Consider the following 57,671-nt stretch of genomic DNA (forward strand, 5'->3'; position numbering starts at 1 on the left):
CCTCATAACGTGCCAGTGTGCGGGCGTGTTTTGCAAATTCCGGATAGGCAGATGCCGTCACGTAGCCGATGGAAGAACGCTTCACGAAATCGGTTACCGAAAGCGGGCCATAGGTGCGCGCCCAGCGGCTGGTTGGCAGCACGGCGTTCGGGCCAAGGCCGAAATTGCCGATGACGACCGGCGTGTGTGGTCCCATCAGGATTTCGGCGGCTTCCGTGATATGGCCGAGATGCGCAAACGGATCGGTCGAAAGTAGCTCCAGATGTTCCGGCGCATAGTCGTTGATGAAGCGATAGCTTTCCTCAACTGATGACGTCAGGACGATGCCACCATACTTGCCGGTGAGCACCGTTTTGGAGAAGCCGACGCGCTGTTCGGTCATGCGCGCCCAATGATCCGGCAATGCGGCCAGCGCTTCCTCAGCAACACGGCGGCTATGCGTAACGAGCCAGGCCGATGAATCCGGGCCATGTTCCGCCTCGATCAGGAGGTCGAGCGCGGCTAGTCCGCCCTTCACCGTATCGTCGGCGAAAATGACAGCTTCGGAAGGTCCGGCAGGCAGGCCGGGATCGATGACGCCGCCCAGCAAACGCTTCGCTGCGACAACCCATGGGCTGCCGGGGCCAACGATCTTGAGCGCCGGTTTCACCGTTTCCGTGCCGTAAGCAACAGCGGCGACAGCCTGCGCACCGCCGACCTTGTAGACGGTTTCGACACCGGCCAGACGTGCGGCAACGAGTGTTGCGGCATCGACGGAACCATCCGGCGTCGGCGGGGTGACGATGGCAAGTTCCGGCACGCCAGCAACCACAGCCGGAACGGCTGTCATCATGGTGACGGACGGAAACGCGCCCTTGCCACGCGGGATATAGAGCGCGACGGAACGGATCGGCGTGAAGCGGTCGCCTGCAAAAGCGCCGGGACGCATTTCCTTCAGCCACATCGCTTCCGGCTTCTGCTCCTCGTGGAAATGGCGGATATTGTCGATGCCGAACTTGATGGCCTCGATCACGTCCTTCTCCACCTTGTCGAAGGCGGCATCGAACTCGGCTTCTGTCGCCTTGATATTGGCCGGATCGACTTCAGCCTTGTCGAGATCACGCGCAAAGCGGACAAGCGCCGCATCGCCTTCGGTGCGAACGGCTTCGATGATCGGCTTCACCTTCTCAATGAAGCCGGACAGGTCGGTTTCCGAACGCTTGAGAAGTTCAGCGCGCTCGGCATCGTCCAGTTTTGCCAGTTCGTAAAAAGAAACATCGGACATGATCGGCTCCTTGCAGGTTGCGGCGGTGGCGCAACCCGTCATTTCGATTTGAGGAAGATGTCGAGCCCGACCAGCCGGTCGAGCAGGAAGATGGCGGCAGCGGCACAGGCGATAAAGACAACTGAGATGGCCGCAAGGTCGGGCGTGATGATGGACCGGATCGAATTGTAGATCTGCACAGGCAGCGTTACGATGCGCGCATCGACCAGAAGCAGGCTCACCAGAAATTCGTTCAGTGCCAGGATGAACATCAACAGCGAGCCGCTGATGACGCCCGGCACGACGACCGGCAGCGTGACGAAGAAGAATGTCGAGATCGGCCCTGCCCCGCAATTGGCGGCGGCAAGTTCCAGATCGGCATCGAGATTGGCGGCACTCGCCGTCACGGCCCAGATCATGAAGGGCAGATTGATGACGCAGGCTGCAATCCCCACCGGCCAGAGTTGCCCCAGAATACCGGCATGACCGAAGATCAGCATCAAACCGATGCCGGAACCGATTAGCGGAATGGTGAACGGCAGCAACAGGTAAATCTGGATCGTCTTTTCAAACCGCACCGCATATTTCGCCAGCGCTATGCCAGCCAGCGTTCCGACGGGAATTGCGACGATGGTGCAGATGAACGAGACATAGAGCGAGCGTAGAAAAGCGTCCCAGAGATCGCTCGTTCCGGCGATCTTCTGATACCATTTGAACGAAAACCCTTCCGGCGGGAAGGTAATCATGTTGCCGGACGTGAACGACGCCCCAAGCACAACGATGGTCGGCGCGGAAAGAAGTACCAGAACGGCAATTACAAACGTCCAGATGACGATGGATTTCGACAATGGCGAGGTCATTTGCGCGCCCTCCCCATGGCAAGCGTGCCTGCCCCGAACAGCGTGAACACGATCCCCACGAGAATGGAACCGACGCCGACGAGAAGCAGCGCGAGCGTCGCCCCGAGCCCTTGATCGGATGTGCGGAAGAACTGGTCATAGATCGCATTGGCGATGAAATCCTGCGATCCGCCGCCCAGAATGGCCGGAACGGCAAAGTCGGTGAGCGACAGTGTCATTACCACCAACCCCGCGCCGATCAGACCCGGACGGGCCATGGGCAGGACAACATGGGCGAATGTCCGCAGCCAGTTTGCACCGAGCGAGCTTGCCGCAGCTTCCATTTCTTCCGGAATGGCAGTCAGCGCCGGTGCGAGCATCAGCACTGCGAATGGCAGCATGTACTGAATGAGACCGAACAGAACTGCCGGATAATTATAGAGCAGCCGCATCGGTGCGATGCCGACAAGTCCAAGCGCCTCGTTCACCATCCCTTGATTGCCCAGAATGATGAGCCAGCCATAGGCACGCACGACCTGACCGATGAAGAAGGGCAGAAACAGCGCGATCAGCAGAAATTTGCGCAATGCAGTCGAAGGCGTTCTGACCATCAGATAGGCATAGGGAAATGCCAGAATGAGCGTGAATGCGGTCACGATAAGCGAGCCGGACAGGCTGCGCCATGCCACGGTCGCAAAAAGGCTTTCCGTCAGCGCGCGTTTGTAATTGGCGAGCGTATAATAATCCGACATCAGGAATGTCGAGGTGTCGAGCGTGCGAAGGCTGGTATCGCCAATCTGGATCAGACCCAGCACCAACAGCCCGACCAGAACAATCGCCGGAAACAGCATCAGATAGGGCACGGCGCGGTTGAACCGCGCGGGCCATAAAATGGCTGCGATTGCTTCCAGCGCGTCCATGATGCGCCATGTCATGGGATAGGCAGTGCGTGCCGCTCGCATGTTTCAATTCCTGAATGTTTGCCTTGAAATTTGGGGCATACGGATCGCCCTTTTCGGGCGATCCGTCTTATGTATCGAGCTGGATCAGCCCTGCATGATGGCCTTGAATTTCGAGAACCATTCGCTCTCGTTCTGCACCTGCACCTTTGCCGAAATACGGATGAGGTGCTTGAAATCCTCGTCCTTGGTCGGATAGGCCGGATCGTTCACCAGATCTGCGGGCGGGGTCAGGCCCGGCACGACGCCCGGCAGGCCGAGGCCATCGAGCCAGACCTGCTGCGCATCCTTGGTGAGAGCGAAGTTGATATATTCCTTAGCCCAGTAAAGTTCGTCCTCCGGCAGGCCCTTCGGAATCCACAGGCCGTCGGTGTCGAACTTCGCGCCCTCTTCCGGAACGGTCCAGTCGATCTTGACGCCGTTCTTCTGGGCTTCGCGTGCATTGGTGGAAATGGTGCAGGCCAGATCGATTTCGCCCTTCTGGAACCAGGTAGTGAAATCCGGGTCTTCGCCGAGAAGCGGCTGCTGCTGCTTCACCTTGGCGATGAAATCCCATGCGGGCTGCATGTTGCCCGGAATGTCCTCCAGCTTGCCGCCACCGGCAACCTGTGCCGGGAAATGGAAGCCGATACCGTCGTTATAAAGCGCGATGCGGCCCTTGAACTTCGGATCGAGCAGAGCGTGCCACGACTTCGGCGGGCCATCGGGGAAGGCTTCCGGACGATAGGCCAGCACATAGACATAGCCATATGTGTTGACGATCGGATAGCCATCGAGACCGACAGGCTTGGCAAGATCGGTGGTGTTCTTGAGGTTAGGCAGATCCGAAAGGTCTTCCGTCACGCCGCGCAATGCCGATTTGGTCGCATTGGTTGTCGTATCCCAGTTGACGTGGATCGGCGGGACACGCTTCTGCGCAACGGCAGCCCAGAGTTTCGGCTGGATTTCGTTATCTTCCGTCAGGTCGTGACGGATGGAAATGCCGGTCTTAGCGGTGAACGGATCGGACACGCCAGCTTTCAGCGCTTCCACCCAGCTACCGCCCCAGGCCCGAACGATCAGCTCCTTGGGCTTTGCCGGTTCTTCGGCAAATGCACGCGACAGGCCGAGCGAGGTTGTGCCGGCAACTGTGGCAAAAGCACCTGCACTTTGCAGGAAGCGGCGGCGGTCAAGTATCAGGAAAGGCTTTTTCAGATTGCTCATTTTGTTTCTCCTCTGGAGTTTCCCCGTAATGTTTCAATTTAGAGCATGTCCAGCAAAAATTCGAAGCGGTTTTGCGTCGGATAATGCGTAAAAACAAAGAGATAGAGCTGTTCCGACGGTTCATTTGAACCGGAACCGCTCTAGGTGGCAAAGACGATGAGATCGCGGGCATTCCAGCCAAGATGCACGGTCTCGCCTTCTGTGAACTGGCTATGGCCGATAGGATCGTGATCGAAGACGCGCATCAGCACGTCTCCCAAGGCAGGAACCCGCAATTCATAGACGATGCGTTCGCCTTCGAAGATCGCATCGGTAACGATGCCTTCAAGCACGGTGTCGAGTTCTGAATGTGCTGCCGCACTGCCCCCAAGACGGATCTGTTCGGCACGGATGGCACAGGAGACGTTTGCGCCGGAGCCAACTGTTCCGCGCCCCTCGCCCGTCATGCCGACGAGAGCAATTCCCGCATCGACCCGCACAAGATTGCCGTCGAGCGAAGATGCCTTGCCGGAAATGAAATTGGTGACGCCGATGAAGTTCGCCACAAAGGCGTTTGAGGGGTTGCGGTAGGTTTCGGATGGCTGGGCCATCTGCTGGATTTCACCGCCATCCATGACGATGATTTCATCGGATACGACGAGCGCTTCGCGTTGGTCGTGGGTGACATTGATGGTCGTGACGCCAAGTTCCCGCTGGATACGGCGGAATTCAAGCTGCATTTCCTCGCGCAGCTTGCGGTCGAGTGCGGCCAGAGGTTCGTCGAGCAAAAGCAGGTCCGGTTCGAAAACCAGAGCACGCGCGATGGCGACACGCTGTTGCTGACCACCGGAAAGCTCGTGCACACGCCGCCCGCCAAGGCCATTGAGGCGAACGAGGTCGAGATAGCGTTCCACCCGCTCCGGGATCGACCGTGCATCGAAGCGGCGCATTTTCAGGGGAAAGGCAACGTTTTCGGCTGCCGTCATATGCGGAAACAGCGCGAGTTTCTGGAAAACCATGCCGATGGAGCGCTTGTGCGGCGGCACGGCGCTAACTGCTTCGCCATTGATGAAGATCTCGCCGATGCTTGGCCGCTGGAAACCGGCAATGAGGCGGAGAAGCGTCGTCTTGCCGGAACCGGATGGCCCGAGAATGGTCAGAAAACGGCCCTTGGCGAGATCGAAAGATGCCGCACGCACGGCATGGAAGCCGTTATAGATCATGCTGACATTGTTGACCGATACGGCAGCCGGTCCGTTGGAGACTTTACGGCCAGTTCCGGTTTCGGTTGTATTCATCGCTGTTTCCCATTTCAGTCAAAGCACCGGAAGGTACTTTATGAAGTTATTTCAATCCTGTTTCGCAATCTGCTGATATTCCTCATGAGGATATCAGATCGATGCCAGATAACCGCCGTCGATAGGGATAACCTGCCCCGTGACATAGGATGACGCTGAGCTTGCCAGGAACACCACAGCGCCCGCAATGTCTTCCATGGCGCCGAAACGACCCTGCGGAATTTTGCCCAGCATTGCCTTCTGCCAGTCGTCGTTCTCGTAAAACACATCGGTCATGGCAGTGCGAAAATAGCCCGGCGCGATGCCGTTGACGCGAATGCCGGAGGGCGCCCATTCTGTTGCCAGAGCGTGCGTCATGCCCATGAGGCCAGATTTGGAAGAACCGTAAGGAGCGGCGGTCGGCACGCCGACATAGGAGGTCAGCGAGCACAGATTGATGATCGCGCCACCCTTGCCGCTCTCCGTCATCTGGCGGGCAGCGGCCTGTGCGCAGAAAAACGCGCCTTTGAGATTGGTTGCAACGATGCGATCCCAGAGCGCCTCATCCACCTCAAGCGAGGGGCGTATTTCTTCATAGCCCGCATTGTTGACGAGAATATCGAGGCCGCCGAGAGCATCGGCCGCTTGCGCGACGGTGGCACTGCAGGCGGAGATATCGCGTACATCGAGCGAAAGGGCTGCCGAGGCGCGGCCATGGGCGGCAATACGGGATGCCGTTTCGGAAAGATTGTCGGACTTGCGCGCTGTAATGGCGACGTCGGCACCAGCCGAGGCGAGCGCTTCGGCAATGGCCTGTCCCAGTCCTCGGCTTGCACCGGTGACCAGCGCTTTACGCCCGCTAAGGTCGAAAAGCGATAAAACCTGCATCATGTTCCCCTGCGGACCTTTGGCAAAACAATATTGTTACCCGAACTTCTACTTGTTCCGGGTCGAATGTTTAGCAATTTTTTGTGGTCTCCCCAGCATAGGACCATCTTTTTCATAACTTGTCTATACATATATATACAAAATTGGATTTTAGTCTTAGAACTTCTCTCCAAAAGGCGCGCATCAAACGAAGCGCCGTATCAGAGGAGAACGTGAATGGCTCAGAAAAATGCCCGGCTTGGTGATCTGATTCGGCCTGAAATCCGTGGTCTCAGCCCCTATAATGCCGGTCTCACCATTGCCGAAGTGGAGGCGCATTATCATCCCCCGGCGATAGCAAAACTGGGCTCCAACGAAAACCCGCTCGGACCTTCGCCAAAGGTGCAGGCACTCTTTTCCGGCGCTCATGATCTGCTGCGGCTTTACCCTGATCCGTCGGGACGCGAACTGGCGCGGGAAATCGCGACGGAGTTCGATTGGCCGCAGGACAGCATCATTCTCGGCAACGGATCGGAAGACCTGATCGGCGTGATCTGCCGCACTGTTTTGCGGCCCGGCGACCGGGTGGTCACACTTTACCCATCCTTTCCGCTGCATGAGGACTATGCGACGACGATGGGCGCGACCGTCGAGCGGGTTGAAGTGACGCCGTCGCTTGAGGTCGATGTGGATGCGCTGGTGACAGCGCTTGCGGTCGCTCCGCGTCTCGTCATGTTCGCAAATCCGCTCAATCCGGTTGGAACCTGGCTGACACCGGAAGCGATGCAGCGCGTTATCGATGCTGTTTCGCCGGAAACGTTGCTGGTCGTGGACGAAGCCTATGCGGAATATGCAGCCGGTGACGATTATCCGTCTGCCGCTGCACTTCTGCGCGACAGCGGTCTCAACTGGGTGGCGCTGCGCACTTTCTCCAAGGCTTACGGGCTGGCCGGAGTCCGTCTGGGGTTCGGGCTTGTCAGCGATCCGGAGCTACGTGGGTTTCTGGACCGCGCCCGCACACCTTTCAACGCCAATGGCATTGCGCAGGCGGCCGGGCTGGTTGCGCGCCGCGACACAGACCATCTTGCAAAAGGTATCGCGCTTGCGCTCCGTGAGCGGAACCGGTTGGCTGCTTTTCTGGGCGAGCGGCAAATCCGTTTCGCGCCCTCCAAGGGGAATTTTCTGTTCATCGACGTGAAGTCGGATTCCGTTGCATTTGCCGAAAAGCTCCTGCGGGACGGTGTCATCGTGAAGCCCTGGAAACAACAGGGTTACACGACCTTCATTCGCGTCAGTGTCGGAGCACCGGAAGAGAATGATCTTTTCATGCGCTCTTTCGAAAAGGCCTCCGGGCTGGCCTAAGTTTAAAAGCAGGTTTCGGGAGGCGGCCTTCCGATCTCGTGCTAGAAAGGGCGCATGAAAGACCTTTTCGATCCGATTGAACCGCGTGAAGTCCTGGCACCCGGAGCCGTGCTTCTGCGCGGCTTCGCACTTCCGAGTGAAGACGCTGTTCTTAAAGCGGTGGCTGACGTTTCTGCCTCGGCACCGTTCCGTCACATGACCACGCCCGGCGGATATCGCATGTCGGTTGCGATGACGAATTGCGGAGAGTTTGGCTGGGTCACGGACCGGACCGGCTATCGTTACAGTACCGACGATCCGGAAACCGGCCAGTTATGGCCAGCGATGCCGGATGCTTTTCACGTGCTTGCGCAAAGTGCTGCCAGCGAAGCCGGTTACCCCGATTTTGCGCCGGATGCCTGCCTGATCAACCGTTATGAACCGGGCGCGAAACTTTCACTGCATCAGGACAAGGATGAACAGGATTTCAACAATCCGATTGTTTCGGTTTCGCTTGGCCTGCCCGCAACTTTCCAGTTCGGCGGATTGAAGCGAACCGACCCGATTGCGAAATATATCCTGCATCATGGTGATGTCGTTGTGTGGGGTGGGCCGTCACGACTTTACTATCATGGCATACTCGCCCTGAAGCGGGGCGAGCATGAAAAACTGGGTCAGTTTCGCCTCAATTTGACGTTCAGAAAATCGCGCTGATCATCATCAAACGCGATTTCCGGAACGAAAAAGCCACAAAAACCCCTGTTCAATTGTGGCGAACGCCTGTTGTTTTTATGGCTATTTTGTGACGGTAGGGATTCTCAGTTAAATGCCCCACCGTCGCTTTTGCTTTCCGGGCGTTCCTTTGCGACCTTCTGGCGATAGCCGCTGGCGCGATAGGCGGCAATCGGCTCGATCGCCCCGCCGGTGCGTCGACGCGCTTCGGCCAATATCGGCTCTACATCGGTGCGATAGGCGCGTTTCAGCGTATCGGACGCCATCAGCGCGTCGTTTTCCTGCTGATAGGTTTCCAGCGCCTCGCGGTCCACCAGCAGCGCCTGCGCATAAGCGCGACGGATTTCATTGGCAGATGAGATCAGGCTTTCCAGCGGATCGGTGACATTGTGCGACTGATCGATCATATGCGCCGGATTAAAATCCTTCACGCCGCGATATTCCGCATCCACCAACTCATTGAAAACAAGGAACAATCGATAGGGATCGATGGAACCGGCATCGAGATCGTCATCGCCATATTTGCTGTCGTTGAAATGGAAGCCGCCGAGCTTGCCGAACTGCATCAGCCGCGCCACGATCATCTCGATATTGGTGTTGGGCGCATGATGGCCGAGATCGACCAGACATTGCGCCTTGGGACCAAGCGTCGAGGCGATGAGATAATTTGTGCCCCAGTCCTGAACCACCGTCGAATAGAAGGCCGGTTCATACATTTTATGCTCGGAGAACAGGCGCCAGTCGTCAGGCAGCGCCTTGTAGATTTCGCCCATGGAAGCCAGATAGCGCTCGAAGGCGCGGGTGAAATTCTGCTGACCGGGGAAATTGGACCCGTCGCTTAGCCATACGGTCAAGGCTTTGGAACCTATGGCTTTTCCGATCTCGATGCATTCGATGTTGTGCTCGACTGCCTGCGACCGCACCGCCGCATCGACATGGGTGAGCGATCCGTACTTGTAGGACAGTTTCTGATCGGCAGCGTCTGAAAACGTGTTGGAATTCATGGCGTCGAAGCCGAGGCCCAGCGCTGCGGCGTGGGCTTTCAGCTTCTTCGGATCTGCCTTGTCCCACGGAATATGCAGCGAGACATTCGGCGTTGCGCGCGAAAGCTCGTTGATAACGGCGCAATCGTCCAGCTTGTCGAAAATACCACGCGGCTCGCCGCCACCCGGAAAGCGACCGAAACGGGTGCCGCCCGTGCCCGTGCCCCAGGAAGGCACGGCGACGAAATAACTTGCCACCTTGTCGGTGATGGTGTCGATCTCGATACCGCGACGCGCCAGCTGTGCGCCCAGCGCCTGATAATCGCTGTTCAGCGCCTTTTCGAAACCGGAATTATGCTCGGCGATAAAATCCGCCGCAATGCGTTGCTCGGACATGGTTCCTCCCAGAATGTCCTGATTAGAGCGTCGATCTGATTTAATCAGATCGACGCTCTAACCGTTTGTTTTTACGCACATCTTGTCCGAAAACCGTTTCACACTTTTCGGGATGTGCTCTACAAGATCAGCGCGGAAAGCTCTGCTGGTTCCCGGCATCGACATTGATGATGTTGCCGGTGGATTTTGCCGAAGCGTCGCTGGCGAGGAAATAGATAGCCTCGGCGATATCTTCCGGCAAAACATTGAGCTTCAGCATGGACCGCTTGCGATAATGTTCCTCCAGCTCGGAAACGTCGATCTTGGACGATGCTGCGCGCTGTTCGCGCCACTCGCCGTCCCAGATCTTGGAGCCGCGCAAAACCGCATCCGGATTGACCACATTGACGCGGATGCCGGCGTCAGCACCTTCCAGCGCCAGACAGCGGGCCAGATGGATTTCGGCAGCCTTGGCCGTGCAATAGGCGGACGCATTGGGCGAAGCGGCCAGACCATTCTTGGAAGCGACGAACACCACATTGCCGCCGATCTTCTGGCGGCGGAACAGGCGGAATGCTTCCCGCGAAACCAGGAAATAGCCGGTCGCCAGAATATCGATATTGCGGTTCCACATCGACAATTCGGTCGCTTCGACCGGAGCCGACGACGCGATGCCTGCATTGGAGACCAGAATGTCGATGCCGCCCAGCTCGACGCTTGCCTCGACAAAGGCGTTTGCGACACCCTTTTCGTCGGTCACGTTCAGCACGACGCTGCGCACCTGATCGGCGCCAAAACGCTTCGATAGATTCGCGTGAGCGGATTTGAGCGATTCTGCATCAATATCCGCCAGAACCACGCAAGCACCCTCACCCGCCAACCGCTCGGCGGTGGCATAGCCGATGCCACCAGCGCCGCCGGTGATGAGCGCGACACGCCCGGCAAGGCTCTTCGGCTTCGGCATACGCTGCAACTTGGCTTCCTCAAGCAGCCAATATTCGATGTCGAAGGCTTCCTGTTCCGGCAGTCCCTGATATTCGGACACCGCCGACGCGCCGCGCATGACATTGATCGCATTGACATAGAATTCACTAGCGATGCGCGCCGTCGCCTTGTCGCGGGCAAAGGACAGCATGCCGACGCCGGGGATCAGGAAAATAACCGGATTGGGATCGCGCATCTTGGGCGAATTGTCGTGCTTGCAGGCCTCGTAATACCGCTTGTAATCGGCGCGATAGGCTTCCAGCGCATCCTCAAGCCCGGCAACGATGGCGTCCACATCCGGCTTGGCCGGATCGAAATTGACGACCAGCGGGCGAATTTTGGTGCGCAGGAAATGATCCGGGCAGGACGTGCCCAGCCTCGCCAGCGGCTGCAATTCCTTCGCATTCACGAATTCCAGCACCGCATCCTGATCGTCGAAATGGCCGAGCTTGCGCTCTTCCTTGCCAATCAGCCCGCGAATTTCCGGCATCAGCCGGGCAGCAATGGCGCGGCGCTCGGAAGCCGTCAGGCTTTGTGTAACGGCACCGCCGAAAGCGGCCTTGCCTGCCGTCTTCTGGTCCAGCCATTCAATGGCCTTGTTGATGATGGCCAGCGTGGTTTCGTAGCAAGTCTTCGCATCATTGGCCCAGGTGAAAAGCCCATGACTTTCAAGGACAACGCCCTTGGCCTGCGGATGCGCCTTGACGAAAGCCTCAAGATCGAGACCGAGCTGGAAACCAGGGCGACGCCAAGGCAGCCAGCCAATATCGTCACCGAAAATCTGGGCTGTCAGTTCGCGGGAATTGCTGGATGCGGCAATCGCGATGATCGCGTCGGGATGCATGTGATCCACGTGGCTGAAAGCGACGAAACCGTGCAGCGGCGTATCGATGGATGCGGCGCGCGGATTGAGGTTGAAGGTACAATGCGGCAGGAAGCCGACCATGCGGTCCTCATCCTCAACGCCCTTATAGATGCCCTTCAGCGCATCGAGCTTGTCCTGATAAAGCGTGGCAAAGCCGTCGAGCTTGATAGTGCCGACATCGCCGCCCGAACCCTTGACCCAGAGAACCTGAACCTTTTCACCGGTCAGCGGATTGATTTCCTCGACCTTTGCAGACGTGTTGCCGCCACCGTAATTGGTGATGCGCTTGTCTGACCCGAGCAGGTTGGAGCGGTAAAGCAGCTTTCCCGGCTCATCCAGCGTTGCCGCCTTGGCATCGTCCCATCGGTCTTCGAGAAGCCTGCTCTGGGCCACCATGTCATCCTCCCAAGTCTGTTTTGGTGTATCGCGGCGCGCATATCCTTCCCATGCGCGAGCGATCATGTTGGCGGCAGATATGACGCATGAAACGAAATACTGTCAATCACAAACGATCATAATCAATCATTAATGTGATTATTATGCGCCATTGTGACTGTTTGTGATTGACATTCCCGATATTTATGCCCGATACAAATGAAAGGAGGAGCCATGCACGAAAGAGAGCGCCACCGCATCATCCTGAGCGCTGTTCAGGAAAAGCCGGTGATTACCATTCAGGATCTGGTGGAGCTGACGGAAGCGTCGGAAGCGACCCTTCGGCGCGATATTGCATCTCTTCATATGCAGGGCCGCATCAAGCGGGTGCGCGGTGGGGCCGAAGCCATTCACCCGCCGCAGTTCGCCAGTCTGGCGGGGCGACCTTTCAAGGTGTCGGAATCGGAAAATGGTGATCGCAAGCGTGCCATCGCCCGCGAAGCTGTGGCGCTTTGCGATGAAGGCGACAGCATCATCATCAATGGCGGCTCCACGACATTCCAGATGGTGCATTATCTCACAGCGCGCCGCCTTCAGGTGCTGACCAACTCCTTCGCCATTGCCGAACATCTGTTGCGGCAGTCGAAAAGCACGGTGATCGTGCCCGGCGGCGCGATCTATCGCGATCAGAGCCTGATCCTTTCGCCTTTCGACAATGATGTTATCCGTAATTTTTACGGTCGGCGCATGTTCATGGGCTGTCAGGGCATTAGCCCGCTGGGCGTGATGGAATCCGACGCGCTGATCATCCAGAGCGAACAAAAACTGATGGGCCAGGCGGACGAGCTTGTTCTTATGGTCGATTCATCGAAATTCACCCGCCGTTCCAGCCTCATTCTTTGCCCGCTCGACCGTGTCAGCACGCTGATCACCGATGACGGTATTACGGACGAGGCGCGGCGGATGGTGGAAAATGCGGGTATCCGGCTCATCGTGGCGCAGGTCTCCGCAAATGCTGGCAAGGGCGACCCACGGAAGGATTCCGCCGAGGTGGCCTGAGCCGGAACAAGCGAAACATATGTCTTTATACTGGGAGGAATGAGACATGAAACTTTTCAAGAAACTGGCATTAGGGACCGCGCTGGCTGTAGCCTTCATGGCAAGTCAGGCACAGGCCGCCGACATGAAGATTGGGCTTGTCGCAAAATCTTTGGGTAACGGCTTCTTTGAAGCCGCCAACAAGGGCGCGCAGGAAGCTGCCAAGGAACTAGGCGGCGTCGAAGTCATTTATACCGGCCCGACCACCACGACGGCAGAAGGCCAGATCGAGGTCATCAATGCCCTGATCGCGCAGGGTGTGGATGCCATCGCCATTTCGGCAAACGACCCCGATGCGGTTGTGCCGGCGCTGAAAAAAGCCGCCCAGCGCGGCATCAAGGTGATTTCGTGGGATTCGGGCGTCGCTCCGGCTGGCCGTATCGTGCATCTGAACCCATCGTCCAACGAGCTGATCGGCAAGATGTGCCTGAAGCTTGCTGCCGATCACCTGCCGGGCGGCAAGGGCGATTTTGCGATCCTGTCCGCCACCACCACCTCGACCAACCAGAATATCTGGATCGGCGAGATGAAGAAGCAGCTGAAGGACTTCCCGGGCCTCAATCTGGTCACGACCGTCTATGGCGACGACCTTGCCGACAAGAGCTATCGTGAAGCACAGGGCCTCCTGAAGTCGAACCCGAACGTCAAGGTTATCGTGGCACCAACCACCGTGGGCGTTCTGGCCGCTTCGCAGGCCGTGAAGGATGCTGGCAAGATCGGCGATGTTTATGTGACGGGTCTCGGCCTGCCGTCTGAAATGGCTGGTGCCATCAAGTCGGGTGCGACCAAGGAATTCGCCATCTGGAATCCAATCGATCTCGGCTATTCGGCCACGCAGATCGCCTATCACCTTGTGAAGGGCGATACCGATGGCAAGCCGGGTTCGGAAATCGAAGCCGGACGCATGGGCAAGATCAAGATCGGCGAAAACGGCGAAGCCGCGATGAGCGATCCTTTCGTCTACGATGCGTCGAACATCGACCAGTTCTCCAAGGTCTTCTGATTGGAAAGCGCATCCCGAAAGGATGCGCATTCACAAAAAGAGGCGGCATTCGCTGAACGGATGCCGCCTCCCGCTCCCCGGAATCGATTTCAGGTATCTGCGATGAATGCAGGCTTTCAATCCAGTGGCCACCTCGGCGGGCAGAACGTGCTTGCCGCAGCGGATCAACCCATTCTGGAAATGCGCGGCATTGCCAAGACATTTCCCGGTGTGCGTGCGCTCGATGACGTCAATATCGCGCTCTATCCCGGCAAGGTGACGGCGCTGATCGGCGAGAACGGCGCGGGCAAGTCCACGCTCGTCAAAATCCTCACCGGCATTTACCAGCCCGACGAAGGCGAAATCCTCATCGACGGCAAGCCGGTGCATCTGGCGACCGCACAGGATGCGACCGATCACGGCGTAACGGCCATTCATCAGGAAACCGTGCTCTTCGACGAATTGTCGGTGGGCGAAAACATCTATCTCGGCCATGCGCCGCGCACGAGATTGGGCTTCGTCAACTGGAAGGCCGTCTACGCCCGCTCGCAGGCCTTGCTGTCCTCGCTGGAAACGACGGTCGATGCCCGGATAAAACTCAAGGAACTGTCCATCGCCCAGCGCCATCTGGTCGCCATTGCCCGCGCGCTGTCGGTGGATTCGCGCATCGTCATCATGGACGAGCCGACCGCAGCCCTTTCGCGCAAGGAAGTGGACGACCTGTTTCGCATCGTGGCGCGGTTGAAGGCGCAGGGCAAAGCCATCCTGTTCATCAGCCACAAATTCGATGAAGTCTATGAAATCGCCGATAATTATGCGGTTTTCCGCGACGGGCACGCCGTCGGCCACGGCACGCTTGCTGATACGCGGCAGAACGATATCGTGCGCATGATGGTCGGACGATCCGTCGATCAGGCCTTTCCCAAGCAGGATGTCGCCATCGGCAAGCCGGTGCTGAAGGTCGAGAACTATTCGCACCCGACCGAGTTTCGCGACATTTCCTTTGAGCTGCGCAAGGGTGAAATCCTCGGCGTTTACGGCCTTGTCGGCGCCGGGCGCTCGGAATTTGCACAATCGCTGTTCGGCATCACCAAGCCATCCCGTGGCCGTGTGACGCTTGAAGATCGCGAGATCAGCATTCGCCGCCCCGGCGACGCGGTGGCGCATGGCATCGTCTATGTGCCGGAAGAACGCGGACGCCACGGCGCCGTGCTGCAACTGCCGATCTTTCAGAATGTGTCACTGCCGTCGCTTGCCCGCACCTCGCGCAATGGTTTTTTGCGTATGGCGGAAGAACTGGCGCTGGCGCGCAAATATGCCGAGCGCTTCGACCTGCGCGCCGCCGCCCTTTCCGTACCGGTCGGGACGCTATCCGGCGGTAATCAGCAGAAGGTCGTCATCGGCAAGTGGCTTGCCACCAAGCCGAAGGTCATCATTCTCGACGAGCCGACCAAGGGCATCGATATCGGCTCCAAGGCTGCGGTTCACGCCTTTATCAGCGAACTTGCCGCCGAGGGCCTCAGCATCATCATGATCTCGTCGGAACTGCCGGAAATCATCGGTATGTCGGACCGCGTGATAGTCATGCGCGAGGGCCTCATGGAAGGCGTCTTCGAACGCGCCAGCCTCGATGCGGAAGTGCTGGTGCGCGCCGCCACCGGAAACACGGAGTAGACGATGAAAAAGTTGCTCAAGCAGCGGGAACTCCTGCTCCTCGTCATCATCGCGCTTCTGGTGGGCCTGTTCGCCAGCCGCGCGCCTGGATTTGCCAGCGTCGGCAATCTGGCGGGCATCTTCAACGACACATCGATCCTGATCATCATCGCGCTTGGACAGATGGCGGTGATCCTGACCAAGTCCATTGATCTGTCGGTCGCCGCCAATCTCGCCTTTACCGGCATGGCCGTGGCGATGCTCAACGCGACCTATCCGGACCTGCCTCTGGTGCTGCTGATCGTGCTTGCCGTTGGCATTGGCGCTGTTCTGGGCGCGATCAACGGCATTCTTGTCTGGAAGCTCAACATTCCGGCGATTGTCGTCACGCTTGGCACGCTCACTATCTATCGTGGCATGGCCTTTGTGCTGTCCGGCGGCGCATGGGTGAATGCCCATCAGATGACAGCCCCTTTCCTCAACACACCGCGCACGCCTTTTCTCGGCCTGCCGCTGCTTGGCTGGACGGCAATCCTGATTGTCGCGCTCGTCTATGTGCTGCTGACACGGACATTCTTCGGCCGCGCCCTTTATGCGTCCGGCGGCAATCCGACCGCTGCCGTCTATACCGGCATCGATGTTGGCCGCACACGCTTTTTCGCCTTTGTGCTTTCGGGCGCGCTCGCCGGACTGTGCGGCTATCTCTGGGTGTCGCGCTATGCCGTCGCCTATGTGGATGTGGCCGCCGGTTTCGAACTCGACAGCGTTGCGGCCTGCGTAATCGGCGGCATCTCGACGCTTGGCGGCATTGGCACGGTGGCCGGCGCGGTTCTGGGCGCGCTGTTCCTCGGCGTCATCAAGAACGCTTTGCCGGTCATCGACATATCGCCCTTCTGGCAGATGGCGATCTCCGGTTCCGTCATCATTCTGGCGGTGATTTTCAATGCGCGGCAGGAAAAGCGGCGCGGACGCATCATCCTGCGCGACAAGGCCGCGAAGACTTATGAGGAGGTTGCGGCATGAGCGAGACCCGTACGAACGACCAGCGCCGTCACATTCCAGACCGCCTCGGCACGCCCTTCTCGCGCATTTTTGCAAGCTGGGAAATGCTGCTGCTTGGCGTGGCGATTGCGATCTTCATCGCGAATTCCTTCGCCTCGCCCTATTTCCTCGATGCGTGGAACCTCTCCGACGCCACGTTCAACTTCACCGAAAAGGCACTGATCGCCTTTGCGATGACGCTGCTCATCATTTCCGGTGAAATCGACCTTTCGGTCGCGGCCATCATCGCGCTTTCCTCAACCGCCATGGGCGCGGCGGCGCAGGCGGGCGTCGGCACGCCGGGTCTGGTCGCCATCGGCATTGGCACCGGCCTTGTCTGCGGCGCGATCAATGGCGGGCTGGTGGCCGGGCTGAAACTGCCGTCCATCGTCGTGACCATCGGCACGATGAGCCTTTTCCGCGGCATTTCCTATATCGTGCTCGGCGATCAGGCCTTTGGCGGCTATCCGGAAAGATTCGCCTATTTCGGACAGGGCTACGTGTTCTGGGTGTTTTCGTTCGAATTCGTGCTGTTCGTTCTGTTCGCCGTGCTGTTCGGCGTATTGCTGCATGCCACCAGCTTCGGGCGCCGCGTCTATGCCATCGGCAATAATGAATTCGCGGCGCGCTTTTCCGGCATTCCGGTCGAGAAAACCAAATTCGTGCTGTTCCTGATGACCGGCGTGATGAGCGGTATCGCCGCCGTCTGCCTGACCTCGCGCCTCGGCTCCACGCGCCCCTCCATCGCGCAGGGCTGGGAACTGGAAATCGTGACCATGGTCGTGCTGGGCGGCGTATCGATCCTTGGCGGATCGGGCACCATTGTCGGTGTGGTGATTGCGGCTTTCGTGATGGGTCTCGTGACCTTCGGACTTGGGCTTCTCAATGTGCCGGGCATCGTCATGTCGATCTTCATCGGCCTTCTGCTGATTATCACCATTTCCCTGCCGATCCTCATCCGGCAGTTCAGAGCGAGGCGCGCGGCATGACGGCTGAACGCTATGCATTTCGCATGAAGCTTAATCCCGGCATGGAGGCGGAGTATCGCCGCCGCCATGACGAAATCTGGCCGGAACTGGTCGAACTTCTGCACAGGGCTGGCGTGTCGGACTATGCCATCTATCTCGATCAAGAGACGAATAGCCTGTTTGGCGTGCTGACGCGCAGCGCCGGTCACGGCATGGCGGCCCTGCCCGACCATCCCGTGATGCAGAAATGGTGGGCGCATATGGCCGATATCATGGCGACGAACTCTGACAATTCGCCGATTTCTGTCGATCTCAAGCCAGTGTTTCACATGTCATGAAGCGCATCGCCATTCTCGATATCGGCAAGACCAATGCCAAAGTCGTCGTGCTCGACGCAGCAGGCGGCGAGGAAATTGCCGCGCGCCGCATGCCGAACACCGTTCTGCGCGACGGACCTTATCCGCATTATGATATCGAGGCGTTATGGCGCTTCTTTCTGGCAAGTCTCGCGGGATTTGCGCGGGAGCCGGGTTTCGATGCCATTTCCATCACCACGCACGGCGCGTCGGCAGCCCTCGTTGCCAGAGACGGCACGCTGGCAATGCCGGTTCTCGACTATGAACACGAATATCCAGCCGAAATCCGCACCGCCTATGCGGCCATAAAGCCTGATTTTCGCGATACGTTTTCGCCAACCCTGTCGCTCGGCCTCAATCTCGGTGCGCAGCTTCACTATCTGAAGACGGTCTTTCCCGCCGATTTTGCGCGCACGCATTTCATATTCACCTATCCGCAATATTGGGCCTGGCGTCTGACCGGCATTGCCGCATCGGAAGTGACGTCGCTCGGCTGTCACACAGATTTGTGGCTACCGAAGCAATCTGCTTTTTCGACGCTTGTTGACCGACTGGACATTCGCGAAAAGTTCCCGCCTCTGCGCTCCGCCTTCGATGCGCTTGGCGCTCTGCTGCCGGAGATTGTGACGGAGATTGGACTGCCCTCCTCCGTTCCGGTGCATTGCGGCATTCACGATTCCAACGCATCGCTGCTGGCGCATCTGATGGATCGCAAAGGCCCGTTTTCGGTGGTTTCGACGGGCACTTGGGTGGTGAGCTTTGCCGTTGGCGGCAATCTCGACCAGCTGGACCCGAAGCGCGATACGCTGGCCAATGTCGATGTCTATGGGCGGGCTGTACCTTCGGCGCGTTATATGGGCGGGCGTGAATTCGATCTGATGACCGAAGGGTTGACAGCATCGCCCTATGCCGACCTGTCCGAAATTGTAACAAAGGTTCTGGCGCAGCAAACCATGGCTTTGCCCTCAGCCGTACCCGGTTGCGGCCCTTATCCAAATTCCAGCCTTCGCTGGATCAACGCTGACACGGCCAGCGACGGAGAGCGTTACGTTACCGCCTGTATCTATGCGGCGCTCATGACGGAAACCTGCCTCCATTTGCTGGGGGCCGAAGGTCCGGTTATCGTTGAAGGTCCGTTTGCGGGAAACTCCGTCTATCTGGAAGCTTTGTCGAGCTTTACCGGGCACGAAGTCGAAGCTGTAACGGGATCGACCGGCACGTCCCTTGGTGCCGGATTGCTTGCAGGGGCAACGGTGCCCGAGAAAAACGGCAGGATTTTCAGACCGGATAATGAGGCCTATGCTGTCTACCGAAAGCAATGGATAAAGAATATCGTATAAATTACTGAAATATAATGAAATAAGCCCGGAATATGAGTTGATTTCCGGGCTCATTTTTATGCGTGTCTTTCTCCCAAAACCGGTTCCCGCTTTTGGGAGATATGCTCTAAGGTCTGTGGGGATTTAGGATTCCCATTTATCAGCAGATGTGATTCATACTGTGGATGGATCGCTTTGTACTGACGGACGCCCAATGGGCGAAGATGGAGCCGCACTGCCTGGGCAAGATCACGGATCCCGGACGCAGCGGCAGGAACAATCGACTATTCATGGAGGCGGTGCTGTGGATTGTCCGAACAGGCAGTCCATGGCGCGACCTGCCATCCCATTTTGGTAACTGGAGCACAGCGTTCCGGCGATTTCGTGATTGGCGCGAAGCGGATGTTTTCAAGCGGATTTTCGATGCTTTGACGCAGGAGCCTGACATGGAGTACGCCATGATCGATGCCACCATCGTCAAGGTTCATCGTCATGGACAGGGCGCAAAAGGGGGACTTTGAGCCAGGCCATTGGCCGCTCCAAAGGCGGCTTGACGACCAAGATATTGGCACTCACCGACGCCTTGGGCAACCTCGTTCGCTTCCGCCTGATGCCAGGCAATCGTTTCGATAGCGTCGGTGTTGCACCGTTGATCGAAGGTGTCGAGTTTGGGGCGTTGCTCGCAGACAAAGCTTTCGACAGCAACGACATTATCGCCGATCTTAATGAACGTGGTGCCAGGATCGTCATTTCCCAGCACCCGCGCCGCGCCATACCCATCCCGCTCGACACCGAAATGTATAAATGGCGACACTTGATTGAAAACTTCTTCTGCAAACTCAAAGAATTCAAACGCATCGCCATGCGTGCCTGCAAAACAGACCGTAGCTTCGCTGCTATCATCTACCTCGCGGCGGCCGTCATAAATTCACGATGAATCCCCACAGGCCTTAGTTCAGCGCTTTCTGCCGTGTCTCCACATCGATGAAGAAGGCGATGATGCCAGCCAGCGCCAGAAGTCCGGCAAACAGCGCTACGGCAACATAGAAGCTCTGGCTGATGACGAGCGCCAGCGCAGACGGCGCTAGCAAGCCGCCAAGGCGAGCCATCGCACCTGCCGCTCCCATTCCGCTTGCGCGCAATCCTGTCGGATAAAGTTCCGGTGTGAAAGCGTAGAGCGCGCCCCATGTGCCAAGCAGAGCAAAGCTCATGATGAGGATGGATGAGCCTATAACCGCCGAACTGTTGGCTACCGTAAAGAGAGCGCAGGCAGCAGCGCTGATGAACAGGAAGGCGATCAGTGTCTTTTTGCGCCCCCACGCCTCCACACCATAGGCAGCGAGCGCGTAGCCCGGCAATTGCGCCAGAGCAACCACGACAAGAAACCCATAGCCGCGGACGAAGCCGAAACCATCGCCGGCAAGCTTTGCCGGTATCCAGGTGAAAATGCCGTAATAGGATACAGAAACGAGAAACCAGATCGCCAGCGTGGTCAGCGTACGCCGACGCAGATTTGGCGAAAGAAGCTTTTCGCCCGTCACCATGAGGGGAGCTTCGAGCCGTGCTTTCGGTGGCAGCTCCGGTTTGCCGTTACGGCGAAGCACGCGGTTCATCACCGATTTTGCTTCTTCTGGACGCCCCGATTTCAGAAGGTGCATCGGGGATTCCGGCACCCAGAGGCGCAGCCAGATGCCGATCAGAGCCGGTGCGGCGGTGACGATGAAGATATAGCGCCAGGCATCCTCGACACCGGCAAGGCTCGTGGCCCATGCAGCAAGTGCAATGATAACTGTGCCTACAGCCCAGAAACCTTCGAGCATGACCAGCCAGCGGCCACGGTTTTTGGCGGGAAGGAATTCCGCCATCATTGCATAATCGACCGGCAGAGTTCCGCCGACAGCCACACCCGTCATAAAGCGCAAGGCAAGCAGAATGCCGAAACTTGGCGCGAATGCCGAAAGCAATCCGAACACCGCGTCACAGGCGACTGTGATGAGAAGAACCCGACGGCGACCGTATTTATCGGCCAGTCTTCCAAACACTGCGGCACCGATCAGCATGCCGAGAAAGAACAGCGTGCCGGTCTGCAATGCCTGTGGAACGGTCAGACCGAAAGTCTTTGCAATGGCCGCACCGGTAAAGCCGACCGCCAGCACCTGCATGGCATCCGCTGCCCAGACAAGACCGAAAACGCCAAGAAGGCCGCGTTGAAATGCGCCCGTACCCGCCTGATCGAGCGTTTGTTCGATGGTAACTTTCATGCCGCGATATGTCCCCTACTAACGGCTGCGTGTGTGCTGTCTTTTACAGCGCTGACGATGGGTCGCTGTCAATTGCCCTTTTCGGAAATTGCCCGATCTTTTGCCTGCAAATATTCCCAGAAGCTCTCGGCATGGGTCGGAAGTGCCGCATCATGACGATAGATGCGGATCTCGACTGTGAAATCCCAATAGGGATCAGTTGAGGCTGGCACGAGTTCGCCCCGCTGCAACTCGTCATAGATCAGGCTTTCGGGCAGCCAGGCCATGCCCCAGCCCGCAAGCGCCATCGCCTTGAGACCAATCGACATGGTGTTTTCGTGAACCACCTGGCGCTTGAACGCGGTGCCGGATGCAAATTTCTGGGATAAGGCGGCGCCGAAGAAGGAAAAGTCGCCATAGCTCAAATATGGCAACGGTTCCCCGCTGGCAATTGCGTGATCAAGGATCGGACCTGTCGGCCAAGGGTGCGAGACGGGCATCAGGCGCTCGGTGCCGAGCACAATATATGGAAACTGCGTGCGGTCGATGAGGATTGGCACCGAGTTATGCGCATAGGTCAGGAAGAAATGTACCTCGCCCTCCGTCAGCGTGGCGATATTATCCTCGAAGCCGCCCCGATCCGGACTGAGCAAGGAGCGGATGCCGCCTATGTCATCATCGATCTGTTTCAGCCAGTGCGGAAAGAACGTGACGGTCAGTGTATGCAACGCAGAAAATGTGAGGACCGGGTTTTGAACCTCGCGGCTTGGCTGCAGCGCCTTGCGCGTATTATAGAACTGGCGAACGGTATCCTGTGCGACAGGCAGAAAGGTTCGTCCTTCGCGGGTCAGTTCGGCGGGAAAGGTCGCACGATTGACCAGTGTCACGTCCAGCCAGAGTTCGAGCTGCTTGATGCGGCGGGAAAACGCGGATTGCGTTACGTGACGGGTGTCGGCCGCACGCGAGAAACTCGACGTTGCCGCCAGCGCGATGAAGTCTTCCAGCCATTTCAGTTCCATTGTATCGGGGCCTTTCATGCAATGGACAATAAGGCAGTATGGCAATAGGGCAGTATGTTTGGTTCGGCTCGAACGAGACCTCTACCTACTGCCTTACTGCCCTACTCACTTGCTGCCTTACCCCTTATGCAATTTCTGCATAGTTATTGCAAAACATAGCATTGGCGGCTCCAAAAGTTTTTCCCTACCGTCGCGTCAGAGCTTGTTAAACGCGCATTCGATCCGAAAAAGGCTTCATGCTTTCGGGATGCGCTCAATCAATCACACAGATGTCCGGGGACGTGTTTTGGCCAGGGTAATTTATTTGAACGGCGCCTTCGTAGCTGAGAACGAAGCGAAGGTGTCGGTGTTCGATCGCGGCTTTCTTTTTGGTGACGGGATTTACGAAGTCAGTGCTGTCATCGATGGCCGTCTCGTCGATAACGAGCTTCACCTCGCCCGTCTGGAACGGTCCGTCAGGGAACTCGGAATTCCTCTGCCTGCTTCTCTTGACGCCATTCGTGCGGCGCAGATCGAACTGATCATCCGCAACGGGCTGCATGAAGGCGTCGTCTATATGCAGGTGACGCGCGGCGAAGCGGAGCGCGATTTCGTTTATACCGACGACATCCAGCCGAATTTCGTCATGTTCACGCAGGCGAAGAACCTTGCCAATTCGCCATCGGTCCAGAATGGCGTCCGTGTGGATGTTGCGCCCGATACGCGCTGGGCACGCCGCGACATCAAGACTGTCATGCTTCTGGCGCAGGTGCTGGCGAAGAAGCAGGCGAAGAGCAACGGCTTTCATGAAGTCTGGCTGGTGGAGGACGGTTTCGTCACCGAAGGCGGCTCATCGACGGCGTTCATCATCACCAATGACGACGTTCTGGTAACGCGGCCAAATTCGCATGCAATCCTCCCCGGCTGCACGCGCCGCGCCGTCATCAAGATCGCGGAAGAACAGAATCTTCGTATCGAAGAGCGCCTGTTCACAGTGGATGAGGCGAAGGCCGCAAAGGAAGCATTTCTCACGAGTGCATCAAGCTTTGTGACGCCGATCATCGGTATTCAGGATCATACGGTTTCTGATGGCAAGCCTGGCCCGATAACGCGCCGTTTGCAGGAGATCTACATGGATATGGCTCGCACGGGAGCGGAGCCGGTACTCCAACATTGAATACTGTTCATCGACTTGTTTGCAACATGGCTCACAGATATCTTGACTATATTCCGACAATTGGTCAGCGATGATGACCTTCTCCAGATAGTAGAATAGTGACCATGACAGGCAAGGCACGCGACTACGGCATCATCTGCGGCATCATGCAGCCGGGCGAGACCAACGCTATCACCGATGTTCCGGGCGTGCGTGTTGGCCACCACACCTTGCGCAATGGTGATATCAATACCGGCGTGACGGCGATCATCCCGCATGAAGGCAACATGTATCGCCGCAAGGTGCTGGCGGCCTGTGATGTCATCAACGGGTTTGGCAAGAGCACCGGCCTCGTGCAGGTTGAGGAGTTGGGCACGCTGGAAACGCCGATCCTGCTCACCAATACGTTCGGCGTCGGAACCTGTGCCAATGCGCTTATCCGCGAGGCTATTGCGGCCAATCCCGACATTGGCCGCACCACATCAACCGTCAATCCAGTCGTTCTGGAGTGCAATGATGGGCCGCTCAACGATATTCAGGCAATGGCCGTCACGGAACTGGACGCGCAGGAAGCTTTGAAGGTCGCCGGAGCGGCTGTGGCTGAAGGCAATGTTGGTGCCGGAACCGGCATGAGCTGCTTTGGCTTCAAGGGCGGTATCGGTACGTCCTCGCGCCAGTTCGAACTCGACGGCAAGGTCCATCACCTTGGCATTCTGGCGTTGACCAATTTCGGCCGCGCCGGTGATCTGGTTCTCCCGGACGGGCGCAGGCCTTCGCCAAAGGCGGAATCGCAACCGGAGAAAGGTTCAGTCATTCTGGTGCTTGCGACGGATGTTCCCATGGAACACCGGCAGCTGAAGCGCGTGACCCGTCGCTGCGGCGCAGGATTGGCGCGTCTCGGTGCGTTCTGGGGGCATGGCAGCGGCGATATTGCCGTTGGCTTTTCAACGGCAGTGACTTTCGACCATGATGAAACGCGCGATGTCATCGAGATCGCCGTGTTGAACGAAAACCGCATAGACACACTGTTTCGCGCAGCGGCAGAAGCCACGCAGGAAGCCGTCCTCAACTCCATGTGCATGGCTGAGCCTATGCATGGACGCGCCGCAAACCGCCGTTCGCTTGCCGACTGGCTGGAAAACCACAGGGACTAGATCAGCGGGACGCCGATAGAGCCCACGCAAGATTCCGATATTCCTGATCCAGATATTTCCTGTGCCCATTATTTTCTGTGCCGAGTATTTTCTGTGCATTGCCACATTTGGCTTCGATCATTCGCTGATGATCGGGGGCGAAGGATGGCATTATGCCCCCAGCCGCGACTCGGCGCGGACCCATGGCATGCTCCCACGAGTTTGGGCTGCTTAGGCACAACCGTTGCAGGTATAAGGGCGTTTCGTTTTCGGAGCGATCTGACGCCGACTGATGACAGCACCGAAATTTCAGGACCAATTTTTTGACGAGTTCGTTTGTCCGCCTGACCGTACTGGGAAGTATCCTGCCATTGCTGGCGGCATGCGTGACCGTTGGTCCTGACTACCAGAAGCCGAACGTGCTGACCCCTGCCGGGTGGAACAGCAAGGCCGACAGGCGCGCGCCGCAACTTGGCGACTGGTGGAAGAATCTGAAAGACCCGGTTCTGGATCAGCTGGTTGCGGACGGCGTTGCGGGTAGCCCCGATGTAGCAACTGCGAAGGCAAAGGTCCGGCAGGCACGTGCCAATTTCACCTCGGCAGGCGGTGTCCTCTATCCGCAACTCGACGGAAGCGGCAGCTATTCACGGTCCGACAGCGGTAACACCCTCGCCTCCAACCAGTCGAGCATGGGGTTCAAAACCCAGTGGGAGCTCGATCTTTTCGGCGGCAACAAGCGCGGCGTGGAAGCGGCCTACTACAATGTTGAATCCGCAAACGAACAATTGCGAGCGGCGCTCGTCACATTGATCGGCGACATCGCCACCAACTATGCGAATTTGCGCGGGGCGCAGGCTGATATTGCTATTGCGCAGCGCAACGCCGCATCCCAGCGGCAAACCGTGGCGCTGACACGCAGCCAGCTTGAGGCGGGACAGATTTCGCAGGTCGATCTTCTGAATGCGGAAACACAAGCTGCCACCACTGAGTCGCAGGTTCCGGGCTTGCGGATCACTTACGCCCAGTATCTCAACCAGTTGTCGGTGTTGACGGGGCGGTCTTCTTCGGCGCTGGCTGGCATTCTCGACAAGTCACGTTCTATACCCGCGATCCCGCGCAAGGTTTCTGCCGGCTTGCCTGCCGACCTGTTGCTCAGCCGTCCGGATGTTCGCGCAGCAGAACACGATTATGCAAGCTCCAACGCCAGTGTCGGTCAGAAGCAGGCCCTGCTCTATCCAAGCGTTTCGCTGACGGGAAACATTAACACAGGCGGCGCCAATTTCGGCGATCTTGGAAAGTTGTCGACAATCAGCTGGGCCTTCGGTCCGAGCCTGAGCGTACCTATATTCCATGGTGGTCAGTTGAATGCGGATGTCGAGGCCGCGAGGGCTGCACGTGACCAGAGTTTCATCGCCTATCGCAAGGCCATCCTGACAGCGCTCAGCGAGGTTGAAAATGCCAGCGTATCGCTCAACCAGAACCGTCTGCGCACAGGCCAGCTTCAGAAAATCGTCAGCAACAGCCGCAAGATCAACGAGTTGACGCTTGAACAATACCGGGCCGGCACGAAGAGCTTCGTCGATGTGCTGACGGCACAACGCGATCTCTTAAGCGCAGAAACCAATCTCAGTCAGGCCCGGACCGATCTTGTCCTGAATTATGTCGCCCTGCAGAAGGCACTGGGCGGCGGCTGGAACGGCCTTATCGATGTTGCAAAACCTGAAGTCATCGACGGCTACACAGGACCGCGTATCGTCAAGACGACGCCCATCCCTCCGCTGACAACCGATAAGAGGCCGCTATGAAACCCAAGTCGAAACGCCGTTTTCGCTGGCGCCTGTGGTTGGCCGTTCTTATTGCACTGATGATCGTGGGTTATTTCGTCGTCCGTTCTCTGACGAAAGAAGAGCCCTTGCCCGCTACGACCATTATCAAGCGCGGCGAGATCGAGAGTTCGGTTCTTGCCACGGGCACGTTGCGGCCGAAAAATCTGGTCGCCATCGGCGCGCAGGCGACCGGTCGTATTCTCTCTTTGAAGGTGAAACCGGGCCAGCAGATCAAAGCTGGCGATGTCGTTGCGCTGATTGACTCGACCAACCAGCAAAATGAGCTGAACAAGGCCCAGGCATCGCTTCGCCAGAACGAAGCCACCCGTGCCCAGAATCTTGCCGATCTGGAGTTGGCCCGACAGGATCTGGCGCGAAACCAGATGATGATCGGCAAGAATGCCGTTGCACGCGCGGATTACGACAAGACGGTCAGCACCGTGAAGTCGAAGGAAGCGCAGGTCGCTAATAGCGAAGCGGCAATCGCAGCGGCGCAGGTCGACGTTCAGATCGCAGAGACCAACCTCGCCTATACCCGCATCACCGCGCCTATCGTTGGCACCATCCTCGCGACGGTCGTTCAGGAAGGCCAGACAGTCAACGCCCAGCAAAGTGCGCCGACAATCGCCATTCTTGGCCAGCTCGACACTATGACCGTCGAGGCGGATATTTCGGAAGCGGACATCACTCAGGTTCGCAAGGGGATGCCGCTTTATTTCACCATATCGGGACAGAATTTGAAGCGTTACGATGCGAAGCTGGAAAAGATCGAACCGGCCCCGGATTCCATCGTCAACGACAAAAGCTTCTCGACGACGGCCGCAAGTTCTTCAAGCACGGCGACCGCTTCCGCTATTTACTACAAGGGTATTTTCAGCGTTCCCAATCCGGATGGGCTGCTCAGAACCTATATGACAACCGAGGTTCACATTCTGCTTGCGAAGGCGACAAATGCTTTGATCGCGCCGGTGACAGCCCTCAAAGATACAAACGAACCCGGCAAGGCCACGGTTCGCGTGGTGACTGGCGCCAACAAGATCGAAGAACGAACGGTAGAGACCGGCATTACCGACAAGATCAATACCGAAATCCGTTCAGGCCTGAACGAGGGGGATAAGGTCGTGACCGACAATCAGGTCGCCTCTCCTGCCCCGGCCGGTATCTGACATGAGTGACGCGCCGCTGCTCTCGCTCAAGGGCGTTTCCCGGCATTATCCATCGGGGGACGAGTTCACGACGGTTCTGAACCGTGTGAACCTGACCATCGAGCGCGGCGAGATGGTGGCAATCATCGGTGCGTCTGGCTCTGGCAAATCCACGCTGATGAATATTCTCGGCTGCCTGGATCGCCCGTCGGAAGGCGAGTATCTGATCTCTGGTCGCGCCACGTCCGAGCTCGAGGCCGATGAGTTGGCCCAATTGCGGCGCGAGCATTTCGGTTTCATTTTCCAGCGTTATCATCTGCTTGGCGAACTTGATGCCGTGGGCAATGTCGAGATTCCGGCTATTTATGCAGGCCAGAAGAAAGACGAACGACGCGAGAAGGCGGAAATGATCCTCGAGCGGCTCGGCATGGGGGAACGCACCCATCATAGGCCAAGCCAATTGTCCGGTGGCCAGCAGCAGCGTGTCTCCATCGCCCGCGCCCTCATCAACGACGCAGATGTCATTCTGGCAGACGAGCCGACGGGCGCGCTCGACAGCCATAGTGGCGAAGAGGTGCTGGGCATTCTTCAGGAGCTCAATCGTGAAGGGCGCACCATCGTCATCGTTACACATGACCGGCAGGTTGCCGCGCGGGCGCAGCGCATTATCGAAATCCGCGATGGTGAAATCATTGCCGATACCAGAAGCGGCGATGCCGTTCGGTCAGTGACGGCTGTGCCGGTTGACAACGAGAAGCACACCAAGCCAAGGCTGCTTGCCGGCATTCGGGATCGCTTCAACGAGGCATTCTCGATGGCGCTCCGTTCGATGAATGCACATCGGCTCCGCACGTTTCTGACAATGCTCGGCATCATTATCGGCACGGCGTCGGTCGTGTGTGTCGTGGCGCTTGGGCAAGGTTCACAACGGCAGATTCTAGAACGGATCAGCGATCTTGGCACCAATACGCTCTATATCAGCCCCGGCAGGGGGTTTGGCGATCTGAAAGCGGCCCAGATTACGACACTCAATCTCGGCGATGCCAATGAGATCGCAAAATTGCCCTACGTCGTGGCAGCAACGCCATCCGACACGACCAGTTCCACTATTCGCGTCGGCGACAAGGAGGTGAGTGTTTCGGTCAATGGCGTCGGTGCGGAATATTTCGCCACTCGCAACAGCAAGCTGCTCGAAGGTCGGTTTTTCGATCAGCGTAATGTCGATGATCTGGCGCAGGTCGCGGTCGTCGACGAAACCGCCAAGACGACCCTTTTCCCGCACGAGGTCGGCTCGGTGATCGGCAAAATCATCCTTCTCAAGAAGGTGCCGGTGCGTATTGTCGGCGTCGTCAAGGCCGAGGAACGCGGTCCGGGTGGCGCACAGACACTTGAAGTCTACCTTCCGCAAACGACCGTGCAGACACGTATGACCGGCTCGCGCTCGTTACAGATGATCCTCGTGCGCGTCGCCGACACGATGGATCCGGCGGAAGCCGAAAAATTGATAACCACGTTTCTGACAAAGCGGCATGGCGAGAAGGATTTCTCGGTTTTCAACACTGACAGCCTGCAGAAGACCATTCAGGCCACGACTGCGACGCTTGCCCTTCTCGTATCCAGTATTGCAGGCATATCACTTTTCGTTGGCGGAATCGGTGTGATGAACATCATGCTCGTGGCCGTTTCGGAGAGAATCAACGAGATCGGCGTACGCATGGCAATCGGCGCGCGCCAGAGCGATATTTTGCAGCAGTTCCTGATTGAAGCGGTTCTCGTTTGTCTCATCGGCGGCGTGCTTGGTGTTCTCATCGCCGCCGGATTCGGTCTGTTGTTCGCGCAGTTCAGTTCGATGTTCCAGCTCATTTATTCGCCGACATCCATCGTGGTTGCGCTTGTTTGCTCCAGCCTGATCGGCATTGGATTCGGGTTTATTCCAGCCCGCAACGCCTCAAAACTCGACCCGGTCGTGGCGCTCGCCCGCGACTGAGTCTGAGTCTGCCAGCTTGAGTCTCATCTGTCGTTGAATGACGCTTCAAGGCCGCAGAATTAACAGGCCGCGTAAACCACCCTTGATTGTTTATATGCGTATAAATAACTATAAGAAAATTATTTATCATATTGAATATATTGAAATATGATATGCAACCGAAGGTAATAGAGCCTCGGTTTCGCTCTTTGGGGGCATTCATCCTTCGCAATAAATTTGTATCTTTTGAGGCATTTCGGAAGGGGGTTGTTAACCTTCATTTTTTATTACTTGGGCTCATTCAGGCGACAGTATCTATGGTTCAGGTATCATGCGTAATTTGAGAGAAAATTTCCCCCAGTCTACAGGAAATCGTGCAGAAAACGCCCAGGACCCGAAGCTGCCTCGCGGTCAGGCGGGAAGTCACGACCCGAACAGTGACGATACCTGGAAAGCCCATTTTTCGCTCGGTGCGAATGTTCGCTTTACCCGGACGCCGGAAGTCGAGCTTCTGCGTCGTCGCGGTGAGGAACTGCCGGGCATCAACGAGCGTTCGCAGGTGACTGCAGCCGAAACTACGCCTGTGGCCAGCGTCGAGAAAGTTGCGGAAGCCCAACCCATGGCCGTAGCTGAACTGCAGAAGACGCTATCGCAAGGGATGGTTCGGTCGCCGATAGCGCCGGTGCCACCTGCAATGCCTGCAGTTTCCGCTGCCGCTATCATCACTCCGGCTGAGCCGGTCCTGGAAGTGGTTCCCGTTTTGGCTGAAGTCGCACATCCGGCTCAGCCATCCGCTTTCGCTTATCTTTCCGACTTTGCTTTCTGGGAAGGTTGCCACGTCGATACGGCACTCGTGCCTGCCGAGCCTCTCGTTTCGGCTGTGCCCGCAGAGCCGCGCAAGCCTTTGCCTACGGCCGAGTCCATTCTGGCGCAGTTCCGCGTTCGAGAATGGAACAAGCAGCCTGAGCCGGTTGCTGTGGCGCCTGTTCAGCCCGTCGCAGAAGCCCCGATTGCTCCAGTGACGCAGGAAGTGGCCGCTCCAGAACCTGCTGTGGCCGCACCAGAAATCGCCCCGGAAGTGAGCGGTGAAGCCACCGAAGACGAAGTGGTGCTGACGGTTGCTGAAGCGGAAGAGCATGTCGTCGAGGTAGTGGAAGCACTGCGGCCGGTCATCGAGACGCTCGCTCCTGTCAAAGCTGCGCCGTCGATTGCGCTTTACCAGCCGCAGCCCCTCCCCCGTGCGGAAGCACCCGTCATTCACGGCACTTACGAGTTTCCGCCGCGTGACCTTTTGCAGATGCCGCCAGTACAGGATGGCAACGTCATCACGCAGGAAATGCTGGAACGCAGCGCCGGCCTTCTCGAAAGCGTTCTGGAAGACTTTGGCGTGCGCGGCGAGATCATCCATGTCCGCCCCGGCCCGGTCGTCACGCTCTATGAATTTGAACCGGCACCCGGCGTCAAATCCTCGCGCGTCATCGGCCTTGCCGACGATATCGCCCGCTCCATGTCGGCGCTTTCCGCCCGCGTAGCGGTGGTTCCGGGTCGAAATGTCATCGGCATCGAGCTGCCGAATGCCAATCGCGAAACCGTATATTTGCGCGAAATGATCGATAGCCGCACCTTCGAGGCGTCTAACTATCGCCTGCCGCTTTGCCTGGGTAAGGGCATCGGTGGCGAGCCGATCATCGCGGAACTGGCCAAGATGCCCCACCTTCTGGTGGCAGGCACCACAGGCTCCGGCAAGTCGGTTGCCATCAACACGATGATCCTGTCGCTGCTCTATCGTTTCAAGCCGGAAGAATGCCGCCTGATCATGGTTGATCCGAAAATGCTGGAACTGTCCATCTATGATGGCATTCCGCACTTGCTGACCCCGGTTGTCACCGATCCCAAGAAGGCTGTCGTTGCCCTGAAGTGGGCGGTGCGCGAGATGGAAGAACGCTATCGCAAGATGGCCCGTCTCGGCGTGCGCAATATTGAAGGCTTCAATGCCCGCGCCGCTTCGGCCAAGGGCAAGGGCGAAACCGTCATGTGCACGGTGCAGTCCGGGTTCGACAAGGAAACGGGTGAGCCGACCTATATTCAGGAAGAACTCGACCTGACGCCAATGCCGTACATCGTGGTTATCATCGACGAGATGGCCGACCTGATGATGGTTGCAGGCAAGGACATTGAAGGCGCGGTCCAGCGCCTTGCCCAGATGGCTCGCGCCGCCGGTATCCATCTCATCATGGCAACGCAGCGCCCGTCAGTCGACGTCATTACCGGCACGATCAAGGCGAACTTCCCGACCCGCATCTCGTTCCAGGTTACCTCGAAGATCGACAGCCGCACGATCCTTGGCGAAATGGGTGCCGAGCAGCTTCTCGGTCAGGGCGACATGCTGCATATGGCAGGTGGTGGCCGCATCGTCCGTGTCCATGGTCCCTTCGTTTCCGACGAGGAAGTGGAGAAGGTGGTCAATCACCTGAAGGAACAGGGGCGTCCGGATTATCTGGCGACCGTCACGGAAGACGAGGAAGACGATGACGCGACGCAGGATGCGGCCGTATTCGACGCGACCTCGATGGGTTCGGAAGACGGAGACGATGTGTACGAGCAGGCCATCAAGGTGGTGATGCGTGACAAGAAGTGCTCCACGTCCTATATCCAGCGCCGTCTCGGTATCGGTTATAACCGCGCCGCCTCGCTTGTGGAGCGTATGGAAAAAGACGGTCTGGTCGGTCCGGCTAATCATGTTGGAAAGCGTGAGATCCTGACGGGCAACCGCGACTGATCATCGACCAGGAAGAACACAGAAAAAGCCGGATCGCGCCCGCGATCCGGCTTTTTGCTGCGCCTTGCCAATGGGTTAGAAACTGTTGCGCCAATGCGCTTGTCAAGATGTAAAATTTGGTTAATACTTAGTTCATTCGTACATTCTTGATAAAAGGTCGAGATAGCCTCGGAAGGTGCTTTTCGGCCAAAAGATAGGGAGAATGATCGATGAAGAGCATTATTATCGGTCCAGCCACTAGCGAAAAGGACCGTACAGTTACACAGCAGATTCTGCTGCGCATCCATGAGCAGATGCCGAAGCCCTCGGAAGACAAGACTCAGGTTTGCAACGTATTGCGCCTGTCGAAGGGCGGCTACTCGCATCGCAGACGCAGAATTCATAAACTAGCTTGATCACGAAGCTATGTAGCATCACTTTGCTCAGCGCCACGCATTCCATGCGAATGCGGCAGGCGCTGTAATTTTATCTGATACAAGGTTGATTTCGGACGATCGGGCGCACGATGAAGCTCGTCATCCTTTGCTTTCCCCATTCATGCCCTCGTTCAGAATGCGTAAGCTTGCGCGCAAGCGTTTGATTGCGATCACGTTCTTTTGAGACCCTGCCCTTTCTTGCCATTGCATTTTTGTTATAGAAGGCCACTCTCTGAATCAGGCTCTATTGGCTGCCATGATTGAAGGACAAGACGATGCCCTCCCCCCTGAATGAACAAGCGCCCCAGAAGACATCCTCCCGTTTCTTCCTTGGTCTGATATCGGTGCTGGGGGCGGCTTTTTTCATAGTTTTCATGGGGCTGGGCATCTGGCAGGTCGAGCGCCTGCAATGGAAGCTCGATCTTATCGAACGGGTCGATACGCGGGTCCACGCCGAACCGGTCGCAGCGCCGGGAAAAGATGACTGGGCCAACGTCAACCAGAAGGATGACGAGTACCGTCATGTTACACTGACCGGCACCTATCTGAACGACAAGGAGGTGCTGGTCCATGCACTGACCGAGCGTGGCGCAGGCTATTGGATTCTGACACCGATGCGCGCTCCCGACGGAGCGCTGACCTTCATCAATCGCGGCTTTGTTCCAAGCGACAAACGTGATCCGTCATCGCGGCAGGAAACGCAGATCGCCGGAGAAACAACCGTAACAGGTCTGATGCGAATGCCGGAACCGGATGGATTTTTCCTCCGTCCGAACGATCCGGTGCGCAATGACTGGAATTCGCGTGACGTTGCCGCCTTTGCCCAGAAGGAAAATCTGGGGCCTGTTGCGCCCTATTTCATCGATGCGGATGCAATATCCGGTGCAGGAACGCTTCCCATTGGCGGACTGACGGTCGTCAAGTTCCGCAACAGTCATCTTTCCTATGCAATTACATGGTTTGCACTTGCTGCCATGGTTGCCGGTGCCGCCATTTTCCTCTGGCGGCACGAGCGTAAATCAAAAAGTTAGATATGCAGCGCGTGACCGAGCGCTTTCATGCTGGCTTCGGCAAAGCCCTCACTCAATGTCGGATGCGCGTGGATCGTAGCCGCGATGTCTTCCAGTCTTGCACCCATCTCCAACGCCTGCGCGAAGGATGATGAAAGCTCGGAAATGCCAGCGCCGACAGCCTGAATGCCGAGGATGAGGTGATTATCCGCACGCGCAACGACACGGATCATGCCGTCTTCGCGCTCGATGGTCATTGCCCGGCCATTGGCCTGAAACGGGAAGATGCCGACCTGAATTTCATGACCAGCCTTGCGGGCTTCGTCCGGTGACAGTCCGACAGTGACGATTTCCGGATCGGTGAAGCAGACGGCAGGGATGCAGCGTTTGTCCCAAATCTGATTTCCACCTGCGATGATTTCCGCCACCATCTCGCCCTGCGCCATGGCGCGATGCGCAAGCATCGGTTCACCGGTCACGTCGCCGATGGCATAGACACCACGCATGGAGGTGCGGCAGCGCTCGTCAATACGGATGAAACGTCCATCCATATCGAGGCTGATTTCGCTGAGCCCCCAGCCATCGGTCTGCGGCTTGCGGCCCACCGTAACCAGTATCTTGTCGGCTTCGATGGTTTTCGAAGTTCCGTCGGCGGTCAGGACTTCCAGCCCCGCCTCATCCTTCGATAGTCCTTTGGCCGAGGTACTGGTCAGGACTTCGACACCGAGTGCTTTCAGACGCGCCATGACCGGACGTGTCAGTTCCGCATCATATTGCGGAAGAATACGGTCGGTGGCCTCGACAACGGTGACTTTCGCGCCGAGCTTGGCAAATGCCGTGCCGATTTCCAGCCCGATATAGCCGCCGCCAACGATAGCAAGCTTTTCCGGAATCTTTTCCAGCGACAACGCTTCGGTGGACGAAATGACCTTCCCACCGAATGGCAGCGTCTGAATTTCAACTGGAACCGAACCGGTTGCAATCACGATGTTTTCGGCGTGGATCGTCTGACGGCCCGTATCGGTTTCGACAAGAACCGTCTTCCCGTCGAGAAAACGAGCTTGCCCATGGAACATGCGCACGCGCGACCGTTTCAGGAGACCGGCCACGCCGCTGTTCAGACGATTGACGATACCGTCTTTCCATTCCAGCGTTCTGGCAAAATCAATTGCCGGATTCTGAGCCGTAATGCCGAGCGCGCCCTTCGATGCGAGGACGGAAAGGTGATGGAACTCGTCGGCTGCATGGATCAGCGCCTTGGACGGAATGCAGCCAACATTGAGGCAGGTGCCGCCTAGTCGCGTCTTTTCCACCAGCACCGCATCAATGCCAAGCTGGCCTGCCCGGATGCCGCATACATAGCCGCCGGGACCGCCACCGATGATCAGGAGTTTGCAGGAAATCTCACTCATTCGATCAGCCTTCTACAAAAATCATGGCGGGCGTTTCCAGAAGGCTTTTCAGCTTCTGCACGAAGACCGCTGCATCCCAGCCGTCGATCACGCGATGGTCGAAACCGCAGGACAGGTTCATCATCTTGCGCGGCACGAACTGCGCGCCGTCCCACATTGGCCGCACAGCCATCTTGTTGATGCCGACAATAACGACTTCCGGGCGATTGATGATCGGTGTCGTGGCGATAGCGCCGAGCGGTCCCAGCGATGTGATGGTGATGGTGGAACCGGACAGTTCTTCGCGCTTTGCAGTGCCGTTGCGTGCGGCTTCTGTGACGCGCGTGAGCTCGGTCGCGGCGGCAAACACGCTCATGCTTTCAGCATGGCGCACAACCGGAACGATCAGACCATTCGGCGTCTGCGTGGCGATGCCGATATGCACCCCACCGAACTGACGAATAATGTCGGCTTCGTCGTCAAAATGCGCATTCAGTGCGGGCTGTTCTTTCACAACCTTGACGATTGTGCGGATGACGAAAGGCAGCAGCGTCAGACGTGGGCGCCCTTCCTTCTTCTCATTGTTGAGGCCGCTGCGCAGTTCTTCCAACTGCGTAACATCCACCTCTTCGACGATGGTGATATGCGGAATGTGGCGCTTCGCCTCCGCCATGCGTTCGGCAATCTTGCGGCGAAGACCGATGACCTTGATCTCATTAACCGAAGTATCGGTTGCATAACCGGATAGAGCCGGCGCCGCACCTGTTTCCTGCTGGAAAAAGAGGTCGAGATCTTCATGCGTAATGCGTCCCGCCGGTCCCGTACCACGAACGCGGCGCAGATCGACACCGGCATCGCGGGCACGCAGCCTGACGGAAGGTGTCGCAAGCGGCCTTTCGCCTTCGCTACGTACCGGGCCCGCACCGGAAAATGCACGGCTTGCGGCTTCACGCTTCGGCGCTGCGGTCTTCGGTGGAACCGGTGTCTGCAACAGAACGGGTGTTTCAGGCACTGGCGCAGGTTGCGTTTTGGCCGCTTCCACTGCTGCTGGAGCAGGATTTTCCTCGGCTTTTTCGGCAAGCTTTGCTTCCGTCGCACCGCCCTCGATTTCCAGCCGGACGAGTTCGGAACCGACGGCAATCTTTTCGCCGACTTCGCCGTTGATCGCGATGACCGTGCCGCCGCGCGAAGACGGAATTTCCACCGTTGCCTTGTCGGTCATGACTGCGGCGAGAACATCATCCTCACGCACGACATCACCAACCTTCACATGCCATTCGACAAGTTCGGCCTCGGCAACGCCTTCACCGACATCGGGGAGTTTAATTGTAAAATGTGCCATGTTTCCCTCCCCCTCAAGCTTCCATGATGGATGTGAGCGCACGTCCCACCCGGTCAGGACCGGGGAAATAGGCCCATTCCTGTGCGTGCGGATAAGGCGTATCCCAGCCGGTAACGCGCATGATCGGTGCTTCCAGATTATAGAAACAGTCGCGCTGCACGAGTGCGGCAAGTTCCGCACCATAACCGCAGGTCAGTGTCGCTTCATGCACGATGACGCAGCGCCCGGTCTTCTTCACCGACGCCATGATGGTGTCCGTATCGAGCGGCAACAGCGTGCGAAGGTCGATCACCTCGGCATCCACGCCGGTTTCCTCGGCGGCGGCGAGCGCTACATGGACCATGGTGCCATAGGCGAGCACAGTCACATCGCTGCCTTCGCGGCGGATGGCAGCCTTGCCGAGCGGCACGGTGTAATAGCCTTCCGGCACATCGCCCAAGTCGTGCTTTTTCCAAGACATGACCGGACGGTCGTGGTGACCATCGAATGGTCCATTATAGAGCCGCTTCGGTTCGAACATGATGACCGGGTCCGGGTCTTCGATTGCTGCCAGCAGTAGCCCCTTCGCATCGGCAGGCGTGGACGGCATGATGGTCTTGAGGCCCGACACATGGGTGAAAAGCGCTTCCGGGCTCTGGCTGTGTGTCTGCCCGCCATAGATACCACCGCCGGAGGGCATGCGGATGACGATGGGACAGGTGAATTCGCCAGCCGAACGATAACGCAGGCGTGCCGCTTCCGAAACGATCTGGTCATAGGCCGGATAGACATAGTCGGCGAACTGCACTTCGATGCAGGGACGCAGGCCGTAAGCGGCCATGCCGATCGCCGTACCGACGATACCAAGCTCGCTGATCGGCGCGTCGAAACAGCGTTCCTTGCCGTACTTCTTCTGCAGGCCAGCGGTACAGCGGAAAACACCGCCGAAGTAACCGACATCCTCACCGAACACGACGACCTTCTTGTCGCGTTCCATGGCAATGTCGTGGGCGTTCTGAATCGCCTCGATCATGGTCATCTTGGTCATAGAACTATCTCTTTCCTACGCATTTCCGGACGGAAAACCGCTTCACACTTTTCCTGGAAATGCATTAGAACCCCGCTTCCTGACGCTGGCGGACAAGATGCGGCGGCGTCTCCGCATAAACATCTTCGAACATGTCGCGCATCGACGGCTTGCGCCCGTCGTGCAGTGTGCCAATCGCTTCCGCCTCGCGCTGTGCGGCCACCACCAGGTCCATAATTTCGGCTTCCGCCTGTTTGTGTCGTTCGTCCGACCAGATCCCGCGATTGATAAGATGGTTCTTGAGGCGGAGGATTGGATCGCCAAGGGGCCATGCATCGTTTTCGGCCTTGGGGCGATAGGCGGAAGGATCATCCGAGGTGGAATGTCCGCCAGCGCGATAGGTCACATACTCGATAATGGTCGGCCCGAGATTGCGCCGGGCGCGTTCTATGGCCCATTTGGCGACTGCGTGGACGGCCAGATAATCATTGCCGTCGACACGCAGAGCAGGAATGCCGAAGCCGTGGCCGCGTGCAGCAAAAGTGCCCGAACCGCCGCGTGCGATGCCCTGGAAGGTGGAAATGGCCCACTGGTTGTTGACGATGTTCATCACCACCGGGGCTTTGTAGGTCGAAGCAAAGACCAGTGCGGCATGGAAATCGCTTTCGGCGGTTGAACCGTCGCCGATCCATGCGGCAGCGATCTTCGTGTCGTGGCTGATGGCAGATGCCATGGCCCAGCCGACAGCCTGCGTATACTGCGTCGCCAGATTGCCGGAGATGGTGAAGAAACCGTGCTCCTGTGATGAATACATCACCGGAAGCTGGCGACCTTTAAGCGGGTCATGCTCGTTGGAGAAAATCTGGTTCATCATCGTGACGAGCGGATAATCATCGGCAATGAGCAGCCCGGCCTGACGATAGGTCGGGAAATTCATGTCACCCTTGCGCAGCGCCTTGCGGAAAGCGCAACTCACCGCCTCTTCGCCCAGATGCTGCATGTAGAACGAGGTCTTGCCCTGACGTTGGGCCATCATCATGCGCGCATCATAGGCGCGCAGGATCATCATATGACGAAGTCCGTCCTTCAGCTCCTCGTCGGTCAAAGTGCCCGCCCAGGGACCGACGGCCTCACCCTCGCGGCTCAGAACGCGAATGATGCTGAAAGCCAGATCGCGCATCGCTTCCGGCTTTTCGTCGATTTCCGGCCTGCGAACGCTTCCCGCACGCGGGATTTTGACATGGGAGAAATCCGGCGCATCGCCGGGCCGCCATTCTGGCTCGGGAACATGCAGGGATAGTACGACATCATCGCTCATGCGGGTAACCCTCGAAACTGGCCTCGCAACTGGCCTCGGGAACTTACAAAATGTCGAACGGGGGAATATCGGATTGGTTCCGGGAACTCCGGATGTTTATCGGCGGCTTTATTTTGAAACCTGCCGACCTTGTTCCTCCCATGCGACATGGCGCCGATTTCCTCCTTCGGCACCACTCTTTTTCAGGGTGGAACGGGTTCGAAAATAAAGCAAGATTATTTTTCTAACGCTGCGGTGTCTTTTTCTCAAACTAGTTCGCTAGTGCATTAGCAGAGACTAAGCCAAGCTCCGCGAAACAAGCTTATTTACATGATTTAGATAGGATTTTATGTGGAATGTTTGCGATACAAAATGCGCAATATTATTGCTTTCGATTGACTAATACGTCAGTACTTAGCGGTACGATTTGAGCCAAATCCGCCATGCCTATTGTTTCGGCCCAAGAGACCCTGAGGCGTTTTGTCCATCGTCTCGGGTCAAAGTTTCGGACGTTGACCAAGGGCGATTCTCCAAAAAGTAAAGCCGCACCCCGAGGGTGCGGCTTTCGTAGAGGCAGAGGATTGTACGGGTTAGCGGATCGCTTTGCCGTTTGCATCGAACCGATGCACCTTGCTGTCATCAGGAGTAATGCAGACCACATCGCTTTCATTATAGTGGTGTTCACCGAAGAGTCGCACTGTGATCAGGCCAGCAGTTTCGGTTTCCACATAAAGGATCGTATCGGCACCGAGATGCTCGGCATGGATGACCTTGCCTTTCCATTTCCCGCTGTCGGGGCTGACGGAAATATGCTCGGGACGAATGCCAACCGTCTTCGCTCCGGCGTCGCCGATGCGAGCGCCATCCACGAAATTCATCTGCGGCGATCCGATAAAGCCTGCAACAAACAGGTTGTCCGGCTTATTGTAGAGTTCCATCGGCGAGCCGACTTGTTCGATCCGGCCGGCATTCAGCACCACGATACGGTCGGCAAGCGTCATTGCCTCGACCTGATCGTGGGTGACATAGATCATCGTCGCCTTCAGCTCGCGGTGCAGCTTGGCAATTTCCAGCCGGGTCTGCACGCGGAGCGCTGCATCCAGGTTCGACAGCGGTTCATCGAACAGGAACAGTTCCGGTTCGCGCACCAGTGCACGACCGATGGCGACGCGCTGGCGCTGGCCACCCGACATTTCAGCAGGACGGCGACCCAGATAAGGATCCAGCCCCAGCATTGCCGAAGCCTTGGAAACACGTGTTTCGATTTCCGCCTTGGGTGTGCCTGCCTGCTTGAGGCCAAGCCCCATATTGTCCTTCACCGTCAGGTGCGGATAAAGCGCGTAGGACTGGAACACCATTGCGATGCCGCGCTTCGATGGCGGCGTGACCGTTACATCCTCGCCATTGATGAGCACCTGACCGGAAGAAACGTCCTCCAGTCCGGCGATAGAGCGCAGCAGCGTTGACTTACCGCAACCGGAAGGTCCAACGAAGATGATGAACTCACCGTCCTGCACTTCCAGATTGATATCTTTCAGAACTTCCTGAGCACCGTAGCGCTTGTGTACCGATTTGAGTAGCAGCGATCCCACGTAACAAAATCCTTTAAATTCTACCGGCTTACAGTTTGACGGGCTGGCCCGAGCGCACGCTTTCATCTGCCGCAAGGCAGATGCGCAGCGATTGCAGCGCGTCATCCATATGTCGGTTGAGATCGATATCCTCGCGAATGGCCTTCAGCATGTAAGCCTGCTCGCGTTCACACAATTCCTGATGCCCCGGCTCGTCGGCCATGGAAAGATCCGTATCCGGCTTCAGGAACTTTCCATCCGCCCCACGCTCGGCGCGGTGAACACGGATGGTTGACGTCTTGGTATGCGCGTCCACATCGTCGGACTTGGTCACGGCTTCGTTCATGACAATCGACACGCAGCCATTCGGCGAAATCACATCCTTCACGAAGAAAGCTGTTTCCGACATCATCGGCCCCCAGCCCGCTTCGTACCACCCGACAGTACCGTCATCGAACAGCACCTGAAGATGACCGTAATTATACATGTCCGGCTTGATCTCGTCGGAGAGCCGCAGGCCCATGCCGCGCACTTCCACCGGCTTGGTATCCGTGATCTGGCACATGACGTCCACATAATGCACACCGCAATCGACAATCGGCGACGTGGTGTTCATCAGGTTCTTGTGCGTTTCCCAGGTTGCGCCGCTGGACTGCTGGTTGAGGTTCATGCGGAACACATAAGGTCCGCCAAGCTGGCGTGCTTCGGAGATAAGCCGCATCCATGAAGGGTGATGGCGCAAGATATAACCGATGACGAGCTTGCGCCCGTTGGCCCGCGCGCAGTCGATCACGCGGCGCGCATCTTCAACAGTCGTTGCCAGCGGCTTTTCCACAAACACATGCGCGCCCTGCTCCAGGGCTGCGACGGCATATTCTGCATGGCTTTCCGAATAGGTGGCGACGCAGGCGAGATCGGGCTTCAGTTCCTTCAACGCTTCATGGAAGGAGGGATGAATTTCATAACCTGCCAGTTCATCCGGCACGGCGATCTTGGTGCGATTGACGAGGCCGATGATCTCGAAACCCGGATTGCGGTGGTAGGCCAGCGCGTGGCTGCGGCCCATATTGCCCAGACCGGCAGAAAGAACACGAACAGGATTTTGCATTGCAGAACTCATTTTACAGCTCCCGCGGTGATGCCGCGGATCAGCTGCCGCGAGAAGATGACATAAAGGATGAGGATCGGGAACATCGCCAGCGAAAGGGCCGAAAGAACGGCATTCCAGTTGGTGACGAACTGACCGATGAAGAGCTGCGAACCGAGTGTAACCGTCTTGGTGGCTTCACCTGGCGCAAGGATCAGCGGGAACCAGAGATCGTTCCAGATCGGGATCATGGTGAAGACGGCAACCGTGGCCATGGCTGGCCGGATCAGCGGCAGCACAAGCTTGAAGAAGATTGCATATTCCGACATGCCATCTATTCGGCCGGCATTCTTCAAATCATCGGAAACGGTTCGCATGAACTCGGACAGGATGAAGATCGCAAGCGGCAGGCCCTGCGCGGTATAGACGAGGATCAGCGCCGTCAGCGTGTTGACCAGGCCGGCAGCCACCATGCCCTGCAGCAGGGCAACCGTGCCAAGGCGTATCGGGATCATGATACCGATGGCGAGATAAAGCCCCATCAGCGTGTTGCCCTTGAAGCGGTATTCAGCCAGCGCAAAGGCTGCCATCGCGCCGAACAGGATCACCAGGAAGATGCTCGCGACCGTAACAATGGCGCTGTTCTGGAAATAGGTCAGGAATGAACCTTGCTTCAGAACGGTTTCATAACCGATGAGGCTGAAACTTTCCGGTGTCGGAAACTGGAGCGGCGTGCGGAAAATCGCATTGCGGTCCTTGAATGAATTGATCAGCGTCAGCGCCACGGGAAACACGGCGATCAACATATAGAAGATCAGTGCTGCATGAACGAGAGTGGTGCGAATGGGCGATGTACGTGCTTTCGACATGGTCTCGTCCTTCAGAACTGATAGCGGCGCATGCGGCGCTGGATGCCGAACAGATAGAGCGACACGCCTGCCAGAATGATGAGGAACATCACGGCGGCGATGGTTGCGCCCATGGACGGATTGCCAAGCTGGAGCTGGAAGCCGAAGAAGGTGCGATAAAGGAACGTGCCCAGAATATCCGTCGACTTGTCTGGCCCTGCCAGCGCCCCCTGCATCGAGTAAACGAGGTCGAATGCGTTGAAGTTGGCAACGAAGGTCATCACCGAGATCAGACCGATGGACGGCAGGATCAGCGGAAGCTTGATCTTGAAGAACTGGCTCCAGCCGGTAATGCCGTCGCATTCGGCAGCTTCGACGATTTCATCGGGAATGTTCAGCAGCGCTGCATAGATCAGCATCATCGGAATGCCGACGAACTGCCAGACCGAGACAAGCGACACGGTGACAAGCGCCGTATCCGCCTTGCCGAGCCATGGGCCGAACAGCCATTTCAGGCCGACGAGGTCCATCATCCACGGCGCGACACCCCAGATTGGCGACAGGATCAGCTTCCAGATAAAGCCGACGATAACGAAGGACAACAGCGTCGGAAGGAAGATCGCCGTACGATAGAATGCAGCAAAACGCAGCTTCGGCAGGGACAGCATGGCTGCCAGCAGAATGCCAATCGGGTTTTGAACAAGCATATGAATACAAAAGAATATAACGTTGTTTTTCAACGCATTCCAGAAATCACGCGACCAGTTCGGATCGCCGAAAAGTACCTGAAAATTCGCGAACCCCACAAACGTGCGCTGTCCGTCGACGACATTGAAGAATGCCTGCCGCAATGTCTCGATCAGTGGCAGCACCATTACTGCCGTGTAGATGAGGACGCAAGGCAGAAGGAACACAAGTATATGCCAACGCCTTGGGCGCTTGTGCACGATACCTGTCATGTCGGCAGATTGGCTCATATAGGCATTCGCTCTTCAAGAGCATTTCCAGCAAAGGCGTGAACCGTTTGCGTTCGGAAATGCGTAAAACCAATTGTTAGCGTCTCGCTTACGAGACTGCGTGCAAACCGGGAAATCCTGTTTCCCGTCCCTGCCCGCTCGCGTCGTTTTTCAAAACTGACACGGAATGCATCGATTGCAAAACAGCATGTCTATGCGACAGACAAAAAGATATGGGCGGCGCGCCCCCGCGATCGCCGCCCATATTGTCCCGCGTTTTTACTTCGCAGGCTTGTACCAGCTGTCCAGACCTTCCTGGAGCTTCTTCGCAGCATCTTCCGGTGTCACAGTGCCGTTGATGACGTTGGCCGACTGAACCCAGGTTTCATTTTCGAGGTTCGGCGTGCCACGCGAAAGGATCTGGTAGGTCGAGCGAATGGTCGGCTTGCACTTTTCACGCCAGGAAACGAATTCCTGCGCCAGCGGATCGCTCATCTTCACCGCCGTCGAATTCAGGCTGAAGAAGCCCGGCAGCGCATTGGCGTAGATTTCCGCAAATTCCGGCGAAGAGACCCAGTTGAGGAACACCTTGGCCTGTTCGGCGTTCTTGCTGGAAGCATTGAGGCCGAGACCGATATCGTTGTGGTCGGAGATATAGCAGGTGTCGCCTGCAGTCTTAACCGGTGGCGGGAAAGCGCCCATCTTGAACTGGGCCTGTGTGTTGAACAGGCCGATTTCCCATGAACCTGCCGGATAAATGGCAGCACGACCAAGCGTGAAGAGATTCTGGCTGTCCGGATAGGTCTGCGCTTCGAAACCGTCGCCCAGATAATCCTTCCACTTGGCAAGAACCTTGAACGGCTCGACCCATGGCTCGTCGGTCAGCTTCTGCTCGCCAGCGATCAGCGCCTTGCGGCCTTCTTCGCCCTTCCAGTAGGTCGGTCCGATATTCTGGTAGCCCATGGTCGCGGCTTCCCACATATCCTTCGTGCCCATGGCCATCGGAATATAGGTGCCGTCAGCCTTGATCTTCTCAAGCACTTCGAAGAACTCGGCTTCCGTTGCCGGCGCCTTCAGTCCAAGCTTGTCAAAGGCTTCCTGATTGTAGATGAAGCCATGAATGACCGAAGCCATCGGTACGCAGAAGGTCTTCGAACCGTCGTCGGTAGACCATGCGGACTTGGCGACATCCGAGAAGTTCTTCATGCCTTCGAGATCGGTAAGATCGGAGAGCTTGCCCTTGTTGAACAGCTCGAGCGAGGTGTCGAACGGACGGCAGGAAATCAGATCGCCGCCCGAACCAGCATCGAGCTTGGCGTTGAGAGCCGCATTATATTCAGTCGGCGCGCTTGGCGCGAAATTGATCTTGATGCCAGGATTCTTGGCTTCAAAAGCCGGAATGATCTTTTCCTGCCAGATCTGCAGATCGTCGTTACGCCAGCTTTCGACCGTCAGCGTGACGTCTTCGGCGAGCGCAGCCGATCCCGACGCCAGAAGCGTGGAACCCAGCAACATGAGTTTCAACGTATTACGAACCATTTGACCTTCTCCCGTTTTTTTAGCGCGGATGCGCAAAAGAGGCGAAAGTACGCCAGACCACTTCGGTAGGATCACTCCTCGCGTTACGGGAAAAGTACCGGCCCCCGCCGGTGATCTCCATCCCAAATCCGCGTGATCCTCGCCCTCAGCGGCATTGCGCTCCCCTTCTGCTGAAATTAATGCCAAAAACGTACCAATTGTCCAGAGAAGTTTACGACTTTCGTGCAGAAAAATTGAAACCGGTCGTTTTTCTCAAATTTTATCAACGAATTAATCAATTTTTTCACAAGGCAACAAATCTGCTTGGTTAATGGTATTTTTTTGGTATCTTCAGGCCGGAGGTATCTTCATGACTGAATTCTTCATTGGCGTTGATGGCGGCGGCACAGGATGCCGCGCTGTAGTGGCGGGTAGCGATGGTGCGATTCTGGGTTCAGGGCGCAGTGGCTCTGCCAATATTGTCACCGATCCTCAGACGTCGCTCACCAATGTGATCGCGGCGATCGACAACGCTTTTGACGATGCCGGGCTGGGCAAGGCGCATTATGCAACCAGTCACGCAGTTCTCGGTTTGGCTGGCGGCAATGTGGAAGGTGCTGGCGTTCCGATAGAACGCGGCCTGCCCTTTGCGCACTCCAATGTGGAATTCGACGGTGTGATCGCCTTGCAGGGCGCACTGGGCGATCAGGACGGGATCGTCGCCATTCTTGGCACGGGTACGGCCTATATCACGCGCCAGAACGGTCGTATTCATTCGGTCGGCGGATGGGGGTTTCCTTTGAGCGATCTCGGCAGCGGCGCACGGCTTGGCCAAAGCCTGCTGCAAGAGAGCCTGCTCGTCCACGACGGCATTCATCCGCGCACGCGCCTGACGACCGACCTTCTGAACGAGTTCGACAATAATCCGGACAATCTTGTCGAGTTTGCTTGGACTGCGAAACCTGGTGATTTCGGCAAATATGCTCCGCGGATTTTCCAATATGCCACCGAAGGCGATGAAACAGCCCGCATGCTGCTGGAGCGTTCTGCAGGCTATGTCAGCGAAACGCTCGACGTGCTGATCAAACAGGGCGCGGAACGCATCAGCCTGCTTGGCGGCATGGCGCCGCTTTATGTGGATTGGCTGCCACCTCACCAGCAGAAACTTCTGGTCAAGCCTGCGGCTGATGCCTTGACCGGTGCCCTTCAGCTCGCCCTCAAACGATATGGCCCGCAAAATGGAAAGGCGCGCGAATGAGCGGAAATTTCAGCGCTTTTCTGCCCAAGAACTTGCAGGGCTCCGCCCCCTCTTCCGGTGGCCCGCTCTATATGCAATTGCGCCAGTCGCTGGAAACTGCGATTCGCGCAGGACAATTGGTTGACGGGGAAGCCCTGCCGCCGGAACGTGATATCGCGGAATATGCCAGTATCAGCCGTGTCACGGTGCGCAAGGCCGTGGACGATCTGGTCAAGGCCGGACTTCTTGTGCGTCGCCACGGTTCAGGCACGTTCGTCGTCCGTCCGAGTGAGCGCGTGCAGCAATCGCTCTCCATGCTGACCTCGTTTACCGAAGACATGGCGCGCCGCGGCATCACCACGCAATCCAGATGGCTGGAACGCGGCCTTTATTACCCTTCGCCTGAAGAGATGATGAAGCTGGGTGTTTCCTCGGAAACCCGCGTTGCCCGTCTCGGGCGACTACGTATAGCGAGCGACCTGCCGCTGGCCATTGAACGCGCCAGCCTTTCAAGTGAAATTCTGCCGGATCCGGACGCGGTGAAGGGCTCGCTTTATGCCGAACTCAGCCGCACCGGGTTTCGTCCTGTTCGTGCCGTCCAGCGTATAGCTGCCTGCAACATCAAGGACCCCGACGCGCGCATTCTCGGTGTCAAGGAGGGCGATGCAGGGCTGTCCATCGAGCGGATTTCCTATCTGCCGTCCGGTCGCGTGGTTGAATTCACAAAGTCGCTCTATCGCGGCGACGCCTATGATTTCGTAGCGGAGCTGACGATACCCCAGCCCTGACAAGGACCACGAATGAAAACGGCCCGTTTGCGGGCCGTTTCTTTTGTATCAGTTTAATGGTGTTTCGTGCCTTCACGAGCCAGTTCCGCAGTTGGATCGGCTGCAAGACGCTTGCGCGCCCGGTCGTCCATCAGCTCGTACCACATGGCGTTGAGCACGGCGAAAGCAGCAGCAAGCGGAAGTCCCAGCAACCAGGAAAAATACCACATTTTGCTTTCCTTTCTGATTAGTAAGCGTGATTGCTGTCGTCTTCGATCATGTCCTTGTCGACCTTGCCCCACAAGACCTTGTAGACCCAGGACGTGTAAAGGACGATCAGCGGCAGGAAGATGAGCGACACAACCAGCATGATGAACAGCGTCATATGGCTGGACGACGAATCCCATACCGTCAGGCTTGAACGAGGATCGATCGACGATGGCAGTAAGAACGGAAACATCGACACGCCGACCGACGAAATGATGCCGAAGATCGACAGTTTTCCGAACAGCAGCGGTGCCAGTTCACGGCGACTACGCAGTGCGATGAAGACTGCGAGTGCTCCCAGAATGCCAAGCGCCGGAGCGATCAGCAGGATTGGATAGTTCATATAGTTGGCAAACCATGCACCGTGATCCAGTTCGACGGTCTTGCGCAGCGGATTTGACGGTCCACCGGTCAGTATGGGGCTCGTAATCCGGTAGCCCGAAATCCACAGCCAGCTAACGACACCTGCCAGCACATAGAGCACGACTGTCAGAAGCGACGCGATACTGCCATAGGACCGGGCGCGTGCCTGAATGTCCCCGCTCGTCTTCAGTACCAGCCACGAAGCGCCATGCATGCAGAGCATCGTCACCGAAAGCACCCCGCAAAGCAGTGCAAACGGATTGAGGAGACCGAAGAACGAGCCTTCGTAGAAAATCTGAAAGTCATCGGCGATACGGAAGGGAATGCCTTGCAAGACATTGCCGACGGCAACGCCGAAGATGAGGGCAGGCACGAAACCGCCGATGAACAGCGCCCAGTCCCAGCCTCTCCTCCAGGCCTCACTCTCACGCTTGGAACGATATTTGAAACCGACCGGACGCAGGATGAGTGCGAACAGTATGGCAAACATCGCCAGATAAAAGCCCGAGAAGGATACCGCATAGAGCTGTGGCCAGGCGGCGAAAATGGCGCCACCGCCGAGAATGAGCCAGACCTGATTGCCTTCCCATACCGGGCCGATCGTGTTGATGATGATACGTCGCTCGACATCGGTTTTGCCAATGACTGGCATGAGGATGTCGACACCGAGATCGAACCCGTCCATCGCGGCAAAGGCGATCAGCAATACGCCGAGCAGCACCCACCAGATGAGACGCAGGGTTTCATAGTCCAACAAATCGCTGAGTATCATGATCCTTACTCCGCAGGTGCGATGCTTGCCGGGGCGAGTATTGCTTCCGGCTTGCTGTCAGGTTCAGGTCCAGCCTTGATGGCGCGGATCATCAGGCCCATCTCGATGATGAAGAGAACCGTATAGAGCGCGACGAAACCAAGTATGGTCAGCAATACGGTAGACGCACCGAGATTGGAGACCCCGACCGCTGTCGGCAATATGCCTTCGATGACCCAGGGCTGGCGACCGAACTCCGCGACGATCCAGCCCATTTCGGCTGCAATCCATGGCAGCGGTATCGCAAATACGGCAACACGCAACAAGAACGGGTAACGGTCGAGTTTACGACGCGCAGACAGCACGAAGAATGTGCCCGTCAGCAGGATCAGGAAGAAGCCGATGCCGACCATGATGCGGAAGGCCCAGAACAGAGGCAGGACGCCAGGAACGGTATCGTTCGCTGCCTGCGTGATCTGTGCGTCGGTTGCCTGACGCGGATCGTCGACATAACGTTTCAGCAGAAGCGCGTAGCCCATCCACTGGCTGTTGTCGGCAAAGACGTCCTTGACCTCCTGCGGAACAGCGTTCGTATCGCCAGCCGCGCGGATTTTCTGCAAGGCGTCATAAGCGACGATACCGTTGCGGATATGGTTTTCAGCACTTTCAACAAGATCGTTGATGCCCTGAATAGGGGTTGTGAGAGACCGTGTACCGATCAGGCCCATGACCCATGGAATATGTACTGCGAAATGGGTTTCACGCGCTGCCTGGTCCGGGAAGCCGAATACGGTGAACGAAGCCGGAGCTGGTTCTGTTTCCCACATGGCTTCGATAGCAGCGATCTTCATCTTCTGGTGTTCATTGGCCAGATAACCGCTTTCATCACCAAGGACGACCACGGAAAGCGTTGCGGCCAGACCGAAGGATGCCGCGATAGTCATCGAGCGCTTGGCGAGCTCCACCGAACGGCCCTTGAGCAGATACCAAGCCGAAACACCGAGGACGAACACCGACGCTGTGACATAACCGGCGGAAACCGTATGCACGAACTTGGCCTGTGCGACCGGGTTCATCAGCACCGCGAAGAAATCGGTGATTTCCATACGCATGGTTTCAGGGTTGAACGCTGATCCGACTGGGTTCTGCATCCAGCCATTGGCGATCAGAATCCACAGCGCCGAGAAATTGGAACCCGCCGCGACCGCGTAGGTCGCCATGAGGTGCCCAACTTTCGACAGGCGATCCCAGCCGAAAAAGAACAGACCTACAAAGGTTGCTTCAAGGAAGAACGCCATGAGGCCTTCAATGGCGAGCGGTGCGCCGAAGATATCGCCGACATAATGGCTGTAATAGCTCCAGTTCATGCCGAACTGGAATTCCATCACGATCCCTGTTGCGACGCCCATGACAAAGTTGATGCCAAACAGCGTACCCCAAAATTTCGTCATCTGCCGCCAGATGAGTCGCCCCGTCATAACGTAAACGGTTTCCATGATGGCAAGCAGCACGGAAAGACCCAAGGTCAGAGGTACGAAGAGGAAGTGATAAAGTGCCGTGATTGCAAACTGCAATCGCGACAGGGAGACAATATCGAGTTCCATCTCTTTAAGCCGGTAACCCGGCCCTCCTGGTGTTATGAACTGCGCTTCAACGCAGCCCCCTTTTGAACGCGGCGACTTCCTGGAAACCGTACTCCGCTTCAATTTCAAATATCGGTCCAGATATGGACATGGACTTCAAATCACTCTCCATGTCCGCGGGCTCACCTCATGGTCTCGAGGATTTCGCCAAAGCGCGGCGAACTCCTGTCTATGGACTCAACTAGAGCGCCCTGATTTAAAACAATGATCCGTTCGCAAATTTGCGCTTCACGGCGGATATGCGTGGCGATCAGCAATGTGCGTGAACCCGTCTTGACCTTGAGACGTTCAAGAACATCCTGCGCCGTCGCGGCATCCAGACCCTCGGTCGGTTCATCCAGCAGCCAGAGCGGAACATCGGTCAGGAAAAGGCGTGCAAGGGCCAGACGGCGTGCCTGTCCGCCCGACAGCCCCAGACCACCCTCGCCCAACATTGAACCCAGTCCGGCAGGCAATTCGCCAATAAACGAGCCTAGGCCTGCTGCTTGCAATGCATCCATCAGTTCCTGATCTTTTGCATCAATATGCGCCAGCCGGAGATTGTCGCGAAGACTGTCCTGAAAAAGCTCTGTTCGCTGCGTGAGAAGACGTGCTGGCAGAACAGCCACACTGCCTTCGTCTGCCGGAATTTCTCCGGCAAGCAGATTGAACAGGGTCGACTTGCCAGCGCCGCTGGTTCCGACGACGGCAACTCTCTCGCCCGCTGCAATATCGAGGTCGATGTTTTTCAAGGCATCGTGATCGGCGCCATCGTGGCGAACGGACACGTTTTTCAGTTGGATTGCGGCGCCATTCTCCGGTCTTTGCAGCGGCGTCAGCTCGGCACTGTCCTTCAGTTGGGGCGCAACGCGCTTGGCGGCGAGTATCGTGCGCCCGAGCTCCATAGCACCACGCCGCAATGCCGAAAAAGGCTCCATCGCACCAAGAATGATAAGCATTCCGAGCGCTGCAACAGGCGCGCCGATCATGCCCGTTTTCATTAAAGTTCCAACGGCGACGAGACCGCCTGCAAGGAGTGCCGCGTGAACGATGCCGAATCCGACACCGGTAACGATCTCGATGCGGTTCAGCTTACGATCCGATGCGGCGACATAGCCATCCGCGCGGGCGATTGCCAGCTGCTGGTTTTCGAGGCGTCCCGCCATAAGAAGTTCGGTTTGCCCGGCAACCAGATCGACGGTGCGGGCACGCAGCGCTTCCGTACCTTTTGCGCGCTGCCGCATGGATTTTTCAGAACGTCTAGCCGCAGCCAGTGGAATGCCAAGCCCTGCGACAAGCAGGACAAAGGCCACCAGTAGTCCGAAAAGCGGGCTCATCAAGCCGAGAGCGATGCCGGCCACAAGCGCGGTGGCAAGCGCGGCACCGACAGGCACCACCACGCGCAGATAAAGAGAGTCGAGCGCATCAATATCTGCGGTCAGGCGAAACAGCAGACGCGCCGGGCGTTTCAGAAGTGTATTTGCAGCGGTGGCGCGCGCCCAGCTACGGAACAGCTTTTCACGGAGTGCGGCAAGTATCGCAAGCGTTGCATCATGGGTGACGAGCCGTTCTAGATAACGCGAGCCGGTGCGCAGGATAGCAAGCAGACGAATACCGGCGGCAGGCGCGAACACATCGAACACAACCGCCGTAGCCATGCTCAAGCCTGCGATTGCCGTTGCCGTTATGAACCAGCCGGACAGGCCGAGCAGTGCAATACCGGCAAGAACGGTTACGGTTGCTGTCGCGATACCGGCAAGCAGTGCTGTTCCCTTGGTCCGGAAAAAGAGGCGCAGGATCGGCTGCAGTGACTGGAAACCGTTCATTCTGCTGCCCTCTTCTGCCAGACTGGATCGTTATCGGCGCTGCCATCCAGACGGACGATGCGATCCATCCTACGGGCAAGGGTTTCGTCATGGGTTGCAACGATCAGAGTCTTGCCTTTGGCGAGCTTGAGGAGACTATCGGCAATGATCGTTGCCGTTTCCTGGTCAAGATGAGCAGTGGGTTCATCGGCCAGAATGATATCAGCACCCGGATCGACAGCCGCGCGGGAAAGCGCCAGCCGCAGGGCCTCGCCTCCCGAAATTCCGGCCCCATTCTCGCCAATCAGGCTGTTGTCGGTGACACCCAGAACATGGCCGAGCGCCATGTCATCGATGATGGCTTTTGTGGCTTCCACTCCGGCTTGCCGACCAAGCGTGACGTTCTGCCGGGCCGAACCGGCGAAGATATGTGGCTTCTGACCGATCCAGCTCATCCTCGCGCGAAGCGCGGCTGCTGTGTCATCGGTCAGCCCGACATCTCCGATTTCGATCTGGCCAGTTTGTGGGGCCGTCAGCCCGGCAATAAGCGCCAGAACAGTCGATTTGCCGTATCCGCTTGGAGCCAGTAGCGCTACATGTTCGCCCGCCTGGATATTGAGGTTGAAGTCGCTGAGAACCTTGGCTCCGGTCCCATAACCAAAGTCGATATCGCAAAGAGCAACTGTAGGCGCCCTGCCAATTGCGGTTTGACTTTCACTCTTCCCGACGACCGGCATGGGATGTTCAGCCAGTTTTTCGAGGGCATCGATTGAGGCTTCGCCTGCCGAACGGTCGTGCCAGACGGCTGAAAGATCGCGCAACGGTTCAAAGAATGCGGGAGACAGAAGCAGGACGAAAAGCCCCTCCGCCAATGTCAGCTGGTGGCCCCATGCTCCGAAGTTGAGCTGTCCCAGCAGATGGAAGCCGATATAGACAGCAACCATGGCAACGCCGATGGCCGCAAAAAGCTCAAGCACTGCTGAAGATAGAAAGGCGATGCGCAGGACAGACATCGTCTTTGAACGCAAGGTTTCGGCATTGTCGCGCAACCGCTTCGCAGTCGCGTCCACGGCATGAAATGTGCGGATGGTTGCAAGGCCACGCAGACGGTCGAGCAGAAAGCCGTTCATGCCACCAAGGGCGGTCAGCTGCTTTTCGCTGGCAGCCTTTGCGCGCCAGCCGATCAGCGCCATGAAGATCGGTATCAGCGGCGCTGCAACCATCAGGACAAGCGCGGCAGCCCAGGAATACCAGAGAACCACCGCAAGTATTGCCATCGGCACCAGCATCAGGCGAATGCGCACCGGCACGAAACGGGAAAGATAGGGAACGACCATTTCCGCCTGTTCGGCGAGAATGCTTGCGGCCTCGCCGGATGACGGACGTGTCACATCGAGCGGCGAACGTTGCGCAAGCGCCGAAACAGCGTCGGTTCGAAGTCGCGAAAGTTCCTGTCGGGCAGCGTCGAAAGCTTTTGCCGCGCCTGCACCGTCAAGGAGGCTGCGCAGGCATCCGAGAATGAAAATGCCTGCCGCGCTGTAATAGATAGAGTCATCAAAGCCGGTATCAGCCAGCCGTCCGATGGCATAAGCGAGAATGCCCGCTTGCGGTAGCCAGAGAAGTGCGGCTAGTGCCTGAAAATATGCCCCCCGCGTCAGCAAGGACGGAACAGGACGACGTTGCGAGCGACGCGACTTTTGTTGGTCGCCTGCCGCTTCGCCGTCTTCTGCCGTCACTGTTTCCGTTCGGGGGACAACGGATGTCACTCTCGCTTAGGCTCCTTTTTGGCCGATGCTCGCCCACGCCCAAGCGCCACGATCCTGTCCGTGGTTTCAAGGAAGCGGGTCACCTTGGCGCCAAGCGCCAGAAGACTGGTCAAACGGTCGGTATCGAGCCGCTTGACGTCGTCGTACCAGTTGGTCAGCCTTTCGATCAGGCCGTACATGTCCTTCATGCGATCCTGCGCATAAAGATCGCTATCGCCTTCCGGCTGTTCCATCAGGATTTCACGCAGAACGGTAAGCGTGGGATCAATCTCGCGCTTCTTGCGTTCTTCAGCGAGCGTACGCAGAATCTGCCACACATCGTCGGGCGTCGTGAAGAAATCGCGACGATCACCGGGAATGTGCTTCAGCAGTACCAGATTCCAGCCCTGCAACTCGCGAATACCCATGGACACGTTCGAACGCGACACACCGAGAGCATCGACGATCTGGTCGGCGCATAGAGGCTCAGGCGATATATAAAGCAGCGCATATATCTGCCCCACGGTGCGGTTGATGCCCCAACGGCTGCCCATTTCTCCGAAGTGGAGTACGAACGACTGAACGATTGGCGACAATTCCAAAATTCTCTCTCCCGTAAATTCTGAATTTTCAGAAATTACTGAAATTCAGATAATTCAATTGGCCTCATCCTTCAATCCGCATGTCCCTGGCGAAAGCCCGAATGGACAATTGGCCGCAGCCCTTGGGCACTCCTCCAAATGCCCGAAAACAAGACAGGCCGCCGCTTCCACTCCGCAGTCGGTGGGCAGTCAGGCAAGGGATTCGGCAAATGGCAGATAATGTTTCCAGTCGGCAGGATAGCCGGTCTTGAAGCGAACTCCAAAACAGGTCTCCGGGCAGACCGGACGCGACAGCCACCGCTTTCATCACGGAGCGGCGAATTTCCCCATTTGGTGCGACGGAAAACGTAAGTTTTCCGCCCTCTCCGCACCCTCAAACATGACACCTACAGACCTATAGCGGGTCGGAAGATGAAGGCAGCTCCTTGCTGTCCTGCGTTCTGTCGCGATGGATCACGGCGCGGCTGAGCAGCATGAGCGTTACCGGCGTCGTGACAACCACAAAGACGGTAATGAGCACTTCATGCAGAATCGGCTTCGATTGCAAGATGGAGAAAAATATGATCGACGCGATCAAGATTCCTCCGGCCCCGAATGAAGAGCCAAGCGTGGGGGCATGAACACGTTCGTAAAAGCTTTTGAAGCGAACCAGTCCGATGCATCCGACAAGTGTCAGGAACGCACCGGCGACCAGAAAGAATGAAATGACGACAGCGGCCCATACGGGAAGTTCACTAGCGTTGATCATTCGATCACCTCTCCGCGCATGAGGAACTTCGAAAGCGCAACAGTGGCGACGAAACCGAGAAGAGCGATAATCAGCGCGGCTTCGAAATAGATGATGCTGCCCGTGCGTATGCCGAACGTGATCAGGAGCAGGAGCGCGTTAAGATAAAGCGCATCGGTCGCGAGAATACGATCCTGCGCGCGCGGGCCGATCACAAGCCTGTAGACCGCGCAACCCATGGCGCCGAGAAGCATCAGTTGAGCGGCAAGCAGGGACCAGAAGATGATGACTGCGCTCATGCGGATTTCTCCTCTTCCACGATGTCTGCGGCGCCGAATATCTTGATAAGCGGCTGCTCGTACCTTCCCTTGATCGTATCGCGCCACGCCTGCGCGTCATCCAGATCGAGCACATGGATAGTCAGTTCACGTCTGGCGGCGTTATAATCCACCCAGGCCGTACCCGGAGTCGCAGTGATTATGCAGGCGAGGACAGCCAGCGCAGTCCGGTTCTCTAGATCAAGCTGAATAACGACGAAGCCCGGACGGCGCTTGCGTTTGCGCGACAAAATAATGCTCGCAACCGTGATGTTCGATTGCAGGATGTCATAGCTCATGGCTCCAAACAGCCAGAGCATCGTCGGGAGCGAACGGATATGGTTCTTCTGCGGCTGCAAGGCGGTCATGACCAGACATGCAATCAGCGCAATAATTGCCCCAAGCAGAAGCTGCGCCCGTGTGAAGCCGTTCAAAAGCAACCAGAACAGAAGCAGCGAGACGAAAAGAAGTGGGTAAGGCAGGATTTTCTTCACTGTGCCTCCTCCGTTTCGGGGCCCGCGCGCGGCGCGTTGAGTACGCTGCTGATATAGGACGCCGGATTGTGCAGTGCGCGTGCGGTTTCATCCATATATCGCATCGCCGGACCGGCTGCGATCGTCAGGGCCAGACAGATCGCCAGAAGGCCTGCAATCGGCACGACTTCGCGCACCAGAACGCGTGGCACATTGCCCTCGAGCGAAGCCCAAAATGTGCGAATGCCGGTACGTGTCATCGCGATCAGCGCTGAAAGACCGGACAGCAGAAGAAGCACGACCAACGCCCAGCTTGCCGGGCTGACAGGCATTGCGAGCTGCGGCGTCGTACCGTCGCCGTTGAAAACGGCGGCGAGGATCAGGAACTTGGCAATGAAACCCGAGAATGGCGGCAGGCCGATCAGCAATATTGCGCAAATGGCGAAACATGTGCCGAGGACGGCGAGAGTCGCAGGCAGCACAGTCCCGATTTCGTCCTCGTCTTCTTCCTCCTCATCGTCACCATAGGCTTCCATGGTAACGGCAAGAACGTTGGCAGCCGCGTCCTGGCCGCGCTCGATCAGTTCGATCAGCAGGAAAAACGCTGCGATGGTGAGTGTTGAACTGACCATATAGAACAGCGCGGCGCCGGTCATGGCCGTGTTCCCGCTGCCGATTGCAGCCAGCAACGTACCGGAGGACACGAGGATGCTGTAACTGGCGAGCCGTCCCATTGCCTGCGACGCAACGACACCGATCAAACCGAAGGCAAGCGTGACCATTCCACCAAAATAGAGCCAGTCATTACCGAAGCCATAGGAGGAACCGGCACCGATACCGAACATCAGCGGCGACAGGCGCAGAAGGACGTAAATACCGACCTTGCTCATGATGGCGAAAACAGCCGCCACCGGTGCTGCCGCTGCCGTATAGGTCGGCGCGAGCCAGAAATTGAGCGGCCACATACCTGCCTTCACAAGGAATGCGACGCCAAGAACGGCCGCGCCCGCTTCAAGCAACATACGGTCCTCGGGTGCTACCTGCGGAATCCTCTGTGCAAGGTCGGCCATGTTCAATGTGCCGGTCACACCATAGATCAGGCTGACGCCGATCAAAAACAGCGACGATGCAACCAGATTGACGGCAATATAATGCATGCCGGCCTTTACGCGCGCCGGACCGGAGCCATGCAGCGCCAGGCCGTAGGAGGCCGCCAGCATAACTTCGAAGAAGACGAAGAGGTTGAACAGATCGCCGGTCAGAAAAGCGCCGTTCAGCCCCATCAGCAAAAGCTGGAAAATCGTATGAAAATGCGGACTGGCCTTGTGCCAGTGGGCAAGCGCAAAGCTGAGAGAAGCCATGCCGAGCACGCTGGTCAGAACAAGCATAAGGGCAGCCAGACGATCCAGAACCAGCACGATGCCGAATGGCGCAGGCCAGTTGCCGATCAGGTAAACCAGAGCGTCAGGCGCTTTTTCGCTCGCCATGCCCGCAAGCGTGATGGCAATCGCGATCAGCGCCAGCGTCGAGACGGAGTTGATGGCCATCTTGAGCTTGCGCTTGCGTTCATCGAACAGCAGCAGGATTGCTGCCGTGACGAGCGGCAGGACAATCGGAGCGACGATGAGGTGCATTTTCCAGTCCAACATCAGTTCTCCTTGCCGTCTACGTGGTCCGTACGCGTCAACCCGCGCGAGGCGAGCAGCACGACAAGGAAAAGTGCGGTCATTGCGAAGCCGATGACGATGGCAGTCAGAACGAGCGCCTGCGGCACCGGATCGGTATATTGCGCGGCCTGAACCTCAACGCCGCTATCAAGTACCGGAGCCGCATTCGTGCGCAGACGCCCCATCGAAAAGATGAAGAGATTG

At 57.4% G+C, this 57,671-nt stretch carries 48 protein-coding genes and 3 pseudogenes (2 of these 51 cut by a window edge); 21 read left to right on the forward strand and 30 right to left on the reverse strand.

Annotated elements, in window-relative coordinates; genetic code table 11:
- The 6 genes from hisD to CQZ93_RS20560 all read right to left on the reverse strand — a co-directional run.
- Positions 1-1,264, reverse strand: the 5' portion of a protein-coding gene (gene hisD, locus CQZ93_RS20535) for a histidinol dehydrogenase (protein ID WP_105545242.1). The gene continues 53 nt to the left of window position 1, outside the view; the window shows 1,264 of its 1,317 coding nt (coding positions 1-1,264); the start codon lies at positions 1,262-1,264; its stop codon lies off the left edge, out of view.
- Between the two features lie 38 nt (positions 1,265-1,302).
- Positions 1,303-2,103: an ABC transporter permease gene (locus CQZ93_RS20540; RefSeq protein ID WP_105544398.1), complete on the reverse strand. Its 801-nt coding sequence runs from the start codon at positions 2,101-2,103 to the stop codon at positions 1,303-1,305.
- The gene (locus CQZ93_RS20545) at positions 2,100-3,044 is read right to left on the reverse strand and encodes an ABC transporter permease (protein ID WP_105544399.1); all 945 of its coding nucleotides are present in this window, start codon (positions 3,042-3,044) and stop codon (positions 2,100-2,102) included. Before CQZ93_RS20545 ends, CQZ93_RS20540 begins: the two co-directional genes overlap by 4 nt.
- A gap of 84 nt (positions 3,045-3,128) precedes the next feature.
- On the reverse strand, positions 3,129-4,244 hold the full coding sequence (locus CQZ93_RS20550) for an ABC transporter substrate-binding protein (protein WP_105544400.1): 1,116 nt from the start codon (positions 4,242-4,244) through the stop codon (positions 3,129-3,131).
- Between the two features lie 140 nt (positions 4,245-4,384).
- Positions 4,385-5,521 (reverse strand): ABC transporter ATP-binding protein, encoded by a 1,137-nt coding sequence (locus CQZ93_RS20555; RefSeq protein WP_105544401.1) that lies wholly within the window; start codon positions 5,519-5,521, stop codon positions 4,385-4,387.
- A 93-nt stretch (positions 5,522-5,614) separates the two neighbouring features.
- Positions 5,615-6,388 (reverse strand): SDR family NAD(P)-dependent oxidoreductase, encoded by a 774-nt coding sequence (locus CQZ93_RS20560; protein ID WP_105544402.1) that lies wholly within the window; start codon positions 6,386-6,388, stop codon positions 5,615-5,617.
- A 216-nt stretch (positions 6,389-6,604) separates the two neighbouring features.
- On the opposite strand from CQZ93_RS20560, the gene CQZ93_RS20565 reads away from it, so the two are divergent.
- Together CQZ93_RS20565 and alkB are read left to right on the forward strand one after the other, a co-directional pair.
- Complete coding sequence (locus tag CQZ93_RS20565) at positions 6,605-7,729, forward strand: histidinol-phosphate transaminase (protein WP_105544403.1); 1,125 nt, start codon at positions 6,605-6,607, stop codon at positions 7,727-7,729.
- 54 nt (positions 7,730-7,783) lie between these two features.
- On the forward strand, positions 7,784-8,422 hold the full coding sequence (alkB, locus tag CQZ93_RS20570) for a DNA oxidative demethylase AlkB (protein ID WP_105544404.1): 639 nt from the start codon (positions 7,784-7,786) through the stop codon (positions 8,420-8,422).
- Positions 8,423-8,526: 104 nt separating this feature from the next.
- Here the strand turns inward: alkB and rhaI are convergent, their stop codons facing one another.
- Together rhaI and CQZ93_RS20580 are read right to left on the reverse strand one after the other, a co-directional pair.
- A complete protein-coding gene (gene rhaI, locus CQZ93_RS20575) occupies positions 8,527-9,819 on the reverse strand; it encodes an L-rhamnose catabolism isomerase (RefSeq protein ID WP_105544405.1) in 1,293 nt (430 codons plus the stop codon).
- A gap of 127 nt (positions 9,820-9,946) precedes the next feature.
- Entirely contained in the window at positions 9,947-12,043 is a 2,097-nt protein-coding gene (locus CQZ93_RS20580; protein ID WP_105544406.1) for a bifunctional rhamnulose-1-phosphate aldolase/short-chain dehydrogenase, read from the reverse strand.
- A 213-nt stretch (positions 12,044-12,256) separates the two neighbouring features.
- Here CQZ93_RS20580 and CQZ93_RS20585 point away from each other — a divergent pair, with 213 nt between their 5' ends.
- The 8 genes and pseudogenes from CQZ93_RS20585 to CQZ93_RS20620 all read left to right on the forward strand — a co-directional run bounded on the left by CQZ93_RS20585 (position 12,257) and on the right by CQZ93_RS20620 (position 20,376).
- A complete protein-coding gene (locus CQZ93_RS20585) occupies positions 12,257-13,081 on the forward strand; it encodes a DeoR/GlpR family DNA-binding transcription regulator (RefSeq protein WP_105544407.1) in 825 nt (274 codons plus the stop codon).
- A gap of 46 nt (positions 13,082-13,127) precedes the next feature.
- The gene (gene rhaS / locus CQZ93_RS20590; protein WP_105544408.1) at positions 13,128-14,123 is read left to right on the forward strand and encodes a rhamnose ABC transporter substrate-binding protein; all 996 of its coding nucleotides are present in this window, start codon (positions 13,128-13,130) and stop codon (positions 14,121-14,123) included.
- A gap of 102 nt (positions 14,124-14,225) precedes the next feature.
- Entirely contained in the window at positions 14,226-15,776 is a 1,551-nt protein-coding gene (locus CQZ93_RS20595) for a sugar ABC transporter ATP-binding protein (RefSeq protein ID WP_105544409.1), read from the forward strand.
- Between the two features lie 3 nt (positions 15,777-15,779).
- A complete protein-coding gene (locus tag CQZ93_RS20600) occupies positions 15,780-16,778 on the forward strand; it encodes an ABC transporter permease (protein ID WP_105544410.1) in 999 nt (332 codons plus the stop codon).
- A complete protein-coding gene (locus CQZ93_RS20605) occupies positions 16,775-17,785 on the forward strand; it encodes an ABC transporter permease (protein WP_105544411.1) in 1,011 nt (336 codons plus the stop codon). Before CQZ93_RS20600 ends, CQZ93_RS20605 begins: the two co-directional genes overlap by 4 nt.
- Positions 17,782-18,102, forward strand: a complete 321-nt coding sequence (gene rhaM / locus CQZ93_RS20610) for an L-rhamnose mutarotase (RefSeq protein WP_105544412.1) — start codon at positions 17,782-17,784, stop codon at positions 18,100-18,102. The genes CQZ93_RS20605 and rhaM overlap by 4 nt, the downstream gene beginning before the upstream one ends.
- On the forward strand, positions 18,099-19,460 hold the full coding sequence (locus tag CQZ93_RS20615; protein WP_105544413.1) for an FGGY-family carbohydrate kinase: 1,362 nt from the start codon (positions 18,099-18,101) through the stop codon (positions 19,458-19,460). Before rhaM ends, CQZ93_RS20615 begins: the two co-directional genes overlap by 4 nt.
- A 203-nt stretch (positions 19,461-19,663) precedes the next feature.
- Positions 19,664-20,376, forward strand: a pseudogene (locus CQZ93_RS20620) (IS5 family transposase).
- Positions 20,377-20,389: 13 nt separating this feature from the next.
- Here the strand turns inward: CQZ93_RS20620 and CQZ93_RS20625 are convergent.
- Both CQZ93_RS20625 and CQZ93_RS20630 read right to left on the reverse strand, forming a co-directional pair.
- Positions 20,390-21,700, reverse strand: a complete 1,311-nt coding sequence (locus CQZ93_RS20625; protein WP_105544415.1) for an MFS transporter — start codon at positions 21,698-21,700, stop codon at positions 20,390-20,392.
- Positions 21,701-21,768: 68 nt separating this feature from the next.
- Entirely contained in the window at positions 21,769-22,698 is a 930-nt protein-coding gene (locus CQZ93_RS20630) for a LysR family transcriptional regulator (RefSeq protein ID WP_105544416.1), read from the reverse strand.
- 247 nt (positions 22,699-22,945) lie between these two features.
- On the opposite strand from CQZ93_RS20630, the gene CQZ93_RS20635 reads away from it, so the two are divergent.
- From CQZ93_RS20635 to CQZ93_RS20675, 9 genes and pseudogenes are all read left to right on the forward strand, one after another.
- Entirely contained in the window at positions 22,946-23,854 is a 909-nt protein-coding gene (locus tag CQZ93_RS20635) for a D-amino-acid transaminase (RefSeq protein ID WP_422616105.1), read from the forward strand.
- Between the two features lie 104 nt (positions 23,855-23,958).
- A complete protein-coding gene (locus tag CQZ93_RS20640) occupies positions 23,959-24,987 on the forward strand; it encodes a DmpA family aminopeptidase (RefSeq protein ID WP_105544417.1) in 1,029 nt (342 codons plus the stop codon).
- A 302-nt stretch (positions 24,988-25,289) separates the two neighbouring features.
- Positions 25,290-26,771, forward strand: coding sequence for an efflux transporter outer membrane subunit (locus CQZ93_RS20650; RefSeq protein ID WP_146114478.1), 1,482 nt, complete (start codon positions 25,290-25,292; stop codon positions 26,769-26,771).
- Positions 26,768-27,958 (forward strand): efflux RND transporter periplasmic adaptor subunit, encoded by a 1,191-nt coding sequence (locus CQZ93_RS20655; protein ID WP_105544420.1) that lies wholly within the window; start codon positions 26,768-26,770, stop codon positions 27,956-27,958. Before CQZ93_RS20650 ends, CQZ93_RS20655 begins: the two co-directional genes overlap by 4 nt.
- A 1-nt stretch (position 27,959) precedes the next feature.
- Positions 27,960-29,924, forward strand: a complete 1,965-nt coding sequence (locus CQZ93_RS20660; RefSeq protein ID WP_105544421.1) for a MacB family efflux pump subunit — start codon at positions 27,960-27,962, stop codon at positions 29,922-29,924.
- A gap of 310 nt (positions 29,925-30,234) precedes the next feature.
- Positions 30,235-30,604, forward strand: a pseudogene (locus CQZ93_RS27425) (DNA translocase FtsK); the annotation flags it as partial.
- A gap of 89 nt (positions 30,605-30,693) precedes the next feature.
- A pseudogene (locus CQZ93_RS20665) lies at positions 30,694-32,682 on the forward strand (DNA translocase FtsK); the annotation flags it as partial.
- A 209-nt stretch (positions 32,683-32,891) separates the two neighbouring features.
- Positions 32,892-33,077, forward strand: a complete 186-nt coding sequence (locus CQZ93_RS20670; protein ID WP_105544423.1) for a hypothetical protein — start codon at positions 32,892-32,894, stop codon at positions 33,075-33,077.
- Positions 33,078-33,373: 296 nt separating this feature from the next.
- Complete coding sequence (locus CQZ93_RS20675; RefSeq protein WP_105544424.1) at positions 33,374-34,129, forward strand: SURF1 family protein; 756 nt, start codon at positions 33,374-33,376, stop codon at positions 34,127-34,129.
- Here the strand turns inward: CQZ93_RS20675 and lpdA are convergent.
- From lpdA to CQZ93_RS20720, 9 genes are all read right to left on the reverse strand, one after another.
- Positions 34,126-35,520 (reverse strand): dihydrolipoyl dehydrogenase, encoded by a 1,395-nt coding sequence (lpdA, locus tag CQZ93_RS20680; RefSeq protein ID WP_105544425.1) that lies wholly within the window; start codon positions 35,518-35,520, stop codon positions 34,126-34,128. The genes CQZ93_RS20675 and lpdA overlap by 4 nt on opposite strands.
- 4 nt (positions 35,521-35,524) lie before the next feature.
- Positions 35,525-36,841, reverse strand: a complete 1,317-nt coding sequence (locus CQZ93_RS20685; protein ID WP_105544426.1) for a dihydrolipoamide acetyltransferase family protein — start codon at positions 36,839-36,841, stop codon at positions 35,525-35,527.
- Positions 36,842-36,854: 13 nt separating this feature from the next.
- Positions 36,855-37,868 carry an alpha-ketoacid dehydrogenase subunit beta gene (locus tag CQZ93_RS20690; protein ID WP_105544427.1) on the reverse strand — a complete coding sequence of 338 codons (1,014 nt, stop codon included), beginning with the start codon at positions 37,866-37,868 and terminating at the stop codon, positions 36,855-36,857.
- A 64-nt stretch (positions 37,869-37,932) separates the two neighbouring features.
- Positions 37,933-39,165, reverse strand: coding sequence for a 3-methyl-2-oxobutanoate dehydrogenase (2-methylpropanoyl-transferring) subunit alpha (locus CQZ93_RS20695; RefSeq protein WP_105544428.1), 1,233 nt, complete (start codon positions 39,163-39,165; stop codon positions 37,933-37,935).
- Between the two features lie 569 nt (positions 39,166-39,734).
- On the reverse strand, positions 39,735-40,736 hold the full coding sequence (locus tag CQZ93_RS20700) for an ABC transporter ATP-binding protein (protein WP_105544429.1): 1,002 nt from the start codon (positions 40,734-40,736) through the stop codon (positions 39,735-39,737).
- 28 nt (positions 40,737-40,764) lie between these two features.
- A complete protein-coding gene (locus CQZ93_RS20705; RefSeq protein ID WP_105544430.1) occupies positions 40,765-41,835 on the reverse strand; it encodes a Gfo/Idh/MocA family protein in 1,071 nt (356 codons plus the stop codon).
- Positions 41,832-42,671: a carbohydrate ABC transporter permease gene (locus tag CQZ93_RS20710; RefSeq protein ID WP_105544431.1), complete on the reverse strand. Its 840-nt coding sequence runs from the start codon at positions 42,669-42,671 to the stop codon at positions 41,832-41,834. The genes CQZ93_RS20705 and CQZ93_RS20710 overlap by 4 nt, the downstream gene beginning before the upstream one ends.
- An 11-nt stretch (positions 42,672-42,682) precedes the next feature.
- Complete coding sequence (locus tag CQZ93_RS20715) at positions 42,683-43,627, reverse strand: carbohydrate ABC transporter permease (RefSeq protein WP_105544432.1); 945 nt, start codon at positions 43,625-43,627, stop codon at positions 42,683-42,685.
- A gap of 258 nt (positions 43,628-43,885) precedes the next feature.
- Positions 43,886-45,145, reverse strand: a complete 1,260-nt coding sequence (locus CQZ93_RS20720) for an ABC transporter substrate-binding protein (RefSeq protein WP_105544433.1) — start codon at positions 45,143-45,145, stop codon at positions 43,886-43,888.
- 349 nt (positions 45,146-45,494) lie between these two features.
- On the opposite strand from CQZ93_RS20720, the gene CQZ93_RS20725 reads away from it, so the two are divergent.
- Both CQZ93_RS20725 and CQZ93_RS20730 read left to right on the forward strand, forming a co-directional pair.
- Positions 45,495-46,382, forward strand: a complete 888-nt coding sequence (locus tag CQZ93_RS20725; RefSeq protein WP_105545244.1) for a glucosamine kinase nucleotide-binding domain-containing protein — start codon at positions 45,495-45,497, stop codon at positions 46,380-46,382.
- A complete protein-coding gene (locus CQZ93_RS20730; RefSeq protein ID WP_105544434.1) occupies positions 46,379-47,149 on the forward strand; it encodes a GntR family transcriptional regulator in 771 nt (256 codons plus the stop codon). Before CQZ93_RS20725 ends, CQZ93_RS20730 begins: the two co-directional genes overlap by 4 nt.
- Before the next feature lie 53 nt (positions 47,150-47,202).
- Here the strand turns inward: CQZ93_RS20730 and cydX are convergent, their stop codons facing one another.
- The 11 genes from cydX to CQZ93_RS20785 all read right to left on the reverse strand — a co-directional run.
- The gene (gene cydX / locus CQZ93_RS20735) at positions 47,203-47,358 is read right to left on the reverse strand and encodes a cytochrome bd-I oxidase subunit CydX (protein ID WP_105544435.1); all 156 of its coding nucleotides are present in this window, start codon (positions 47,356-47,358) and stop codon (positions 47,203-47,205) included.
- Positions 47,359-47,375: 17 nt separating this feature from the next.
- Complete coding sequence (gene cydB / locus CQZ93_RS20740; protein ID WP_105544436.1) at positions 47,376-48,530, reverse strand: cytochrome d ubiquinol oxidase subunit II; 1,155 nt, start codon at positions 48,528-48,530, stop codon at positions 47,376-47,378.
- Between the two features lie 5 nt (positions 48,531-48,535).
- Positions 48,536-50,113, reverse strand: a complete 1,578-nt coding sequence (locus tag CQZ93_RS20745; protein ID WP_105544437.1) for a cytochrome ubiquinol oxidase subunit I — start codon at positions 50,111-50,113, stop codon at positions 48,536-48,538.
- Positions 50,114-50,274: 161 nt separating this feature from the next.
- Positions 50,275-51,957, reverse strand: coding sequence for a thiol reductant ABC exporter subunit CydC (gene cydC / locus CQZ93_RS20750; RefSeq protein WP_105544438.1), 1,683 nt, complete (start codon positions 51,955-51,957; stop codon positions 50,275-50,277).
- Positions 51,954-53,702: a thiol reductant ABC exporter subunit CydD gene (gene cydD, locus CQZ93_RS20755; protein WP_105544439.1), complete on the reverse strand. Its 1,749-nt coding sequence runs from the start codon at positions 53,700-53,702 to the stop codon at positions 51,954-51,956. The genes cydC and cydD overlap by 4 nt, the downstream gene beginning before the upstream one ends.
- Positions 53,699-54,283: a GbsR/MarR family transcriptional regulator gene (locus tag CQZ93_RS20760; protein WP_174977381.1), complete on the reverse strand. Its 585-nt coding sequence runs from the start codon at positions 54,281-54,283 to the stop codon at positions 53,699-53,701. Before CQZ93_RS20760 ends, cydD begins: the two co-directional genes overlap by 4 nt.
- 394 nt (positions 54,284-54,677) lie before the next feature.
- Positions 54,678-55,031 (reverse strand): monovalent cation/H(+) antiporter subunit G, encoded by a 354-nt coding sequence (mnhG, locus tag CQZ93_RS20765; RefSeq protein WP_105544441.1) that lies wholly within the window; start codon positions 55,029-55,031, stop codon positions 54,678-54,680.
- Entirely contained in the window at positions 55,028-55,309 is a 282-nt protein-coding gene (locus CQZ93_RS20770; protein WP_105544442.1) for a K+/H+ antiporter subunit F, read from the reverse strand. Before CQZ93_RS20770 ends, mnhG begins: the two co-directional genes overlap by 4 nt.
- Positions 55,306-55,821 (reverse strand): Na+/H+ antiporter subunit E, encoded by a 516-nt coding sequence (locus CQZ93_RS20775; protein WP_105544443.1) that lies wholly within the window; start codon positions 55,819-55,821, stop codon positions 55,306-55,308. The genes CQZ93_RS20770 and CQZ93_RS20775 overlap by 4 nt, the downstream gene beginning before the upstream one ends.
- Positions 55,818-57,446: a monovalent cation/H+ antiporter subunit D gene (locus CQZ93_RS20780; RefSeq protein ID WP_105545245.1), complete on the reverse strand. Its 1,629-nt coding sequence runs from the start codon at positions 57,444-57,446 to the stop codon at positions 55,818-55,820. Before CQZ93_RS20780 ends, CQZ93_RS20775 begins: the two co-directional genes overlap by 4 nt.
- Positions 57,447-57,448: 2 nt before the next feature.
- Positions 57,449-57,671 carry the 3' portion of a Na+/H+ antiporter subunit C gene (locus CQZ93_RS20785; protein ID WP_105544444.1) on the reverse strand. 116 nt of this gene lie beyond the right edge of the window, so 223 of the gene's 339 nt are visible here — the last part of the coding sequence; its start codon lies beyond the right edge, outside the window; the stop codon is at positions 57,449-57,451.

It is taken from the genome of Ochrobactrum vermis, assembly GCF_002975205.1.
Classification (GTDB): Bacteria; Pseudomonadota; Alphaproteobacteria; order Rhizobiales; family Rhizobiaceae; genus Brucella; species Brucella vermis.

What these genes read in the sequence shown, in the direction of transcription:
- cydX (WP_105544435.1), bottom strand. Translation starts at nt 47,358, where the DNA reads ATGTGGTATTTTTCCTGGTTGCTGGGACTTCCGCTTGCTGCTGCTTTC.
- CQZ93_RS20595 (WP_105544409.1), top strand. Translation starts at nt 14,226, where the DNA reads ATGAATGCAGGCTTTCAATCCAGTGGCCACCTCGGCGGGCAGAACGTG.
- CQZ93_RS20630 (WP_105544416.1), bottom strand. Translation starts at nt 22,698, where the DNA reads ATGGAACTGAAATGGCTGGAAGACTTCATCGCGCTGGCGGCAACGTCG.
- CQZ93_RS20635 (WP_422616105.1), top strand. Translation starts at nt 22,946, where the DNA reads ATGCGCTCAATCAATCACACAGATGTCCGGGGACGTGTTTTGGCCAGG.
- cydC (WP_105544438.1), bottom strand. Translation starts at nt 51,957, where the DNA reads ATGAACGGTTTCCAGTCACTGCAGCCGATCCTGCGCCTCTTTTTCCGG.
- CQZ93_RS20705 (WP_105544430.1), bottom strand. Translation starts at nt 41,835, where the DNA reads ATGAGTTCTGCAATGCAAAATCCTGTTCGTGTTCTTTCTGCCGGTCTG.
- CQZ93_RS20675 (WP_105544424.1), top strand. Translation starts at nt 33,374, where the DNA reads ATGCCCTCCCCCCTGAATGAACAAGCGCCCCAGAAGACATCCTCCCGT.
- rhaI (WP_105544405.1), bottom strand. Translation starts at nt 9,819, where the DNA reads ATGTCCGAGCAACGCATTGCGGCGGATTTTATCGCCGAGCATAATTCC.
- CQZ93_RS20715 (WP_105544432.1), bottom strand. Translation starts at nt 43,627, where the DNA reads ATGAGCCAATCTGCCGACATGACAGGTATCGTGCACAAGCGCCCAAGG.
- CQZ93_RS20540 (WP_105544398.1), bottom strand. Translation starts at nt 2,103, where the DNA reads ATGACCTCGCCATTGTCGAAATCCATCGTCATCTGGACGTTTGTAATT.
- CQZ93_RS20725 (WP_105545244.1), top strand. Translation starts at nt 45,495, where the DNA reads ATGACTGAATTCTTCATTGGCGTTGATGGCGGCGGCACAGGATGCCGC.
- CQZ93_RS20585 (WP_105544407.1), top strand. Translation starts at nt 12,257, where the DNA reads ATGCACGAAAGAGAGCGCCACCGCATCATCCTGAGCGCTGTTCAGGAA.
- CQZ93_RS20600 (WP_105544410.1), top strand. Translation starts at nt 15,780, where the DNA reads ATGAAAAAGTTGCTCAAGCAGCGGGAACTCCTGCTCCTCGTCATCATC.
- rhaM (WP_105544412.1), top strand. Translation starts at nt 17,782, where the DNA reads ATGACGGCTGAACGCTATGCATTTCGCATGAAGCTTAATCCCGGCATG.
- CQZ93_RS20710 (WP_105544431.1), bottom strand. Translation starts at nt 42,671, where the DNA reads ATGTCGAAAGCACGTACATCGCCCATTCGCACCACTCTCGTTCATGCA.
- CQZ93_RS20655 (WP_105544420.1), top strand. Translation starts at nt 26,768, where the DNA reads ATGAAACCCAAGTCGAAACGCCGTTTTCGCTGGCGCCTGTGGTTGGCC.
- lpdA (WP_105544425.1), bottom strand. Translation starts at nt 35,520, where the DNA reads ATGAGTGAGATTTCCTGCAAACTCCTGATCATCGGTGGCGGTCCCGGC.
- CQZ93_RS20580 (WP_105544406.1), bottom strand. Translation starts at nt 12,043, where the DNA reads ATGGTGGCCCAGAGCAGGCTTCTCGAAGACCGATGGGACGATGCCAAG.
- CQZ93_RS20670 (WP_105544423.1), top strand. Translation starts at nt 32,892, where the DNA reads ATGAAGAGCATTATTATCGGTCCAGCCACTAGCGAAAAGGACCGTACA.
- CQZ93_RS20555 (WP_105544401.1), bottom strand. Translation starts at nt 5,521, where the DNA reads ATGAATACAACCGAAACCGGAACTGGCCGTAAAGTCTCCAACGGACCG.
- CQZ93_RS20685 (WP_105544426.1), bottom strand. Translation starts at nt 36,841, where the DNA reads ATGGCACATTTTACAATTAAACTCCCCGATGTCGGTGAAGGCGTTGCC.
- CQZ93_RS20545 (WP_105544399.1), bottom strand. Translation starts at nt 3,044, where the DNA reads ATGCGAGCGGCACGCACTGCCTATCCCATGACATGGCGCATCATGGAC.
- CQZ93_RS20550 (WP_105544400.1), bottom strand. Translation starts at nt 4,244, where the DNA reads ATGAGCAATCTGAAAAAGCCTTTCCTGATACTTGACCGCCGCCGCTTC.
- CQZ93_RS20720 (WP_105544433.1), bottom strand. Translation starts at nt 45,145, where the DNA reads ATGGTTCGTAATACGTTGAAACTCATGTTGCTGGGTTCCACGCTTCTG.
- CQZ93_RS20745 (WP_105544437.1), bottom strand. Translation starts at nt 50,113, where the DNA reads ATGGAACTCGATATTGTCTCCCTGTCGCGATTGCAGTTTGCAATCACG.
- CQZ93_RS20625 (WP_105544415.1), bottom strand. Translation starts at nt 21,700, where the DNA reads ATGAAAGTTACCATCGAACAAACGCTCGATCAGGCGGGTACGGGCGCA.
- CQZ93_RS20695 (WP_105544428.1), bottom strand. Translation starts at nt 39,165, where the DNA reads ATGAGCGATGATGTCGTACTATCCCTGCATGTTCCCGAGCCAGAATGG.
- CQZ93_RS20565 (WP_105544403.1), top strand. Translation starts at nt 6,605, where the DNA reads ATGGCTCAGAAAAATGCCCGGCTTGGTGATCTGATTCGGCCTGAAATC.
- CQZ93_RS20640 (WP_105544417.1), top strand. Translation starts at nt 23,959, where the DNA reads ATGACAGGCAAGGCACGCGACTACGGCATCATCTGCGGCATCATGCAG.
- CQZ93_RS20730 (WP_105544434.1), top strand. Translation starts at nt 46,379, where the DNA reads ATGAGCGGAAATTTCAGCGCTTTTCTGCCCAAGAACTTGCAGGGCTCC.
- CQZ93_RS20660 (WP_105544421.1), top strand. Translation starts at nt 27,960, where the DNA reads ATGAGTGACGCGCCGCTGCTCTCGCTCAAGGGCGTTTCCCGGCATTAT.
- CQZ93_RS20690 (WP_105544427.1), bottom strand. Translation starts at nt 37,868, where the DNA reads ATGACCAAGATGACCATGATCGAGGCGATTCAGAACGCCCACGACATT.
- CQZ93_RS20770 (WP_105544442.1), bottom strand. Translation starts at nt 55,309, where the DNA reads ATGAGCGCAGTCATCATCTTCTGGTCCCTGCTTGCCGCTCAACTGATG.
- alkB (WP_105544404.1), top strand. Translation starts at nt 7,784, where the DNA reads ATGAAAGACCTTTTCGATCCGATTGAACCGCGTGAAGTCCTGGCACCC.
- CQZ93_RS20615 (WP_105544413.1), top strand. Translation starts at nt 18,099, where the DNA reads ATGAAGCGCATCGCCATTCTCGATATCGGCAAGACCAATGCCAAAGTC.
- CQZ93_RS20560 (WP_105544402.1), bottom strand. Translation starts at nt 6,388, where the DNA reads ATGCAGGTTTTATCGCTTTTCGACCTTAGCGGGCGTAAAGCGCTGGTC.
- mnhG (WP_105544441.1), bottom strand. Translation starts at nt 55,031, where the DNA reads ATGATCAACGCTAGTGAACTTCCCGTATGGGCCGCTGTCGTCATTTCA.
- cydB (WP_105544436.1), bottom strand. Translation starts at nt 48,530, where the DNA reads ATGATACTCAGCGATTTGTTGGACTATGAAACCCTGCGTCTCATCTGG.
- rhaS (WP_105544408.1), top strand. Translation starts at nt 13,128, where the DNA reads ATGAAACTTTTCAAGAAACTGGCATTAGGGACCGCGCTGGCTGTAGCC.
- CQZ93_RS20605 (WP_105544411.1), top strand. Translation starts at nt 16,775, where the DNA reads ATGAGCGAGACCCGTACGAACGACCAGCGCCGTCACATTCCAGACCGC.